General features: G+C 71.7%; 49 protein-coding genes and 5 pseudogenes (1 of these 54 running past the window's edge). 17 read left to right on the plus strand and 37 right to left on the minus strand.

Annotated elements, in window-relative coordinates; translation table 11 throughout:
* Window positions 1–128: 128 nt before the first annotated feature.
* A complete protein-coding gene (locus AB0I54_RS30060) occupies window positions 129–563 on the minus strand; it encodes a DUF6299 family protein (RefSeq protein ID WP_363299340.1) in 435 nt (144 codons plus the stop codon).
* Window positions 564–806: 243 nt separating this feature from the next.
* Between AB0I54_RS30060 and AB0I54_RS30065 the strand changes: the two genes are divergently transcribed.
* Window positions 807–995 (plus strand): DUF5999 family protein, encoded by a 189-nt coding sequence (locus AB0I54_RS30065; RefSeq protein WP_363299341.1) that lies wholly within the window; start codon window positions 807–809, stop codon window positions 993–995.
* A 19-nt stretch (window positions 996–1,014) separates the two neighbouring features.
* Here the strand turns inward: AB0I54_RS30065 and AB0I54_RS30070 are convergent, their stop codons facing one another.
* Window positions 1,015–1,413, minus strand: a complete 399-nt coding sequence (locus AB0I54_RS30070) for a RidA family protein (protein WP_363299342.1) — start codon at window positions 1,411–1,413, stop codon at window positions 1,015–1,017.
* On the minus strand, window positions 1,410–2,546 hold the full coding sequence (locus tag AB0I54_RS30075) for an acyl-CoA dehydrogenase family protein (RefSeq protein WP_363299343.1): 1,137 nt from the start codon (window positions 2,544–2,546) through the stop codon (window positions 1,410–1,412). The genes AB0I54_RS30070 and AB0I54_RS30075 overlap by 4 nt, the downstream gene beginning before the upstream one ends.
* 146 nt (window positions 2,547–2,692) lie before the next feature.
* On the opposite strand from AB0I54_RS30075, the gene AB0I54_RS30080 reads away from it, so the two are divergent.
* The 3 genes and pseudogenes from AB0I54_RS30080 to AB0I54_RS30090 all read left to right on the plus strand — a co-directional run.
* A complete protein-coding gene (locus AB0I54_RS30080; protein WP_363299344.1) occupies window positions 2,693–4,285 on the plus strand; it encodes an AMP-binding protein in 1,593 nt (530 codons plus the stop codon).
* Window positions 4,286–4,300: 15 nt separating this feature from the next.
* Window positions 4,301–5,113 carry a PaaX family transcriptional regulator C-terminal domain-containing protein gene (locus AB0I54_RS30085; RefSeq protein ID WP_363299345.1) on the plus strand — a complete coding sequence of 271 codons (813 nt, stop codon included), beginning with the start codon at window positions 4,301–4,303 and terminating at the stop codon, window positions 5,111–5,113.
* Window positions 5,114–5,140: 27 nt separating this feature from the next.
* Window positions 5,141–5,419: pseudogene (locus AB0I54_RS30090) on the plus strand (hypothetical protein); the annotation flags it as partial.
* Here the strand turns inward: AB0I54_RS30090 and AB0I54_RS30095 are convergent.
* Entirely contained in the window at window positions 5,403–7,685 is a 2,283-nt protein-coding gene (locus AB0I54_RS30095) for a bifunctional salicylyl-CoA 5-hydroxylase/oxidoreductase (RefSeq protein WP_363299346.1), read from the minus strand. The pseudogene AB0I54_RS30090 and the gene AB0I54_RS30095 sit on opposite strands and share 17 nt — an antisense overlap.
* 83 nt (window positions 7,686–7,768) lie before the next feature.
* Entirely contained in the window at window positions 7,769–8,596 is an 828-nt protein-coding gene (locus tag AB0I54_RS30100) for an enoyl-CoA hydratase family protein (protein ID WP_363299347.1), read from the minus strand.
* A gap of 295 nt (window positions 8,597–8,891) precedes the next feature.
* On the opposite strand from AB0I54_RS30100, the gene AB0I54_RS30105 reads away from it, so the two are divergent.
* A complete protein-coding gene (locus AB0I54_RS30105; RefSeq protein ID WP_363299348.1) occupies window positions 8,892–9,344 on the plus strand; it encodes an ATP-binding protein in 453 nt (150 codons plus the stop codon).
* Here the strand turns inward: AB0I54_RS30105 and AB0I54_RS30110 are convergent.
* The 3 genes from AB0I54_RS30110 to AB0I54_RS30120 form a co-directional block, all read right to left on the minus strand.
* Window positions 9,304–10,764 (minus strand): amino acid permease, encoded by a 1,461-nt coding sequence (locus AB0I54_RS30110; RefSeq protein WP_363299349.1) that lies wholly within the window; start codon window positions 10,762–10,764, stop codon window positions 9,304–9,306. The genes AB0I54_RS30105 and AB0I54_RS30110 overlap by 41 nt on opposite strands.
* Before the next feature lie 112 nt (window positions 10,765–10,876).
* A complete protein-coding gene (gene argF, locus AB0I54_RS30115; protein WP_363299350.1) occupies window positions 10,877–11,908 on the minus strand; it encodes an ornithine carbamoyltransferase in 1,032 nt (343 codons plus the stop codon).
* 76 nt (window positions 11,909–11,984) lie between these two features.
* A complete protein-coding gene (locus tag AB0I54_RS30120; RefSeq protein ID WP_363299351.1) occupies window positions 11,985–13,208 on the minus strand; it encodes an arginine deiminase in 1,224 nt (407 codons plus the stop codon).
* 132 nt (window positions 13,209–13,340) lie between these two features.
* On the opposite strand from AB0I54_RS30120, the gene AB0I54_RS30125 reads away from it, so the two are divergent.
* Window positions 13,341–14,522 carry an SPFH domain-containing protein gene (locus AB0I54_RS30125; RefSeq protein WP_363299352.1) on the plus strand — a complete coding sequence of 394 codons (1,182 nt, stop codon included), beginning with the start codon at window positions 13,341–13,343 and terminating at the stop codon, window positions 14,520–14,522.
* A pseudogene (locus AB0I54_RS30130) lies at window positions 14,519–15,417 on the plus strand (hypothetical protein). The gene AB0I54_RS30125 and the pseudogene AB0I54_RS30130 overlap by 4 nt, the downstream one beginning before the upstream one ends.
* A gap of 31 nt (window positions 15,418–15,448) precedes the next feature.
* Here the strand turns inward: AB0I54_RS30130 and AB0I54_RS30135 are convergent.
* From AB0I54_RS30135 to AB0I54_RS30180, 10 genes and pseudogenes are all read right to left on the minus strand, one after another.
* Window positions 15,449–16,639: pseudogene (locus AB0I54_RS30135) on the minus strand (MFS transporter); the annotation flags it as partial.
* Between the two features lie 3 nt (window positions 16,640–16,642).
* Entirely contained in the window at window positions 16,643–17,185 is a 543-nt protein-coding gene (locus AB0I54_RS30140) for a DUF5825 family protein (protein ID WP_363299353.1), read from the minus strand.
* Window positions 17,182–19,086, minus strand: a complete 1,905-nt coding sequence (locus AB0I54_RS30145; RefSeq protein WP_363299355.1) for a RiPP maturation radical SAM C-methyltransferase — start codon at window positions 19,084–19,086, stop codon at window positions 17,182–17,184. The genes AB0I54_RS30140 and AB0I54_RS30145 overlap by 4 nt, the downstream gene beginning before the upstream one ends.
* Before the next feature lie 198 nt (window positions 19,087–19,284).
* Entirely contained in the window at window positions 19,285–21,861 is a 2,577-nt protein-coding gene (locus AB0I54_RS30150; protein ID WP_363299356.1) for a polynucleotide kinase-phosphatase, read from the minus strand.
* The gene (locus AB0I54_RS30155) at window positions 21,858–23,327 is read right to left on the minus strand and encodes a 3' terminal RNA ribose 2'-O-methyltransferase Hen1 (protein WP_363299357.1); all 1,470 of its coding nucleotides are present in this window, start codon (window positions 23,325–23,327) and stop codon (window positions 21,858–21,860) included. The genes AB0I54_RS30150 and AB0I54_RS30155 overlap by 4 nt, the downstream gene beginning before the upstream one ends.
* 137 nt (window positions 23,328–23,464) lie before the next feature.
* The gene (locus AB0I54_RS30160; RefSeq protein ID WP_363299358.1) at window positions 23,465–24,397 is read right to left on the minus strand and encodes an LLM class F420-dependent oxidoreductase; all 933 of its coding nucleotides are present in this window, start codon (window positions 24,395–24,397) and stop codon (window positions 23,465–23,467) included.
* A gap of 80 nt (window positions 24,398–24,477) precedes the next feature.
* Window positions 24,478–24,948, minus strand: coding sequence for a DUF6099 family protein (locus tag AB0I54_RS30165; protein WP_363299359.1), 471 nt, complete (start codon window positions 24,946–24,948; stop codon window positions 24,478–24,480).
* 177 nt (window positions 24,949–25,125) lie between these two features.
* The gene (locus AB0I54_RS30170) at window positions 25,126–25,467 is read right to left on the minus strand and encodes a nucleotide pyrophosphohydrolase (protein ID WP_363299360.1); all 342 of its coding nucleotides are present in this window, start codon (window positions 25,465–25,467) and stop codon (window positions 25,126–25,128) included.
* Complete coding sequence (locus AB0I54_RS30175; protein ID WP_363299361.1) at window positions 25,464–26,717, minus strand: ATP-binding protein; 1,254 nt, start codon at window positions 26,715–26,717, stop codon at window positions 25,464–25,466. The genes AB0I54_RS30170 and AB0I54_RS30175 overlap by 4 nt, the downstream gene beginning before the upstream one ends.
* 75 nt (window positions 26,718–26,792) lie before the next feature.
* A complete protein-coding gene (locus AB0I54_RS30180) occupies window positions 26,793–27,212 on the minus strand; it encodes a cell division protein SepF (RefSeq protein WP_363299362.1) in 420 nt (139 codons plus the stop codon).
* Window positions 27,213–27,465: 253 nt separating this feature from the next.
* Here AB0I54_RS30180 and AB0I54_RS30185 point away from each other — a divergent pair, with 253 nt between their 5' ends.
* Window positions 27,466–29,154 (plus strand): hypothetical protein, encoded by a 1,689-nt coding sequence (locus AB0I54_RS30185; protein WP_363299498.1) that lies wholly within the window; start codon window positions 27,466–27,468, stop codon window positions 29,152–29,154.
* A gap of 419 nt (window positions 29,155–29,573) precedes the next feature.
* On the opposite strand, the gene AB0I54_RS30190 is transcribed toward AB0I54_RS30185, so the two are convergent.
* The gene (locus tag AB0I54_RS30190) at window positions 29,574–30,089 is read right to left on the minus strand and encodes a YceI family protein (protein ID WP_363299363.1); all 516 of its coding nucleotides are present in this window, start codon (window positions 30,087–30,089) and stop codon (window positions 29,574–29,576) included.
* A gap of 112 nt (window positions 30,090–30,201) precedes the next feature.
* Here AB0I54_RS30190 and AB0I54_RS30195 point away from each other — a divergent pair, with 112 nt between their 5' ends.
* The 4 genes from AB0I54_RS30195 (at window position 30,202) to meaB (ending at window position 35,815) form a co-directional block, all read left to right on the plus strand.
* Window positions 30,202–30,699 carry a MarR family transcriptional regulator gene (locus tag AB0I54_RS30195; RefSeq protein ID WP_363299364.1) on the plus strand — a complete coding sequence of 166 codons (498 nt, stop codon included), beginning with the start codon at window positions 30,202–30,204 and terminating at the stop codon, window positions 30,697–30,699.
* Between the two features lie 138 nt (window positions 30,700–30,837).
* The gene (locus AB0I54_RS30200; protein WP_363299365.1) at window positions 30,838–32,646 is read left to right on the plus strand and encodes a methylmalonyl-CoA mutase family protein; all 1,809 of its coding nucleotides are present in this window, start codon (window positions 30,838–30,840) and stop codon (window positions 32,644–32,646) included.
* The gene (gene scpA, locus AB0I54_RS30205; protein WP_363299366.1) at window positions 32,646–34,820 is read left to right on the plus strand and encodes a methylmalonyl-CoA mutase; all 2,175 of its coding nucleotides are present in this window, start codon (window positions 32,646–32,648) and stop codon (window positions 34,818–34,820) included. Before AB0I54_RS30200 ends, scpA begins: the two co-directional genes overlap by 1 nt.
* A 5-nt stretch (window positions 34,821–34,825) precedes the next feature.
* Entirely contained in the window at window positions 34,826–35,815 is a 990-nt protein-coding gene (gene meaB, locus AB0I54_RS30210) for a methylmalonyl Co-A mutase-associated GTPase MeaB (RefSeq protein WP_363299367.1), read from the plus strand.
* Window positions 35,816–35,840: 25 nt separating this feature from the next.
* Here the strand turns inward: meaB and AB0I54_RS30215 are convergent, their stop codons facing one another.
* The 5 genes and pseudogenes from AB0I54_RS30215 to AB0I54_RS30235 form a co-directional block, all read right to left on the minus strand.
* Entirely contained in the window at window positions 35,841–36,350 is a 510-nt protein-coding gene (locus AB0I54_RS30215; RefSeq protein WP_363299368.1) for a response regulator transcription factor, read from the minus strand.
* Window positions 36,350–36,868, minus strand: coding sequence for a CapA family protein (locus AB0I54_RS30220; RefSeq protein ID WP_363299369.1), 519 nt, complete (start codon window positions 36,866–36,868; stop codon window positions 36,350–36,352). Before AB0I54_RS30220 ends, AB0I54_RS30215 begins: the two co-directional genes overlap by 1 nt.
* 64 nt (window positions 36,869–36,932) lie before the next feature.
* Window positions 36,933–37,385 (minus strand): annotated as a pseudogene (locus tag AB0I54_RS30225) (CapA family protein); the annotation flags it as partial.
* On the minus strand, window positions 37,382–38,104 hold the full coding sequence (locus AB0I54_RS30230; RefSeq protein WP_363299370.1) for a thioredoxin domain-containing protein: 723 nt from the start codon (window positions 38,102–38,104) through the stop codon (window positions 37,382–37,384). The pseudogene AB0I54_RS30225 and the gene AB0I54_RS30230, both read right to left, overlap by 4 nt.
* A gap of 38 nt (window positions 38,105–38,142) precedes the next feature.
* A pseudogene (locus AB0I54_RS30235) lies at window positions 38,143–38,412 on the minus strand (asparagine synthetase B family protein); the annotation flags it as partial.
* Window positions 38,413–39,159: 747 nt separating this feature from the next.
* Here AB0I54_RS30235 and AB0I54_RS30240 point away from each other — a divergent pair.
* A complete protein-coding gene (locus tag AB0I54_RS30240) occupies window positions 39,160–39,852 on the plus strand; it encodes a response regulator transcription factor (RefSeq protein WP_363299371.1) in 693 nt (230 codons plus the stop codon).
* A 12-nt stretch (window positions 39,853–39,864) separates the two neighbouring features.
* Here AB0I54_RS30240 and AB0I54_RS30245 read toward each other — a convergent pair whose 3' ends face one another.
* The 3 genes from AB0I54_RS30245 to AB0I54_RS30255 all read right to left on the minus strand — a co-directional run bounded on the left by AB0I54_RS30245 (window position 39,865) and on the right by AB0I54_RS30255 (window position 43,942).
* Complete coding sequence (locus AB0I54_RS30245) at window positions 39,865–40,122, minus strand: Lrp/AsnC ligand binding domain-containing protein (protein WP_363299372.1); 258 nt, start codon at window positions 40,120–40,122, stop codon at window positions 39,865–39,867.
* 376 nt (window positions 40,123–40,498) lie between these two features.
* A complete protein-coding gene (locus AB0I54_RS30250) occupies window positions 40,499–41,827 on the minus strand; it encodes a TRAM domain-containing protein (RefSeq protein ID WP_363299373.1) in 1,329 nt (442 codons plus the stop codon).
* 66 nt (window positions 41,828–41,893) lie between these two features.
* Window positions 41,894–43,942: an APC family permease gene (locus AB0I54_RS30255; protein ID WP_363299374.1), complete on the minus strand. Its 2,049-nt coding sequence runs from the start codon at window positions 43,940–43,942 to the stop codon at window positions 41,894–41,896.
* Between the two features lie 182 nt (window positions 43,943–44,124).
* On the opposite strand from AB0I54_RS30255, the gene AB0I54_RS30260 reads away from it, so the two are divergent.
* From AB0I54_RS30260 to AB0I54_RS30270, 3 genes are all read left to right on the plus strand, one after another.
* A complete protein-coding gene (locus AB0I54_RS30260; protein ID WP_363299503.1) occupies window positions 44,125–44,265 on the plus strand; it encodes a hypothetical protein in 141 nt (46 codons plus the stop codon).
* Between the two features lie 287 nt (window positions 44,266–44,552).
* On the plus strand, window positions 44,553–45,224 hold the full coding sequence (locus AB0I54_RS30265; protein ID WP_189305041.1) for a TrkA family potassium uptake protein: 672 nt from the start codon (window positions 44,553–44,555) through the stop codon (window positions 45,222–45,224).
* Window positions 45,224–45,895, plus strand: a complete 672-nt coding sequence (locus AB0I54_RS30270; protein WP_363299375.1) for a TrkA family potassium uptake protein — start codon at window positions 45,224–45,226, stop codon at window positions 45,893–45,895. Before AB0I54_RS30265 ends, AB0I54_RS30270 begins: the two co-directional genes overlap by 1 nt.
* 106 nt (window positions 45,896–46,001) lie before the next feature.
* Here the strand turns inward: AB0I54_RS30270 and AB0I54_RS30275 are convergent, their stop codons facing one another.
* From AB0I54_RS30275 to AB0I54_RS30315, 9 genes are all read right to left on the minus strand, one after another.
* The gene (locus AB0I54_RS30275; RefSeq protein ID WP_363299376.1) at window positions 46,002–46,763 is read right to left on the minus strand and encodes a DUF3159 domain-containing protein; all 762 of its coding nucleotides are present in this window, start codon (window positions 46,761–46,763) and stop codon (window positions 46,002–46,004) included.
* A 3-nt stretch (window positions 46,764–46,766) separates the two neighbouring features.
* Entirely contained in the window at window positions 46,767–47,165 is a 399-nt protein-coding gene (locus AB0I54_RS30280) for an OB-fold nucleic acid binding domain-containing protein (RefSeq protein WP_263213508.1), read from the minus strand.
* A gap of 89 nt (window positions 47,166–47,254) precedes the next feature.
* The gene (locus AB0I54_RS30285) at window positions 47,255–47,941 is read right to left on the minus strand and encodes a response regulator (RefSeq protein WP_363299377.1); all 687 of its coding nucleotides are present in this window, start codon (window positions 47,939–47,941) and stop codon (window positions 47,255–47,257) included.
* Entirely contained in the window at window positions 47,938–50,481 is a 2,544-nt protein-coding gene (locus AB0I54_RS30290; RefSeq protein ID WP_363299378.1) for a sensor histidine kinase KdpD, read from the minus strand. The genes AB0I54_RS30285 and AB0I54_RS30290 overlap by 4 nt, the downstream gene beginning before the upstream one ends.
* Window positions 50,482–50,617: 136 nt before the next feature.
* Window positions 50,618–51,310 carry an ABC transporter ATP-binding protein gene (locus AB0I54_RS30295; protein WP_363299379.1) on the minus strand — a complete coding sequence of 231 codons (693 nt, stop codon included), beginning with the start codon at window positions 51,308–51,310 and terminating at the stop codon, window positions 50,618–50,620.
* Window positions 51,311–51,374: 64 nt separating this feature from the next.
* A complete protein-coding gene (locus tag AB0I54_RS30300; protein WP_363299380.1) occupies window positions 51,375–52,571 on the minus strand; it encodes an alginate lyase family protein in 1,197 nt (398 codons plus the stop codon).
* Window positions 52,572–53,208: 637 nt separating this feature from the next.
* Complete coding sequence (locus AB0I54_RS30305) at window positions 53,209–53,970, minus strand: DUF3710 domain-containing protein (RefSeq protein ID WP_363299381.1); 762 nt, start codon at window positions 53,968–53,970, stop codon at window positions 53,209–53,211.
* Between the two features lies 1 nt (window position 53,971).
* Window positions 53,972–54,523, minus strand: a complete 552-nt coding sequence (gene dut, locus AB0I54_RS30310; protein ID WP_363299382.1) for a dUTP diphosphatase — start codon at window positions 54,521–54,523, stop codon at window positions 53,972–53,974.
* Entirely contained in the window at window positions 54,520–55,104 is a 585-nt protein-coding gene (locus AB0I54_RS30315; RefSeq protein ID WP_363299383.1) for a PaaI family thioesterase, read from the minus strand. The genes dut and AB0I54_RS30315 overlap by 4 nt, the downstream gene beginning before the upstream one ends.
* Before the next feature lie 58 nt (window positions 55,105–55,162).
* Here AB0I54_RS30315 and AB0I54_RS30320 point away from each other — a divergent pair, with 58 nt between their 5' ends.
* On the plus strand, window positions 55,163–55,630 hold the full coding sequence (locus AB0I54_RS30320; protein ID WP_363299384.1) for a DUF3093 domain-containing protein: 468 nt from the start codon (window positions 55,163–55,165) through the stop codon (window positions 55,628–55,630).
* A gap of 65 nt (window positions 55,631–55,695) precedes the next feature.
* On the opposite strand, the gene AB0I54_RS30325 is transcribed toward AB0I54_RS30320, so the two are convergent.
* Window positions 55,696–55,922, minus strand: the 3' portion of a protein-coding gene (locus AB0I54_RS30325) for a hypothetical protein (protein WP_363299385.1). The gene runs 694 nt beyond the window's last position; 227 of the gene's 921 nt are visible here — the last part of the coding sequence; its start codon lies off the right edge, out of view; it ends in the stop codon at window positions 55,696–55,698.

A 55,922-nucleotide genomic window follows, 5' to 3' on the forward strand; every position in this document is an offset into this window, starting at 1 on the left:
TGTTTGTTGTGTCTCGCGGTGTGCTCTCCCCTCCGCCCGGCCCGCCCCACTCCTGGCCCCCCGGCGCGCCTTCACCGGGGCGGGGCGCCCGGGCCCCGGGGGGGCGCCGGGCCGCCGTGTGCGTGCGCTCAGCCCTGTCCGAGCGTCACCTCCCGCTCCTGGTGAGCGTGGAAGTACGGCAGTGGCAGACCGCCTTCGGGGCGCAGTTCCATCACGGTGGCCTCGACCCGGGCCGCGCCGGGGCGAAGCCGGTCCTTTTCGACCTTGCCGGTGTTCACCCAGGTGTGTGCGGCGCCGTCGCACACCGCCTCGGTGCCGCCGATGCCGTAGCGGACGGTCGAGGAGTCCTGGCCGACGGAGCTGCTGACGAACACCGGTCCCGTGCCGCCGGTGCAGCGATAGGTGCCGGAGAGGGTCACGGTGCCGTCCGCCGCGACGCGGCCCGTCGGATCGACGGTGACGGTCTCGTTCGGGTCGGCGGTGGCGGGGGCGACGGCGGCGCAGAGCAGCGCGAGCGCGGCGGCTCCGGCGGCGGCCGCGGCGAGGGCGGGACGTACGGGCATGGGGGGCCTTTCCGATCGTGCAGTGGGGGGTACCCACTGGTACCGGGCGGGCGCGGCACCGTGTGTGAACGTCACTCCATCGGGGGCGAGTCACGGCGGTCGTGGAACGGTCAGGGAGTTGTCCGCGAGTTGTCACACTTCGCTTCAGGCCGTTCCGAGGAGTTCACGAGGGGGGCATGGTCTACTCGTGCCGGGCGGCGAACGGGCCGCAGGCACCCGTCACATCCGACGCGGAGGTGTGCCATGTGTTCCCACCGGACCCCGACTCACGACAGCGGCGCCCCGCACATCGTCGCCGCCCACCCCGAGCAGGGCTGGAGCCTGCTGTGCGACGGGGGGATCGTCTTCGACGACACGGGTGAGCTGCACGCCGACGGCAGCGTCGTGCCGCCGCACCGGGCACCGGCCGAACGGCAGACGGTCGCGGCCTGAGCCCCGGCTCGGAAAGGCTCTAGGACAGCACGGCGAAGCCGTCGAGCTCGACCAGGGCCTGCTCGTCCCACAGTCGTACGACCTCCACGACCGCCATGGCCGGATAGGTGCGGCCCGCCAACCGGCGCCAGATCCGCCCGAGCTCGGGGGCCTGGGTGCGGTAGGCGGCGACGTCGGTGGCGTACACGGTGACGCGGGCGAGGTCGGCGGGGGTGCCGCCGGCCGCGCGCAGGGCGGTGAGGAGATTACCGAGCGCCTTCTCGAACTGTTCGGGGAGGGTGTCGCCGGTGACCTTGCCGTCGGTGTCGAGGGCGGTCTGGCCCGCGAGGAAGACCACGCGGGTGCCGGTGGCGACGACCGCGTGGGAGAAGCCGGCGGGCGGGGACAGGTCGGGCGGATTGACGCGCTCGGTCGTCACGGACGGGCCTCCCCCTCGGCGGTGGCGTACAACTCCTTGGCGATGATGCCGCGTTGGACTTCGCTGGCACCCTCGTAGATACGCGGGGCGCGCACCTCGCGGTAGAGGTGTTCGAGCAGATGGCCCCGCTCCAGCGCCCGGGCGCCGTGCAGCTGGACGGCCGCGTCGACGACGTACTGCGCGGTCTCGGTGGCCAGCAGCTTCGCCATCGCGGCGCGCCTGGGGACGTCGGGGGCGGACTCGTCGTACGCCGTCGCCGCCGCGTAGACCATCAGGCGGGCCGCCTCCGTGCGCAGCGCCATCTCCGCCACCTGATGAGCGATCGCCTGCAGATCCCTCAGCTTGCCGCCGAACGCGTCCCGTCCGGCCGTATGGGCGAGGGTCGCGTCGAGCGCCGCCTGGGCCATGCCGACGGCGAAGGCACCGACGCTCGGGCGGAAGAGATTGAGCGTGCCCATCGCGACCCGGAATCCGCGGTCGACCTCCCCGAGCACATCGTCCTCGGTCACGGGTACGGCGTCGAAGTCGAGGCTGCCGATGGGGTGCGGGGAGAGCATCTCCAGGGGCGAACCGGTGAGGCCGGGCCGGTCGGCGGGCACCAGGAAGGCGGTCACCCCGCGCGCACCCGCATCGGGGGTGGTCCGCGCGAAGACGGTGTAGAAGTCGGCCTCGGGGGCGTTGGAGATCCAGCACTTCTGCCCGGTGAGCCGCCAGCGCCCCGCTCCCCGCAGTTCCGCCCGCAGGGCGAGCGCCGCCGCGTCCGAGCCCGCCCCCGGCTCGCTCAGCGCGAACGCTGCCACCGCGCTGCCGTCGGACACCCGGGGCAGCCAGCGGTCCCGCTGGGCGGGGGTGCCATGGGCGTGGACCGGGTGGGCGCCGAGACCCTGGAGGGCCAGGGCGGTCTCGGCCTCCGTGCAGACCTGGGCCAGGGACTCGCGCATCAGACACAGGTCCAGGGCGCCGGAGGTGAACAGGCGCGAGAGCAGACCGAGCCGGCCCAGTTCCGTGAGGAGCGCCCGGTCGACCCGGCCGGGCTCGCCCTTCTCCGCGAGCGGGCGCAGCCGCTCCGCGGCCAGGGCGCGCAGCTCGGCACACCAGGCGATCTGTTCCGGTTCGAGCGAGAATGCGGGCACTGCCGGTCCTCCCTCCACGGCGGGCCGCCATCGACCCCCGATCGACGGTATCGCGAACTGTTGACTGCCGTCACCAACACGATACGCTCCTTGCGCGAGCGCACCACGAGCCCACGCGAGCCCACCAGGCAAGGGGGCGGACCGTCATGAACGTCTCGGCGCACGTCGACACCTTCGCGCGCGACAACCTGCCACCACCCGACGAATGGCCGGAGCTCCACTTCGACCTGCCGGAGCTGCACTACCCCGAGCGGCTGAACTGCGCCGCCGAGCTCCTGGACCACGCCGACCCGGCGCGTCCCGTGTTCCACGCGCCCACCGGCGACAGCTGGACCTACGGCGACCTCCGGGCCCACGTCGACCGCATCGCGCACGTCCTCACGCGCGACCTGGGCGTGGTCCCCGGCAACCGCGTCCTGCTGCGCGGCCCCACCACGCCCTGGCTCGCGGCCTGCTGGCTGGCGGTGCTGAAGGCGGGCGCGGTGGCCGTCACCGTGCTGGCCCAGCAGCGCCCGCACGAGCTGGGCACGATCTGCTCGATCGCCCGGGTGGGCCACGCGCTGTGCGACATCCGCGCCGTCGACGACCTCGCCAAGGCGGAGATCCCCGGGCTGCGCATCACGACGTACGGCGGTGACGCCCCGGACGACCTCCTCAACCGCCCGGCGCCCGGCACCCCGTACCCCGCCGTCGACACCGCGTCCGACGACGTCGCGCTGATCGCGTTCACCTCCGGCACCACCGGTCGCCCGAAAGGGTGCATGCACTTCCACCGGGATGTGCTCGCCATAGCGGACACCTTCTCGAAGCATGTGCTCAAACCACATGTGGACGATGTCTTCGCGGGCAGTCCCCCGCTGGGCTTCACCTTCGGCCTCGGGGGGCTGGTGGTGTTCCCGATGCGGGCCGGCGCCAGCGCGCTGCTCCTCGAACAGGCGACCCCCAAGCGGCTGCTGCCCGCGATCGGCGAGCACCGGGTCTCGGTCCTGTTCACCGCGCCCACCGCGTACCGCGCGATGCTCGACGACCTGGACGGCCATGACATCTCGTCACTCAGACGCTGTGTGTCCGCCGGGGAGAACCTGCCCGCCGCCACCTGGCGGGCCTGGCACGAGCGCACCGGCCTGCGGATCATCAACGGCATAGGCGCCACCGAGCTGCTGCACATCTTCGTCTCCGCCGCCGACGAGCAGATCAGGCCCGGGACGACCGGTGTTCCGGTGCCGGGGTGGCAGGCGCGCGTGCAGGACGCCGACGGGGATCCGGTGCCGGACGGGGAGCCCGGGCTGCTCGCCGTGCGCGGGCCGGTCGGCTGCAGGTACCTCGCCGATCCTCGGCAGCGGGACTATGTGCGCGCCGGCTGGAACGTCACCGGTGACACCTACGTCCGCGAGGACGACGGCTACTTCCGCTATGTCGCCCGCGCCGACGACATGATCATCTCGGCCGGGTACAACATCGCCGGACCGGAGGTGGAGGACGCGCTCCTGCGCCACCCGGACGTGGTCGAGGCGGCGGTGATCGGGCAGCCCGACGAGGCCCGCGGACAGGTGGTCGTGGCGTACACCGTGCTGAAGGAGGGCGCGGAGCGGGACGCCGACGCGCTGCGCGGCTTCGTCAAGTCCGAGCTGGCGCCGTACAAGTGCCCGCGCGAGATCGTGTTCCTCGACGCGCTGCCGCGCACGGCGACCGGCAAGCTCCAGCGCTATCGCCTCCGTACCGAAGGCGACCAGCCGTGATGCCGAAGACCTAAGATGATCAACGTGTCCGAGCAACACGCACCACGGTCCCTCATCGTCACGCTCTACGGCGCGTACGGCCGCTTCACACCCGGTCCGGTACCCGTCGCCGAGCTGATCCGGCTGCTGGCCGCGGTCGGCGTGGACGCGCCCTCCGTACGCTCGTCTGTGTCCCGGCTCAAGCGGCGCGGCCTGCTGCGGCCCGCCCGTACGGAGCAGGGCGCGGCCGGGTACGAACTCTCACCCGAAGCACGGCAGTTGCTCGACGACGGCGACCGGCGCATCTACGCGACCGCACCGCCCGAGGACGAGGGCTGGGTGCTCGCCGTGTTCTCGGTGCCGGAGTCGGAGCGGCAGAAGCGGCACGTGCTGCGCTCCCGGCTGGCGGGCCTGGGCTTCGGCACGGCGGCCCCCGGGGTGTGGATCGCACCGGCGCGGCTGTACGAGGAGACCCGGCACACCCTGCAGCGGCTGCGGCTCGACCCGTACGTCGACTTCTTCCGCGGCGCGCACCTCGGCTTCGCGCCCACGGTCGAGGCGGTCGCCCGCTGGTGGGACCTGGCCGCGATCGCCAAGGAGCACGAGGCGTTCCTCGACGCGCACGAGGGCGTGCTGCACGACTGGGAGCGGCGCACGGACACTCCGCCGGAGGAGGCCTACCGCGACTACCTCCTGGCCCTGGACACCTGGCGCCACCTCCCCTACACCGACCCGGGCCTGCCCGTGCACCTGCTGCCCGCGAACTGGCCGGGCGCGCGGTCGGCCGAGGTGTTCCGGGGACTCCACGAGCGGCTGCGGGACGCGGGAGCGACGTTCGCCGGGCTGTGAGCCCGGCCACAACAAAGCGCGGGCAAGACGACGATCGCCCGCATCCTGGGAGACCGGCCGGCAGCCGAGGGACACCGGGTGGAGGTCCTCGACGGCGTCGAGATACGCCGCTTCCTCTCCGCCGGACTCGGGCTCGTCTCCGAGCTGACGGCGAACGACCTGGGCCGGATCAGCCTGCGCACGGCCGAGCCGCTGGCCCTCGACGACCACGCGGTCTCCCGGCGCACCGGCGCGTTCATCCTGATCGACCCGGCGGACGGCACGACGCTGACCGCGGGCATGGCCGAGGTCAACCCTCCAGGGTGAGCCGTGGCTTGGGGGCGTCCGTGCGTCCGGTCTGCGGGGGCCGGCTGCCCGCGCGGTACGGGTCGGGCCACGCGACGCCCGGACCCTCGTACCCCTGCTCGGCGGCGGCGTGCAGGGTCCAGTGCGGGTCGTAGAGGTGAGGTCGGGCCAGCGCGCACAGGTCCGTACGCCCGGCCAGGATCAGCGAGTTGACGTCGTCCCAGGAGGAGATCGCGCCGACCGCGACGACCGGGACGCCGACCTCGTGCCGGATCCGGTCGGCGAACGGCGTCTGGTACGACCGCCCGTACTCCGGCTTCTCCTCGGCCACCACCTGCCCGGTCGACACGTCGATCGCGTCGACGCCGTGGGCGGCGAAGGCGCGGGCGATCTCGACGGCGTCCTCGGCCGTGGTGCCGCCCTCGGCCCAGTCGGTGGCGGAGATGCGCACGGTCATGGGCCGCTCCTCCGGCCACACCCCGCGTACGGCGTCGAAGACCTCCAGCGGGAAGCGCAGCCGTTTCTCCAGCGAGCCGCCGTAGGCGTCGGTGCGCCGGTTGGTCAGCGGGGAGAGGAAGCCGGAGAGCAGATAGCCGTGAGCGCAGTGGAGTTCGAGCAGATCGAAGCCGGCGCGGGCCGCACGCCAGGCGGCGGCGGTGAACTGTTCCCGGATGTCCGTGAGTTGGGCGCGGGAGAGCTGGCGCGGCAGCTGACTCTCGGGCTTGTACGGCAGCGGGGAGGCGGCCACGAGCGGCCAGTTGCCGTCGGGCAGGGGTTCGTCCATGCCCTCCCACATCAGCTTCGTCGAGCCCTTGCGCCCGCTGTGGCCGAGCTGCACGCCGATCGCGGTGCCCGGTGACCGGTCGTGCACGAACTCGGTGATCCGCCGCCAGGCCTCGCCCTGTCTGCCGGTGTAGAGACCGGCGCAGCCGGGGGTGATCCGGCCCTCCTCGCTGACGCACACCATCTCGGTCATCACCAGACCGGCACCGCCGAGGGCGCGGGCGCCCAGGTGGACCAGGTGGAAGTCGCCGGGGATGCCCTGGACCGAGGAGTACATGTCCATGGGCGAGACGACGACCCGGTTGCGCAGGGTCAGACCGCGCAGCCGGAAGGGGGTGAACATCGGGGGCGTACCGGGCGGGCAGCCGAACTCGCGCTCCACGGACTCGGTGAAGCCGGCGTCCCGCAGTCTGAGGTTGTCGTGGGTGACGCGGCGGCTGCGGGTGAGCAGGTTGAAGGCGAACTGGCGGGGCGGCTGGCGCAGGTACAGCGCGATGTTCTCGAACCACTCCAGGCTGGCGCGGGCGGCGCGCTGGGTGGAGGCGACGACGGGTTTGCGCTCGGTCTCGTAGGCCGTCAACGCCTCGGCCAGGGTGGGCTGTTCCTCCAGGCAGGCGGCGAGCGCGAGGGCGTCCTCGACGGCCAGCTTGGTGCCGGAGCCGATGGAGAAGTGGGCGGTGTGGGCGGCGTCGCCGAGGAGGACGATGTTGCCGTAGGACCAGTGCTCGTTGACGACCGTGCGGAAGTTGATCCACGCGGACTTGTTGGAGCGCAGGGGCCGCCCGCCCAGTGCGTCCGAGAAGATCTTCGCGCAGCGCTCGACCGACTCCTGCTCGCCGAGTTCGTCGAACCCGGCGGCCCGCCACACCTCCTCGCGCATCTCGACGATCACGGTGGAGGCATCGGCCGCGTACGGGTAGCCGTGCAGTTGCATCACGCCGTGCTCGGTCTCCGCGATCTCGAAGCGGAAGGCGTCGAAGGCGAAGTCCGCGGCCAGCCAGATATAGCGGCAGCGGTGGGTGGCCACATGGGGCTGGAACACATGGGTGTAGGCCTCACGTGTGGTGCTGTTCACGCCGTCGGTGGCGATGACGAGGTCGTATGCCTCGGCGAGCCAGGCGGGGTACGGTGCCTCGCTGCGGAAGCGCAGCTCCACGCCCAGGTCGCGGCAGCGCTCGTGCAGGATTTCCAGGAGGCGTTTTCTGCCGAGGGCCGCGAAGCCGTGGCCTCCGGAGGTCTGGCGGGTGTCGCGGTGGACGATGTCGATGTCGTCCCAGCGGACGAAGTGCTTCTGCAGGGCCTCGTAGACCGTGGGGTCGGCGTGTTCGATGCCGCCGAGGGTTTCGTCGGAGAGGACCACTCCGAAGCCGAAGGTGTCGTCGGGGGCGTTGCGTTCCCAGACGGTGATTTCGCGGGCCGGGTCCAGGCGTTTGAGCAGGGCGGCCGAGTACAGGCCGCCGGGGCCGCCGCCGATGATCGCGATGCGTCGGGGGTGGCTGGACATGTGCGGCGGCTGCGGGCTCGTCGCGGCTGGTCGCGCAGTTCCCCGCGCCCCTGGGGTCGGCACCCTCCCGTCGGCTTCCACGGTCACCGCCCCCTCCACTTCGGGGGCCTCTTCTCCGTGAACGCCGCGTGGAACTCCGCGTAGTCCTCGCCGTTCATCAGCAGCGCCTGTGTCGAGGCGTCCAGTTCCACCGCCGCCGCCAGCGGCATGTCCAGCTCCGCTGTGAGCAGGGCCTTGGTCTGGGCGTAGGCGAGGGCCGGGCCGTTGGAGAGGCGGTGGGCCAGGGCGAGGGCGGCCTCGTCGGTGTGGCCCTCCTCGGTCAGTTCGCTGATCAGGCCGATCCGCTCGGCCTCCACCGCCCGCACCGGTTCACCGAGCATCAGGAGGCGGGTCGCGTGGCCGAGACCGACCACCCGGGGCAGCAGATAGGCCGCGCCCATGTCGCCGCCGGACAGGCCGACGCGGGTGAAGAGGAAGGCGAAGCGGGCCGAGGGGTCGGCGATGCGGAAGTCGGCCGCGAGGGCCAGTACCGCTCCCGCGCCGGCCGCCACCCCGTGCACCGCCGCGATCACCGGGAACGGGCACTCCCGTACGGCCCGCACGACCTGTCCGGTCATCCGGTTGAAGTCGAGGAGCTGCGCGGTGTCCATGGACAGCGTCGCGCCGATGATCTCGTCGACGTCGCCGCCGGAGCAGAAGCCGCGGCCCTCGCCGGTCAGCACCAGGGCGCGGACCGACCTCTCGCGGGACAGCTCGGCGAGCAGGTCGCGCAGGTCGGCGTAGGCGCCGAAGGTGAGGGCGTTGAGTTTCTCGGGGCGCGCGAGGGTGACGGTGGCGACTCCGTCGGCGGTATCCACCCGCAAGTGCTCCCAGTCGGAGGTGCGGGTGGCGGAGCCGGTGAAGGGACTCATGACGGCGGCCTCCCAGGGCGGCGGTGCCTCACGTAGCTCTACCCCATGAAGCTATCACCGATTTATGACTGTCGTCACGAGCACGCGACACGAGTGGCGCAATTGGTTGAGTGCGGTCACGCCGGTCACGGGTGGTCGACAGGGAGGTAACAGTGGGAGCGGCCGCGCTAGGCGGGCCGTGGTAGCGGGTAAGCCGCCCGGTACCGGGGCCACAGGCCCCCTGCGGTGCCCCTTGAGAGACGCTGAAGTGGGGCGCCGTACCATCTCTTGGGTTGAAAGCAGGACAGCCTGCTCCATGAACGGAACCGCCTTGTACGAGAGCCCCTCCGCCCCAGCCTCGTGGCGCATCGCGCTGCCGCACACCGCCGCCGCGGTGCCGGTGGCGCGTGCGCTGGTCCGTACGGCACTGGCGGAACTGGAGCATGCGGCCGACAGCGACACCGCCGAGCTGCTCACGGCCGAGCTGGTCGCCAACGCGGTGGAGCACACCTCGGGCAACGGCCCGATAGAGCTGGTGGTGGAGCTGCGGCCGACCGGCTGCCAGGTCGAGGTGCACGACCCGGACCCGGCGCCGCCCGGCCATTTGGCCCGGCCCGTCGTCGAGCAGCCCGACCCCTGGCAGGAGCACGGGCGCGGTCTGCTGCTGCTCCGCGCCCTCAGCTCGTCCTGCGGCCACCGCCCGACCGAGTCGGGCAAGGCGGTCTGGTTCAGACTGCCTGTGGTACCGCGTCAGCGGCGTCCCGCGTGACCTCGGCGTCCGGCGCCTTGGTGAGCGTGGAGTTCCGGCGCCCGTAGAGGACGTACACCAGGAATCCGGCCGCGAGGAACACCGCGAACTGGATCCAGGTCGTCCAGCCCGTCTCGTACATCAGGTACAGGCAGAAGCCGACGCCGAGCAGCGGGACGACCGGGTACAGCGGCACCCGGAAGGAGCGGGCGAGGCCCGGCTCGCGGCGGCGCAGGGCGATCACCGTGATGTTGACGACGGCCATGATGGCGAGCGTGCCGATGGTGCACAGGTTCATCACGGCGTCCAGCGGGGCGAGGGCCGCCGGAAGGGCGAAGACGACCGCGACGATCAGGGTGCCGACGACGGGCGTCGAGGTCCGGGGCGACACCTTCTCGAAGACGCGCGGGATGAGTCCGTCCCGGGACATCGACATCAGGATGCGGGTCTGCCCGTACATCACGGCGAGCACGACGGAGGCGATGGCGACCACCGCGCCGAAGGCGACGACCCCGCCGCCGACCGCCGAGCCGGTGACCTGGTTGACGACGTAGGAGAGGGCGGCCGGGCGGTTCGCGACCTGGTCGCCGCCGATGGCGCCGATGGCGGCGACGGCCACCGCGCAGTACAGCAGGGTGACCAGGCCCATGCAGACGAGGATCGCGACCGGGATGTCGCGGCGCGGGTTCTTCGCCTCCTCACCGGCGGTGGTGATCGCGTCGAAGCCGATGTACGAGAAGAACGCGGCCGTGGTGCCGGCGCCGATGCCGCCGAGCCCGGCCGGGGAGAACGGGGTGAGGTTGCCGTCCTTGAAGGCGCTGTAGCCGATGGCGCAGAAGGCGACGAGGATGGCGAGCTTGACCGCGGCCATGGCGGCCGTGGCCCGGGCGCTCTCGCGCACACCGCGCACCAGCAGCACGGAGGCCAGGGCGATGACGATCACGGCGGGGACGTTGACGATCCCGCCGTCGGCCGGGCCGGCGGAGAGCGCGGCCGGGAGCTGCAGGCCGGTGAGGCTGTGCAGCAGTTCGTTGACGTACTGGCTCCAGCCGACGGCGACGGCCGAGATGGAGATGCCGTACTCCAGGAGCAGGCACCAGCCGACCAGGAAGGCGGTGGACTCGCCGAGGCCCGCGTAGGCGAAGGAGTACGACGATCCGGAGACCGGAATCGCGCCGCCCAGCTCGGCGAAGGAGAAGGCGGTGAAGACGCAGGTGATCGCGGCGAGGACGAAGGAGACAACGACCGCGGGTCCGGCCTGGGCGACCGAGTCGGAGAGGCCGACGAAGATGCCGGTGCCGACGATCGCTCCGATGCCGAAGCAGATCAGCTGGAAGAGGCCCATCGAGCGCTTGAGGCCGTGGCCTTCGCGGTCGGCGCCGGATTCGGCGACCAGCAGGGCAGGGGACTTGGTACGCAGCTTGGTGGGCTGAGCGGGCATACGGGTGGTGCTCGTTTCTGGTGGTGCGGGCGCGATCCGGTGTCGATCGCTGCGGCGGCCGTGGCAGGGGTGGCGCCGGGCCGCCGGACAGGATAAGGCCTGGTGAGGCCGGTCAGGCAACGCCGCGCGCGGCAGGCCGCCCGAGGGTGGCCACGAGGACGGCCTTGATGGTGTGCATCCGGTTCTCCGCCTCGTCGAAGACGACGGAGTGCTCGGACTCGAACACCTCGTCGGTGACCTCCAGCTCGGTCAGTCCGTGCCGCTCGTGGATCTCGCGGCCGACGGCGGTGCCGAGGTCGTGGAAGGCGGGCAGGCAGTGCAGGAACTTCACCTGCTCGTTGCCGGTGGCGCGGAGCACGTCCATGGTCACGGCGTACGGGCCCAGCAGCGCTATGCGCTCGTCCCAGACCTCCTTGGGCTCACCCATCGACACCCATACGTCGGTGGCGATGAAGTCGGCGCCGCGCACGCCCTCCTTCACGTCGTCGGTGAGCGTGATCCGGGCGCCGGAGGCACCGGCGAGCTGCTGGGCCACCTCGACGATGGTGTCGTCCGGCCACAGCAGCCGGGGCGCGACGATCCGGACGTCCATGCCGAGCAGGGCGCCGGTGACGAGGTAGGAGTTGCCCATGTTGTAGCGGGCGTCGCCGAGGTAGGCGAAGGCGATGTCGGTGAGCGGCTTGTCGCTGTGCTCGGTCATGGTGAGCACGTCGGCGAGCATCTGGGTGGGGTGCCACTCGTCGGTGAGGCCGTTGTAGACGGGGACCCCGGCGTAGGCGGCCAGTTCCTCGATGACGCCCTGTCCGTGCCCGCGGTACTCGATGGCGTCGAACATCCGCCCGAGGACCCGGGCCGTGTCCTTGACCGACTCCTTGTGGCCGAGCTGCGAGCCGGAGGGGTCGAGATACGTCGTCGAGGCGCCCTGGTCGGCGGCGGCGACCTCGAACGCGCACCGGGTGCGCGTCGAGGTCTTCTCGAAGACCAGCGCGATGTTCCTGCCCCGCAGGTACTGCGTCTCGGCCCCCGCCTTCTTGGCGGCCTTCAGCTCCGCGGCCAGCTCGACCAGGCCGCGGAACTCCTCCTGGGTGAGGTCCAGCTCCTTGAGGAAGTGGCGGCCGGCGAGGGCGGTCGGGACTGTCGCCATGGGGGGCGCTCCAGGGGTACGAGAACACGGGACGGATGGAAGTCTATACGACCGACCACATTTATATACAGCAGCTCTATACGGCATCCCGTTCCACGGGACAGCTCATACAGCGCGGCCCGCCTCTGCCCCGGCCCAGCTCGCTGCCCGGGATCTCGATGACCTCGATGCCCTGCTTGCGCAGATGGGTGTTGGTGGTGGAGTTGCGCTCGTAGGCGACGACGACACCGGGCTCGACGGCGAGGACGTTGCAGCCGTCGTCCCACTGCTCGCGCTCGGCCGCGTGCACGTCCTGGGTGGCGGTCAGGACGCGGATCTCGCTCAGCCCGAGGGAGGCGGCGATCGCCCGGTGCATGTGCTCCGGCGGATGGTCGGTGACCTTGAGTTCCTTCTCCACGGAGCCGGGTTCGATGGTGTACGAGCGGAGCATGCCGAGCCCCGCGTACTGGGTGAAGGTGTCGCCGTCGACCATCGTCATCACGGTGTCGAGGTGCATGAAGGCGCGCCGCTTGGGCATGTCGAGCGCGACGATCGTCCGCGCCGAGCCCGCGGCGAACAGCTTGTGCGCGAGCATCTCCACGGCCTGCGGGGTGGTGCGCTCGCTCATGCCGATCAGGACGGCGCCGTTGCCGATCACCAGGACGTCGCCGCCCTCGATGGTGGACGGGTAGTCGGCCTGGCCCGCCGACCAGACGCGGAAGGCTTCGTCCCGGAACTGCGGATGGTGCCGGTAGATCGCCTCGAAGTGCACGGTCTCGCGCTGCCGGGCGGGCAGGCGCATCGCGTTGATGGCGACCCCGTCGTAGATCCAGGCGGAGGTGTCCCGGGTGAAGAGGTGGTTCGGGAGCGGGCCGAGGAGGAAGTCGTCCAGGTCCATCACATGGAAGCGGACGGAGGTCGGCTCCTCGTGCGCGTCCAGGAACTCCCGCTTGGTCATGCCGCCGACCAGGGCCGCGGCCAGTTCGCGCGCGGGCAGGGTCTCGAAGGCCGCCCGGAGGTGGTCGGTGGCGAGGGGGCCGTACTCCTTCTCGTCGAAGACCCGGTCCAGGACGAGCGTCCTGGCCTCCGGGATCTCCAGGGTCTCGGCGAGCAGGTCACCGAAGAGGTGGACGGTGACGCCGCGCTCGCGCAGCACGTCGGCGAACCCGTCGTGCTCGGCGCGCGCCCGGCGCACCCACAGCACGTCGTCGAAGAGGAGGGCGTCCTTGTTGCTGGGGGTGAGCCTTTTGAGCTCAAGATCCGGCCGGTGCAGGATGACGCGGCGCAGCCGCCCGGCCTCGGAGTCGACGTGGAATCCCATGCCTCCATCCTGACCACAGAAGACCGCCTTCACCCTCTGCTCGACCGTTTCGGAATCTTCTTGTTTTCGTCCCATTGACGACAAGCAGTCTCTCCGCTTATCGTCTACATGACGAAAATTGGAGGGGGTTCCATGGCCGACATCACCCGGCGCCTCGGCTGGCGCCATCTGCGCGGCGCGCCGACGGCGCACATCAGACACCACCGGTCGGGCAAGCTCGCGCACGACGGCCCGGGACTCAGCTTCTGGTACCGCTCGCTGACCGCCGCGCTCTCGGAGGTGCCGGTCGACGACCGTGAGCTGGCGATGACCTTCCACGCCCGCACGTCCGACTTCCAGGACGTGGCCGTGCAGGCGACGGTCACCTACCGGATCGGCGATCCGGCCGTCGCCGCCGCCCGCCTGGACTTCTCGATCGACCCCGACACGGGCGTGTGGCGGGGCACGCCCCTGGAGCAGCTGGGCACGCTGCTCACCGAGACGGCCCAGCAGCACGCGCTGGCCGTCCTCGCCCGTACGCCGCTGTCGTCGGCGCTGGCCGACGGGGTGAGCGCGGTGCGCGAGCGGATCGCGGAGGGGCTGGGCACCGAGCCCCGGCTGCCGGCCATCGGCATCGAGGTCGTCGCCGTCCGTGTGATGGCGCTGCGGCCCGAGCCCGAGGTGGAGCGGGCGCTGCGCACCCCGGCCCGTGAGCAGATCCAGCAGGAGGCCGACCGGGCCACCTACGAACGGCGGGCGGTGGCCGTCGAGCGGGAGCGGACGATCGCCGAGAACGAGCTGGCCAGCCAGATCGAACTCGCCCGCCGCGAGGAGCAGTTGGTCGAGCAGCGCGGTACGAACACGCGCCGCGAGGCCGAGGAGCACGCGGCGGCCGACGCGGTGCGCGCCCGGGCGGAGGCGGCGCGGACGGTCAGGCTCGCCGAGGCCGAGGCGGCCCGCTCGGTGAAGCTCGCGGAGGCGGAGGCCGACCGGTCGGTGCGACTGGCCGACGCCGAGGCGCGGCGCACCGGGCTGCTCGCCGAGGCGGAGGCCGCGCGGACGGCCCGGCTGGCGGAGGCGGAGGCGGCCCGTTCGACACGGCTCGCCCGCGCCGAGGCCGAGGGCGCGCGCGAGGTGGGTGAGGCGCGGGCACAGGCGCAGGCCGCATGGCTGCGGGTGCACGCGGACGCCGGAGTCGACGGCGTCGCGACCCTGCACGCCCTGACCGCCACCCGGCTGGCGGAGAACCTGCCCCGGATCGACAGCGTGACCGTGTCGCCGGACGTGCTCACCGGGCTGCTGGCCAGGCTCGGCGGCACCGGGACGGAGGAATGAGTCTCGCCCCGCGTGCCGTGCTGGTCCATCGCACCACGGAGTACGAGGAGTTGGTGGCCCGGCACGGCACGCACGGCCAGGCCGCCTTCTTCCTCGCCTCCCGCGGCCGTGACATCGACGAGGTCGCCGAACGCCACCACCGCACGCGCCGGGCGCTGGCCGAGGTCGCCTCGGCGGTCCCGCTGACCTGGCGGCAGAGCCGCGTGGAGCGGGCCGACCTGGACCGTTTCCTGTTCGCGCCCGAGGACGTGGTCGTGGTGGTGGGCCAGGACGGGCTGGTGGCGAACGCCGCCAAGTACCTCGCGGGCCAGCCGGTGCTGGGCATCGACTCCGATCCCGGCCGCAACCCCGGTGTGCTCGTGCGGCACCGGCCCGCGGACGCGGCGGCGCTGCTGCCGGCCGCCCTGGCCCGGGGCACCGGCGCCGACGAGCTCACCATGGTCGAGGCCGTCGCGGACGACACACAGCGCCTGGTCGCGCTCAACGAGATCTATCTGGGGGCGGCCGGGCATCAGACCGCCCGGTACCGCCTGGGCCTCGACGGCGACGGGGGTGTCGTCGAGGCCCAGGCCTCGTCCGGGGTGCTGGTGGGGACCGGGACCGGGGCCACCGGGTGGCTCCGGTCGGTGTGGCAGGAGCGGGCCAGCCGGCTTGCGCTCCCCTCCCCCACCGAGGACCGGCTGCTGTGGTTCGTACGGGAGGCATGGCCGTCACCGGTCACCGGAACGTCCCTGGTGGCGGGCGAACTCGCGGCCGCTCAGGCCCTGTCGGTCACCGTCGAGTCCGATCGGCTGATCGCCTTCGGCGACGGGATCGAGAGCGACGCGCTGGAGCTCACCTGGGGCAGACGATCCGGGTTCGGGTGTGCGGGCAACGGCTGCGGCTGGTCGGCTGACGCCCGGCGTCCACAGGCCGGCCGCCGCCAGCAGCGCCACCACCGCCGACCCGAGGAGCACGGGCACATTGCCGATCCCGGCGGCCAGCGCGCCACCCGCCAGCGCTCCGACCGGCACCGTCCCGAGGAGCGCGGCCTGCACGAACCCGGCGACACGCCCCTGCATGGCGGCCGGTGTGGCCAGCTGCTGCAGGGTGGTCATGGAGATCGCCCAGACGGTGACGGCGAGCCCGTAGCAGGCCTGGTAGCACAGCAGCAGCGGAAATGCGGGGCCCAGCGCGGCCGCCGGGATCAGAAAGACCGCGCCGCCGGCCAGCAGCGCGCAGATCCTGGTGGCCGACCACAGCCCCGCCGTCCGGGCGAAGCGGCCGGCGACACCCACCCCCGCCAGCGTGGCCGCGCTGTGCACGGCGTACGAGATGCCCAACTGCCAGGCGGACAGGGCGAGATCGCGGGTCGCGTAGTACACGAGGAGCGCGCCCGCCGCACCGCTGCCGAGGTTGAGCCCGGCGCCCGCGAGGACCATCCGGCGCAGCTTCGGTTCGCCGCGCACCACCTCAAGTCCCGTGCGGAGCAGGGCGGTCGGCGACTGCGCGTCCCTCGGTTCGGCCGGGTCGTTCAGTGCCGCGGGCAGGGCCAGCAGGAACAGTGCCTCGACGGCGTAGGCCGCGCTGCCCGCCAGCAGCGCCGGGGCGGGTCCGAGGATCCCGACCAGCACACCGCCGAGCGCCGGGCCGCCGATCAGCCCGGCCGTACGGGCCCCGGTGAGCGCGGAGTTGGCGGCCAGCAGCCGGTCCGGTGCGACGACCCGGGGCAGCGCCGCCTGCAGGGCGACCGAGAGGGTGAAGGTCAGCGCGCCGGAGACGACGGCGACGCCGTACAGCTGTGGACGGCCGACTCCTCCCAGGGCGTTCGCGAGCGGGACCGAGCCCACGACCAGGGCCTGTGCGGCGGTGACCACGACGAGCAGCCGGCGCAGCCGCACCCGGTCGACGAGCACTCCGGCGAACGGGCTGAGCAGGGCCCCCGGCAGATAGGTCAGCGCGAGCACCGCGGCCGCCCCGAACGGCCCCGTGTCCAGATCGGTCACCGCGAGCAGCGCCACCGCGAGGGCGGTGACCTGGCGTCCGACGGAGCCGGCGATCTGCTCGCCGCACAGCAGCACGAAGGCCCGCTGCCGCCGCAACGGGAGCGGCCGGGCCTCGGCGGTTGCCGCGGCCACCCCTCAGATCCCCGTGCAGGGCACGGGCCAGCGGCTGATGCGCGGCGGCAGGGCCACCGCCCACCCGTCGGTGACCAGGGCCAGCCGCTCGGCGGCCAGCAGTCCCGCGGCCTCGCGCGGGCCGGGGTCCAGCTCGTGCAGGGGCGTGGGGTTCAGCAGGGTGTGGAAGGCGGAGAGCAGATCGGGGTGGTCGAGGGTGAGCCGTACGGCGGTGCCGGGCTCCCTGCGGTCCATGACGGCGACGAAGTCCGGGCCACGACGGTGGTAGAGCATCCCGTACGCATACCCCGCCCGCCACTCCTTCAACTCACCTTGCTCATCGGATACTTGAGCGGGCGGGGGCAGATGGCGCAGGAGCCCGATGTCGTACGGCGTCTCCCCGTCGGCCGCCGTCCAGCTCACCCGGAGTCCGAGGCTCTGGCACTCGCGCAGGAACTGGACCGCCAGCGCGGTGCGTTGGCCGCCGGCGCCCAGCCGGAGCGGCTCGGTCGCCTCGACCCGGCGGCCGGTGAGCCGGTGCGGGACGGCGGTGGGCAGCCCGGTCATCCGGCGACCCCCGCCCCGTCGGGGATGCGGACCGTCTCGTCCCAGGTGGGCAGGGAGACATAGGTCCGGCCGTCACGGAACAACAGGCCGAGGGCGAAGGCGTGTTGGAGCCATTCGCGCAGGACTTCGGGGCTGACGCGGTGGCCGTCCTCCGTCAGCAGCCGGTGCAGTGCGGACTCGGTGCGCCCGTCCTCCAGACGGCGCAGCGCGGCCGCCGCCCAGCCGGTGAAGCGGTGGGTGGCCGGCGGCCGGCCGTGGCGCCGGTCGTGCACGAGGAGGGCGGCCGGGTCCGCTCCCTCGCCCGTATCTCCCTCGGCCTCCTCCATATCTCCCTCGGCCTCCTCGAACAGCAGCCGCGAGGTGTGATGTCCGGCGCGCCACTGCGCCACGGCCCCCTTGAGCCGGTCCTCCGTCTCGCCCCCGATGCCCGCGTCCTCCGTGTCGAACAGGTAGACGAGGTCGGTCAGTTCGTCCTCGGGCAGGTCGTAGACGTGCTGGTACATCGCGGCCGGGCGCCGCTTGCCGAAGCCCAGGCCCGGGTCGGTGAAGTGCGGGCTGAACCGCTCCAGTTGGATGCGGTGGGCGCCGCTGGGCGGTTGCAGATGGACGAGTGCCGGGAGCTGGTCTACGACATGGGCGTAGTCCTCGGCGGTCTCGCCGGGGAAGCCGTACAGGAGGTTCCAGGAGCAGGTGAGCGCGTGGTTCTCGCACTCGCGGAGGGTGCGGATGTTGCGGGCGCCGCTCACACCCTTGTCCATGAGTTCGAGCACCCGGCTGCCGAGGCTCTCGATGCCGGGCTGGATGTGCACGGTGCCCGAGCGGCCGAGGAGGCGGAGCTGGTCGGGGGTGAGGTTGGACTTGACCTCGTAGTGCAGCCGCAGGTCCCAGCCGCTGTCGACGACGCGCGGGAGGAAGTCCCGGAAGTAGGCCATGTCGATGATGTTGTCGACGGTGACGATGTCGAGGATGCGGTGCCGTCGTACGAGGCGGTCGATCTCTTCCCACAGCCGCTCGCCCGGCTTGGCGCGGAAGGCCATGGACGAGCCGTTGAGCCCGCAGAAGGTGCAGTGGTGCTTCTCCCCCCACCAGCAGCCCCGGGCCCCCTCGACCACCAGCTTGGGGTGGACGTACTCCAGCACCGGCGAGGCCTCCAGGTCGGCCTGCCACTGGTCGTAGTCGGGCGAGGGTATGTCGGCGGGCACCACCGTGCGACGGGTCTCGGTGTTGGCCCGGGATATGTCTCCGTCCCACCAGCACAGGCCGGGGACGTCCACGGGCGGGGTGCCCGCGTCCACATGCCGCAGGAGCGCCGGTAAGGCGTACTCCCCCTCGCCGCGCACCACATGGTCCACGAACCGGTGGTTGCGGTGCAGGGCGTGGCCCATGGGGCCGTCGCAGTTGCTGCCGCCGAAGACGACGGTCAGCTCCGGGCGGCGGCGCTTGAGCTCCCGGGCCAGCGCCAGGGAGGACACGTTCTGCATGAACGTGGTGGTGAACCCGACGACGTCGGGCTCCGCCGCGAGCACCTCGGCGGCGCACTCGTCGATGAACCCGGCCGCGTAGGGGCGCATGTCGAGGGCGGTGTCGATGAAGACGTCCCGGTCGGCCGCGTAGGCGCGCAGCCGGGCCGAGCCCCAGTCGGGGTCGTCGTACAGGACGCCCGAGAACACCCAGTCGCCGAGGCCGTGGAAGATCGAGTCGCTGCCGACCGCCACATAGTCGCCCGGGCGCAGCCGCCCTCCGGAGTGCTCCAGGAGGAACTCGGCCCAGCGCAGGGAGCCGTGGAACTCGGTCACCTCGTCGGCCGGGCGGGCCTGCCGCACCAGTCGGTGCAGCAGGCCCACCTGCAGCGAGGGGAGGTCGATCGGATGCCAGGGCATCGTCACCAGGTGAACGCGCATACCGCCCCTTCGGTCAGCGGGTCGGCCGCTTCTCCAGGACCGCCGGCCGACGGCTGGTGCTCTGGTCCTCGCGGACCACGACCTTCTTGATCTCCATGTCCCTCACTCCCTCCGGTGTCCGAACACACGTACGTCGCAAGGCGTTTCACCATATGGACACATACGTGTGAGACACAAGGGCGTGGGGGGAGGGACGGTTCACAAGCGCGGGTCCACCGGCTCCGACTCCAGCGCCAGCACCCCGAACACGGCCTCGTGCACCCGCCACAGCGGCTCGCCCTCCGCCAGCCGGTCCAGGGCCTCCAGCCCCAGCGCGTACTCGCGGATCGCCAGCGACCGCTTGTGGTTGAGGAACCGCTTGCGCAGCCGGTCCAGGTTGTCCGGCCGGGTGTACTCGGGGCCGTAGATGATCCGCAGGTACTCGCGGCCCCGGCACTTGATGCCCGGCTGGACCAGACGGCCCTCGTCGCTGCGCACCACCGCGCCGACCGGCTTGACGACCATGCCCTCGCCGCCCCGGCCGGTCATCTCCAGCCACCAGTCGACACCGGCCCGCACCGACTCCGGGTCGCCGGTGTCGACGTACAGCCGCCGGGTGGTCTGCAGCAGCCCGGTCCCGTCGTGCTCGACGAGCCGGTCGATCAGCGCGAGCTGCTCGTCGTGCGGCAGCGCGGCCAGGCTGCGGCCCTGCACGGCCAGGATCTGGAACGGGGCGAGGCGCACCCCGTCCAGGCCGTCCGTGGTCCAGCAGTAGCGGCGGTACGCGTCCGTGAACGAGGCCGCGTCGGCGGCCCGCTCGCGCTGCCGGGAGAGCAGCCCGGTCACGTCCACACCACGTGCCGCCGCACCTTCCAGGGCGGCCAGCGCGCCCGGGAACACCGCGCCGGAGGCGGCGCCCACGGCCGCGTACTGCGAGCGCAGCAGCCCGGACGCCTTCAGCGACCACGGCATCAGCTCGGCGTCGAGCAGCAGCCAGTCCGTCTCGAGTTCGTCCCAGAGGCCCGCCTCCGTGATCGCCGAGCGGACGCGTCCGAGGATCTCCTCGGTCACGGCCTCGTCGTCGAAGAAGGGCCGTCCGGTGCGGGTGTAGAGCGACCCGGTCGGCCTTCCCCCACTCTCGGCTTCGCTCGAGCGGGAGGTGCCCCCAGCCCCGAACCGCTTGCGCGCCGCCTCGGCGTCCCGGCACACCAGGGCCACCGCCCGCGAGCCCATGTGCTTCTCCTCGCACACGACCCGGGCGACGCCGTCCTGCGCGTACTGCGCGAAGGCCTCCGCCGGGTGCTCCAGGTAGCCCTCGACATGGCTCGTGGCCGTCGGCGCCATGGTCGGCGGGAGGTACGGCAGCAGGCGCGGGTCGATCGCGAAGCGGCTCATGACCTCAAGGGCCGCCGCCGCGTTCTCCTCGCGGACCGCGACCCGGCCCGCGTGCCGTGTCTCCACGACCCGTCGGCCGTGCACGTCCGCCAGGTCCAGCGGCCGCCCGTCGTGCCCGCCGGGCGCCTCGCTGCGCAGCGGCCTGGCCGGCTCGTACCAGACCCGCTCGGCCGGTACGTCGACCAGCTGCCGCTCCGGCCAGCGCAGCGCGGTGAGCTTGCCGCCGAAGACGGCGCCGGTGTCCAGGCAGATGGTGTTGTTGAGCCATGTGGCCTCCGGCACCGGGGTGTGGCCGTAGACCACGGCCGCCCGGCCCCGGTAGTCCTCGGCCCACGGGTAGCGCACCGGCAGCCCGAACTCGTCCGTCTCCCCCGTGGTGTCGCCGTACAGGGCGTGCGAGCGGACCCGGCCGGACGTCCGCCCGTGGTACCGCTCCGGCAGACCCGCGTGGCAGACGACGAGCCGGCCGCCGTCGAGGACGTAGTGGCTGACGAGGCCGTCGAGGAACTCCCGGACCTGTGCCTTGAACTCCTCGCTCTCGCCCTCCATCTGCTCGATGGTCTCGGCGAGCCCGTGGGTGTGCTGCACCTTGCGGCCCTTGAGGTAACGGCCGTACTTGTTCTCGTGGTTGCCGGGCACGCACAGCGCGTTGCCCGACGCGACCATGGACATCACCCGGCGCAGCACGCCGGGGGTGTCCGGGCCGCGGTCGACGAGGTCGCCGACGAACACGGCCGTACGGCCCTCGGGGTGCACGCCCTCGCTGTAGCCCAACTTGACGAGCAGCGACTCCAGTTCGGAAGCGCAGCCGTGGATGTCGCCGATGATGTCGAAGGGGCCGGTGAGGTGGGTCAGGTCGTTGAAGCGCCTCTCGGTGACGACGGTGGCGCCGTCGGCCTCCTCGACCCCGCGCAGGATGTGCACCTTGCGGAAGCCCTCGCGCTCCAAGTGCCTGATGGAACGCCGGAGTTCGCGGATGTGCCGCTGGATCACCCGGCGCGGCATGTCCGCCCGGTCGGTGCGGGCCGCGTTGCGCTCGGCGCACACCTCCTCGGGGACGTCGAGCACGATGGCGATGGGCAGCACGTCGTACTTCCTCGCCAGTTCGATCAGCTGGCGCCGGCTGTCCTGCTGCACGCTGGTGGCGTCGACGACGGTACGGCGGCCGGCGGCCAGCCGCTTGCCGGCGATGTAGTGCAGGACGTCGAAGGCGTCCCTCGTCGCGCTCTGGTCGTTCTCGTCGTCGGAGACCAGACCGCGGCAGAAGTCCGAGGAGATGATCTCGGTGGGCTTGAAGTGCCGGTGGGCGAAGGTGGACTTGCCCGAGCCGGAGGCGCCGACGAGCACCACGAGGGAGAGGTCGGTGACGGGGAGCACCCGCCCCTTGCGTGTCTCTGTCATGCCGCCTTCGCCTCCTTCTCGTTCGTGGTCCTGATGCTGAACACGGCCATCTGCGTGGGCGGGCCCACCTCGGGGTCGTCGGGCCCGACGGGCCGGAACTCCACGTCGTAGCCGTGCCGTTCGGCCACCGTCCCGGCCCAGGTGCGGAACTCCTCGCGGGTCCACTCGAAGCGGTGGTCGCCGTGCCGGACGTGCCCGGCCGGCAGGGACTCCCAGCGGACGTTGTACTCGACGTTCGGGGTCGTCACGAGGACCGTGCGCGGCCGGGCCGCGCCGAACACCGCGTACTCCAGGGCGGGCAGCCGGGGCAGGTCGAGGTGCTCGATGACCTCGCTGAGCACGGCGGCGTCGTAGCCCTTGAGCCGACGGTCGGTGTAGGCGAGCGAACCCTGCTGGAGCGTGACGCGCGAGGCCTGCCGCTCTCCCATCCGGTCCAGCTTCAGCCGCCGTCCGGCGATGGTGAGGGCCCGCATCGACACGTCGACGCCGACGATCTCGGTGAACCGGGGGTCCTTGAGCAGCGCCTGCACCAACTGGCCCTGTCCGCACCCGAGGTCGAGGACCCGGGCAGCACCCGACTCGCCGAGCGCGGCGATGATCGCGTCCCGGCGCTGCACGGCGAGCGGGGTCGGCTTCTCCTCCGTCTCGCTGTCCTCCTCGACGGCGTTGTCGATCTCCTCGACCTCGCTGTCGTCCGCCTCCGCAAGGCGTACCAGCTCCAGGCGCTGCATCGCCTGCCGGGTGAGCGACCAGCGGCGGGAGAGATAGCGGCTGGTGATGAGCTTCTGCTCGGGGTGGCCGGGCAGCCAGCCCTCCCCGGCCCGCAGCAGCTTGTCGACCTCGTCGGAGGCGACCCAGTAGTGCTTGGCGTCGTCGAGGACCGGCAGCAGCACATACAGGTGCCGCAGCGCCTCGGCGAGGGTCAGCGCCTGCGACTCCAGGACGAGCCGCACATAGCGCGAGTCGCCCCACTCCGGGAACGCGGTGTCCAGGGCCACCGGCTCGACACTCACCGCCCAGCCGAGCGGCTCGAAGAGGCGTCGTACGAGGTCGGGGCCGCCGCGGGCGGGCAGCGCGGGCACCTCGACGCGCAGCGGCAGCGGCTGCGTGGCGCGCTCCGGGCGGGCGGTGCACACGCCCCGCATCGCGCTGGAGAAGACACTGCTCAGTGCCACGGCGAGCAGCGAGGAGGCGGCGTACGGGCGGTCGTTCACATACTGCGCGAGCGCCGCGTCGGGCGCTCCGCCCCGGCCCTTGCCCTTGCCCCGCCGCACCAGCGCCACGGCATCCACCTCCAGCAGGAGCGCCGCCGTGCAGCGCTCGGCGTCCGCCTCTGGGTAGAGGACGTGCGCCGTGCCGTAGGAGGTGGAGAACGCCTGCGCCTTCTCGGGATGCTTGTGCAGCAGAAAGCCGAGGTCGGTGGCGGGGCGCTCCGGGGTGCCGGTGGTGCCGATGGTCAGGAACATGCCCTGAGTCTCCCCGGCCAGGGCGCCGGTGACCAGCGGTTTTCATAGGGTGGCGGACCGACGACCGACAGTCGTGATGCCCTCGACGGCCGGTCGTCGCACGCCCGCGTCCGCTACTGCTACGACTCCTGCGACTCCTACGAGTCCTGCGCCAGCTGCGACTGGACCTGGGACGAGATCAGCTCCAGGTGGTCCAGGTCCGTGAGGTCGAGGACCTGGAGGTAGATGCGCTGCGAGCCGATCGCGGCGTACCGGCCGATCTTGTCGACCACCTCGGCCGGGGAGCCGGCCAGGCCGTTGGTCCTCAGCTCGTCGACCTCGCGGCCGATCGCGGCGGCCCGGCGGGCGACCTCCCGGTCGTCGCGGCCGACGCAGACGACGAGGGCGTTGGAGTAGGTCAGGTCGTCGGCCCTGCGCCCCTCGGCCTCCGCCGCGGCGCGCACCCGCCCGAACTGCCGCTCGCTGTCCTCGATCGAGGCGAACGGCATGTTGAACTCGTCCGCGTACTGCGCGGCCAGCCGCGGGGTGCGGGCGGCGCCGTGGCCGCCGATCAGGACCGGGATCTTGGCCTGGGCGGGCTTGGGCAGCGCAGGCGACTCGGTGAGGTCGTAGTGGGTGCCGTGGAAGTCGAAGCTCTTGCCGGCCTCGGTCGCCCACAGGCCGGTGACGATCGCCAGCTGCTCCTCCAGGCGGGCGAACTTGTCCTTCGGGAAGGGGATGCCGTACGCCTTGTGCTCCTCCTCGAACCAGCCCGCTCCCAGGCCGAGTTCGACCCGGCCGCCGGACATCTGGTCGACCTGGGCCACCTGGATGGCGAGCACACCGGGCAGCCGGAAGGTGGCGGCGGTCATCAGGGTGCCGAGTCGGATCCGCTTGGTCTCACGGGCCAGACCGGCCAGCGTGATCCAGGCGTCGGTGGGTCCCGGGAGGCCGTCCACGTCGCCCATCCGGAGGTAGTGGTCCGACCGGAAGAAGGCATCGAACCCGAGGTCCTCGGTGGCCTTCGCCACGGCGAGCAAGGTGTCGTAGGTCGCCCCTTGCTGGGGCTCGGTGAAGATTCGAAGGTCCATACATCCATCCTGCACGCCGGCGGCCCCGCCAACCCCATCGGCACCACGTGCCCCTTGCCGGGTGGGCGAGGCCGCCGCCCTCAACCCGGCTCCTTCTCCGGTAGTGCCTCCTCGCGCGCCGCCAGCTTTCGCAGCATCTCCCGGACGCGGTCCCGGGACTCGTCCGCGGCGTCGATCGCCTCCATGCACTGCCAGTACCTCGCCTGGTCGTCCGCCGAGCTGGCCATGCCGACGAGGGCGATGCCGACCTCGGCGAGGAGGCCGCCCAGGCCGAGAAGGGTCTCGCGGGCGTCGTCCAGTTCGGTGAGCTGGGCGGCGCGCAGGTCGCCCGGGTCGAGCTGCGGTGCGTCCAGGACGCCGCAGCCGCGGCCCGCCAGTTCGGTCAGGCCCAGTGCCTCGCCCCGTAGTTCGGGTGGGCCGGAGACGGCCAGGCGGCTGCCGATCGCCTGGGCCAGGGCCTGGGCCTGCCACACCTCCGCCAGGATCTGAGGAGCGTCGCCGCTGCCCGCCAGGGCGCTTCTGCTCGTCACGATGAGTCGCATCGCTTCCATGGGCCGTCCCCGTCCGCCCGACGTGCTCGCGCACGCCTCCGCCCGAACTCCCTTGTTCACTACCCAGAGTGAGGGGCGCTGAGACGGAAAGCCAGAGGAAGACGGAAATCTGTGGACAACAATTCGGATTCGGACGACATTTTGACTCCGGAGAGTGATTTCGGAATCAAGGATTCCCTACGCGTCGCCCTCCCCCGGCACCGGGAACCTCCGCTCGTTCCGGTCGATCTTGGCGTCCAGGGCGGCCAGCGGTTCGATGCCGAGCACCTCGCACAGCTGAAGGAGGTAGGCGAGCACGTCGGCCACCTCGTCCGTGACGCGGTGCGCGGTGTCGGGGTCGTCCATGACCCGCGCGGACTCCTCGGGCGTCAACCACTGGAAGATCTCGACCAGTTCGGACGCCTCCACGCTGAGGGCGGCCGCGAGGTTCTTGGGGGTGTGGTACGGCTGCCAGTTCCGCGCGGCCGCGAACTCGGCCAGCCGGCGCTGCAGTTTCGCCACGTCCAGGTGTTCCGTCACGGGTTCAGGTGTACCACCGTGACTCCTTCGGTCTCCGCGGCCCAGGAGGCGTCGCTCACCGCGCCCACCAGGCGGATGTGCCCGAGCCCGCACATCCGGGTGGCGAGCCGCAGCAGTTCCGTGCGCTGACGGCCGTCCAGCGCGCGGTCGAAGCCGTCGGCGAGGACGGTGAGGGCCCGCATGGCGTCGGGGACCTCGCCGGGTGTGTCGACGTCCAGCACGCCCGGGCCGGTGAGCAGCACCAAGGCCAGCGCGAGATATCTCAGCTCACCGTCCCCGAGCCGGCCGAGGTCGGTCCGGATCCCGTCGCCGCGGTCGAGCAGCGCCCGTACCGTGCCGTCGCCCTGCGGTTCGGCGGCCAGGTCGGCCACGGGCCCGGCGCATCCGGCGTGCACCGCGGCGACGAGCCGGGCGTGCCGGCGCGCGCATTCGGCGCGGGTGCGCCACAGCACCTCGGCGAGGTTGTCGCAGCCGGGCAGAAGGCGTCCGGAGCCCAGCGGGACGGCCTCGCGCATCCGGTCGGGACGTGGGTCGCAGGCGAAGACCGAGCGCAGGGCGACCACCGTCTGTTCGGCCGCGGCGAGCACCTGGCGCTGGCCGTCGGTCTTGCCGGCCACGCGCAGCGGGAGGAGAGCGGTGCCGAGGCGGTCGTCGGGGAGCGGGGCGCGTGTCACCGGTGAGGCTCCCGCGGTGTGCCAGGCGGCCTGTACGGCGGGGCGGCCCGGGTCGCGCAGGGCCGTCTCCAGGAGGACGAGTCCGCCCGCGGTCAGCCGCTCGCCGACGATGCGCAGTTCGGGCTCCGCCTGTACGGCGACGTCGAGCCGGACCGGACCCTCGGGACCGTCCGTCGTACAGCCGATGCGGAAGCCGCGCCGGCGCTGCAGGTCGGGCCGGGCGCGCTCGGGCACACAGGCCGCCGGATCCGGGAACACCGCGGCGAGCGGCGCGCCGCCGCCGAGCCGGGCGAGCGCCTCGTACGCCCGCAGCGCACTCGTCTTGCCGCACCCGCTGAGCCCGGCGAACAGCGTGAACGCCCCGACGGGAAGCCCGGCGCCCCGATGCCCCGCGAACGCGGACAGCCGCAGCTCGGTGACCCGTGGCCGCGCCCATCTGTCCCGACGGGCCGGGCCGTCGAGGACCGCCGGCGCGGACGGTGGCTGCGGTGGGGCGGGGGCCTGCTCCCGTTTCGGGCCGGGTGGGGTGGGCCCGGGTGCTCGGTCCGGAGGGACGGGTGTGGGGGGTGCGGTCATATCCGGACCGTAGGGGGCCCGGTGGAAGGGGAACCGTTCCGGCTTCGGGACCTTCCTACGAACGGGGGACCGGCCTCAGGTGCCGGAGAACCCGGCGCCCTCCATGAGCCCGCTGACCTCGGTCCCGGGCGGGGTGAGCAGGAACACGTTCCGGTCCACGCGGTGCATTCCGCTGCCCAGGCCGAAGACGACACCGGTGCTGAAGTCGAGGACGCGCTTGGCCACCTCGCTCTCCGCGCTGGAGAGGTCGAGCAGGACCGGCACGCCCGCCATGAGCGTCTCGGCCACCTCGCGGGCGTCCGCGAACACATTGACCCGCAGGACGACGAACCGCCGCCGGGTCTCGGTCTCCGAGTCCGGTAGGGAGCGGTGGCTCACCGCGGACGGCCAGGCGTCGCGCCCCCGGAGCGGCACGACCTGCGCGAGCCCTTCCCACTGTTCATCGGTGACGTCGTAACGGCTCACCGGATCCCCCCGAACTGACTCGCACTCCATGCCTGCACCTGCCAATTCTTACGCCAAGTCACCCGTTCGGCCCAACAGCGACACGAAGCGCGACCCGACCGACGGAGTCCTGCCTTCCGTGAACGTCCTGCGACACTTGTGCGAAATAGCCCGCTTCTTACCGCCCTCACACCGGACTCTTCACCTCCTGCGATCCCCCGCTCACCGGCCGCGATTACGGTCCGATGTCGTGCACTTGGCAGAAAAACGGCTGGTGACACCCGGCAGGCGGACGCAGTCGGCGGTGTCCGCCGCACCGGGGCTCCCGGCACAGTGGCATCGCGTCCTGACCCTCCTCGCCGACGTGAGCCTGTTCATCGGGACCCGTGCGGTGTGGACACAGGCGGCGACCCACCGTCTCGTCCTCGCGGCGGTCATCTCCGTCTGCTACGCCTCGATCCTGGTGACCGGCGTGCTGGCCCTGACGGTCCGCCGCGCCCGCTCGCTGGCGCGTCTGGACCTGGTGGTCCTGGTGACCGCGATCGCGCTCACTCTGTGCGGCTGGGCGCTGAACCACAGCGGCGGCGACGAGGCGGTCCTCACCACCCAGGCCGCCAAGGAACTGGTCGCCGGGCACACCGTCTACGGACAGCCCTGGCCCTGGCTCTTCAGCGGCAAGGGCGTCGCCATCACGCCGACGATAAACGGCGGGTACGACTTCACGTACGGCTATCCCCCGCTGGCCCCGCTGCTGGCCGCCCCGCTGCTGTGGCTGGGGCACGGGGGCGCGGCCGCGACGGCGGTCGGCACCGGCGCGCTGGTCGTCGGCGCGGTCGTGATGTGGCGGATGCTGCCGGTGCCGTGGCGGTCGGCGGCCACGATGGCCTGTCTGGGCTTCGGGTTCCTGCCGTCGTACGCCCGGCTCGGCTATCCGGCGATCCTCGCCTTGGCCCTGCTGGTGCCGGTGGTGGTGCGCTGGCCGCGGATCGGGAGGGGCGGGCGGCTCGGTGCCGGCGGGATCGCGCGGGCCGTGTGTCTGGGGGCCGCGTGCGCGGCGCAGCAACTTCCCTGGTTCGTGGCGCCGTTCCTGCTGGCCGGGATCTACGCGGTGCGCCGCGGCGAGCTGGGCGGGCGCGCGGCGGGGCTGGTGGTCCTGCGGGTGGTGGGGATCGCCGTCACGGTGTGGCTGCTGATCAACACGTACTTCATCGTCTCCGAGCCCGGCCCGTGGCTGGCGGGGATCGCCCTGCCGCTGACGCAGGGCGCGGTGCTGCACGGCCAGGGCCTGGTAGGCATCTCGCTGTACTTCACCAACGGCAGTGACCGGCTCGACTGGTACTCGCACGCGAGCATGCTCCTCGCGGCGGCCCTGCTCGCGCTGTTCGTGCTGTTCGTACGGCGGCTGGGCCCGGCGGCGACCGTGCTGCCCTGGCTGGCCTTCTATCTGGCGACGCGTTCCCAGGACGGCTACTACCTGATGATGACCCCGCTGTGGCTGGCGGCGGCGGTCACCGCGCCCCTCGCGGAGTTCGAGAACGCCTGGCAGCCGCGCCCGGGGCCGCTGACCGGCCCCCGGCGCCGCTCTGCCCTGACCGCGGCGATCGCCCTGCTGGTCACCCCGGCCCTGGTGTGCGCGGCGCTGGCGGTGTCGGGCAGGCCGCCGCTCAGGATGGAGGTCGCCTCGGTGCGCCGGGCCTCGGCGAACGCGATCTCGGCGCTGACCGTGCGGGTGGTCAACACGGGCGACGCCGCGCTCACCCCGCACTACACGCTCACCACAGGCCAGGGCATGAACAAGTACTGGTCGCTCGCGCGAGGCCCGGCCACGATTCCCGCCCACGGCACGGCGAACGTGGAACTCCGGCCGCCCAAGGGCAGGTTCCCGCTCCCGAAACCGAGCGTCCGCATCCGGCTGCGCGCCTTCACGGCGTCCCCGCAGACGCTGTCCAGCCAGGACATACGACTACGCAAGAGCACCACCAAAGCAGGCTGACCGGACGACCCCGCGCGCATGAACCGCAGCGCGGCGGTCACCGGTCGCCAGGCCGCGGATCACCCCCAGCGATTCCGCCCACATCGATCCGCGGCCGACTGACCCCACACACGGCAAACCGACCCACGACAGGCACCACGCCGCCACCCCACAACCCGGCACCGACACACCCCCACGGCGTCCCCAGGACGCCGACCAACCACCGGACCGATCAAGCCCCCACGCGCGTGAACCGCAACGCGGCCGTCACCGTCGCCAAGCCGCGGATCACCCCCACCGATTCCGCCCACATCGATCCGCGGCCGACTGACCCCACACACGGCAAACCGACCCACGACAGGCACCACGCCGCCACCCCACAACCCGGCACCGACACACCCCCACGGCGTCCCCAGGACGCCGACCAACCACCGGACCGATCAAGCCCCCACGCGCGTGAACCGCAACGCGGCCGTCACCGTCGCCAAGCCGCGGATCATCCCCAGTTGGTTCCAGGTCATGCCGAACTCGGCGCGGTCCACGGTGAACTCGGTCTCCAGTGTGAGCGCGCCGGCGGTCGCCGCGGTCACGCGTGCGGTGAGGGACTGCGGGCGGCTGATGCCGCGGACGGTGAGCTGGCCGTTGACGTGTGCCGTGGCGCCGTCGCGCAGCTCGGCGCCGCGGACGGCGAAGGTGATCTCCGGGTGGTGGTCGGTGTCGAAGAAGTCGGCCGAGCGCAGATGGGTGTCGCGCTTGGCGAGCTTGGTGTCGAGCGAGGCCACGTCCAAGGTCACGGTGCCCGTGGCGGACCCGTCGGGCCGGACCTCGCCCTGACCGGCGACGGCGGCGAAGGTGCCCTTCACGGTCACCAGGCCCCAGAAGGTCTTGTGGCTCAGGGCCACGGCGGTGGCGGTCGGGTCGAGCTGCCAGACACCTGTTTCCACGGCGACGGTCATGGTCGTACTCCCAAGTGATGCATCCGAGTGGCGATGCGTCCGAGTGGTTCAAATTTGGATGACTGCACGCTAGCCCATCATCCAAATTTGGACAACAGGTAGACTCGAACCCATGGCCGCCCCCGACGAGCACCCCACCGACCAGCCCGAATGCTGTGCCCGGGAGGGCAGTGGACTGCTCCCCGGAGAGCTGCGCGCCTGGATGCTCCTGCTGGCCGCGACCGGGGCGGTGGAGCAGCGGCTGCGCTCCGCGGTGAAGGAGAACCTCGACGTCTCCCACGACGAGTTCCTCATCCTGTGCCTGCTGGCCGAGCACCCCCGGGACGGCCTGCGCATGACCCGGATCGCCGACCTCCTGGGCCGCCCGAAGACCCGGCTCACCTACCAGATCGCCTGCCTCCAGCACGCCGGCCTGGTCACCCGCCAGACCGTCTGCGGCGACAAGCGGGGCGTCCAGGTCACCCTCACCGAGAAGGCCCGGCGGCTGCTGAAGGAAAGCTCCGCACTGCTCGCCGCGACGGTCAAGGAAGCGCTCGCCGAGTTCGTCGGACCGGAGCAGCGCGACGCGGTGAGCGGACTGCTGCCCGGACTCGCCGACGGGACCTGCTGACGACCCCGCGAACAACCCCTGCTGACGGTACGAAAGCGGGCGTACAGCACCGGAGAGGCACAGGTCACAACCACGAGGAGGGAAACGTCACAGCCCCCGCGCCACTGCCATTTGAGCGGCCTGCCCTAGCATCCGAGCATGACGGTCCTGCCTGACGACGGGCTCTCACTGGCCGCCGAGTTCCCTGACGCGACACACGAGCAGTGGCAAGCCCTGGTCGAGGGTGTGCTGCGCAAGTCGGGCAAGGAAGTCTCGGGCGCGGCAGCTGAGGACGCTCTGTCCACGACGCTGGAGGACGGGCTGCGCACCCGTCCCCTGTACACCGCGCGCGACACCGCGCCCGACCCCGGTCTGCCCGGCTTCGCGCCCTTCGTGCGCGGCGGCCGCTCCGAAGGCAGCACCGCGGGCGGCTGGGACGTACGGCAGCGGCACACGGCGGCCGAGGACGGCGCGATCCTGACCGACCTGGAGAACGGCGTCACCTCGCTCTGGCTGCTCGTGGGCCAGGGCGGCATCCCCGTCTCCGGCCTCGCCCGCGCCCTCGACGGTGTCTACCTCGACCTGGCCCCGGTGGTGCTCGACGCCGGACGTGACGTCGAGGCCGCCGCGGCGGAACTGCTGCGGCTGTACGAGGAGCGGGGCGTCGACCCGAAGGCGGTGCGCGGCAACCTGGGCGCCGACCCGCTCGGCCACGAGGCCCGCACCGGCACCTCCCTGGACTTCGCGCCGGTCGCCACCCTCGCCGCGCGGTGCGCCGAGACGTACCCGGGGCTGCGCGCGCTGACCGTGGACGCACTGCCGTACCACGAGGCCGGCGGCTCGGCCGCGCAGGAGCTGGGCGCCTCCCTGGCCACCGGTGTGGCCTATCTGCGCGAGCTGACCGAGGCGGGCCTCACCGCCGAACAGGCCCTGGCGCAGCTGGAGTTCCGCTACGCGGCCACCGCCGACCAGTTCCTGACCGTCGCCAAGCTGCGCGCGGCCCGCCGGCTGTGGGCACGGGTCGCCGAGGTGTGCGGGGCGCCCGGCGCGGGCGCGCAGGTGCAGCACGCGGTGACCTCGCCGGTGATGATGACCCGCCGCGACCCGTGGGTGAACATGCTGCGCGCGACGGTCGCGACGCTCGCGGCCGGGGTGGGCGGGGCCGACTCCGTCACCGTGCTGCCGTTCGACCACGCGCTCGGCCTGCCGGACGCGTTCGCCCGCCGGATCGCCCGCAACACGTCGACGATCCTGGTCGAGGAGTCCCATCTGGCGCGGGTCATCGACCCGGCGGGCGGCTCCTGGTACGTGGAGTCGCTCACCGACGAACTCGCCCGCGCGGGCTGGGAGTTCTTCCGGTCGATCGAGCGTGACGGCGGTCAGGCGGCCGTGCTGCGCTCGGGCCGGATCCGTACGGACCTGGCCACGACCTGGGCGGAGCGCTCCAAGAAGCTCGCCAAGCGGCGTGAACCCATCACCGGTGTCAGCGAGTTCCCGTTCCTGGCGGAGAAGCCCGTGGAGCGCGAGCCGGCTCCCGAGGGTCCCTCCGGCGGGCTGCCGCGCGTGCGCCGCGACGAGGCGTACGAAGAGCTGCGCGCCCGCTCCGACGCCCACCTCGCGGCGACCGGCTCCCGCCCCCGGGTCTTCCTCGCCACGATCGGCTCGGCCGCTGCGTACACCGCGCGCTCGACGTTCGCCGCCAACCTCTTCCAGGCGGGCGGCATCGAGCCGGTCACCGAGGGAGACTTTGAGGACAGCGGCGCCACCGAGGCCGTGCTGTGCTCCAGCGACGCGCTGTACGAGGAGCAGGCCGAGCAGCTGACCCGGTCCCTGAAGGCGGCGGGCGCCCGGCACGTGTTCCTCGCGGGCCGCCCCGCCGAGTACGCGGACATCGACTCGTACGTCTTCGCGGGCTGCGACGCCGTCGCCACGCTGTCCGCGACCCTCGACCGCATGGGAGTGTCCTGATGGGAATCCCCGACTTCTCCGGGATCGAGCTGGGGACGCCGGTCGCCGACGGCGGTGCCGAGGAGTGGCGTACGGCCGTCAAGCGGGCGACCGGCGCCGAGGAGGCGCTCTGGGAGACCCCGGAGGGCATCGGCGTCAAGCCGCTCTACACCGGCCGTGACCTGGAGGGCCTGGACTTCCTGGGCACCTACCCGGGCATCGCGCCGTATCTGCGCGGCCCGTACCCGACGATGTACGTCAACCAGCCCTGGACCATCCGCCAGTACGCGGGCTTCTCCACCGCCGAGGAGTCCAACGCGTTCTACCGGCGCAACCTCGCGGCCGGTCAGAAGGGCCTGTCGGTCGCCTTCGACCTGCCCACGCACCGCGGATACGACAGCGACCACCCGCGCGTGACCGGTGACGTCGGCATGGCGGGCGTGGCGATCGACTCGATCTACGACATGCGGCAGCTGTTCGACGGGATTCCGCTGGACAGGATGACCGTGTCGATGACGATGAACGGCGCCGTGCTGCCGGTGCTGGCGCTGTACATCGTGGCGGCGGAGGAACAGGGCGTACCGCCCGAGAAGCTGGCCGGAACCATTCAGAACGACATTCTGAAGGAGTTCATGGTCCGCAACACCTACATCTACCCGCCGAAGCCGTCGATGCGGATCATCTCCGACATCTTCGCGTACACCTCGCAGCGGATGCCCCGCTACAACTCCATCTCCATCTCCGGCTACCACATCCAGGAGGCGGGTGCGACGGCCGACCTGGAGCTGGCGTACACGCTCGCGGACGGTGTGGAGTACATCCGGGCGGGCCGCGAGGCGGGCCTGGACGTGGACGCGTTCGCGCCCCGGCTCTCGTTCTTCTGGGCGATCGGCATGAACTTCTTCATGGAGATCGCGAAGCTGCGGGCGGCCCGGCTGCTGTGGGCCAAGCTGGTCTCCCAGTTCGAGCCGAAGAACACCAAGTCCCTGTCCCTGCGCACCCATTCGCAGACCTCGGGCTGGTCGCTGACCGCGCAGGACGTGTTCAACAACGTCACGCGCACCTGCGTCGAGGCCATGGCGGCGACCCAGGGCCACACCCAGTCGCTGCACACCAACGCCCTGGACGAGGCCCTGGCCCTGCCGACCGACTTCTCGGCGCGCATCGCCCGCAACACCCAGCTGCTCATCCAGCAGGAGTCGGGCACGACCCGGGTCATCGACCCGTGGGGCGGCAGCGCCTACGTGGAGAAGCTGACGTACGACCTGGCCCGCAAGGCCTGGGCGCACATCCAGGAGGTCGAGCAGGCCGGCGGTATGGCGCAGGCCATCGACGCCGGCATCCCGAAGCTGCGCGTGGAGGAGGCGGCCGCGCGCACGCAGGCCCGCATCGACTCCGGCCGCCAGCCGGTGATCGGCGTCAACAAGTACCGCGTCGAGAACGACGAGGCGATCGAGGTCCTCAAGGTCGACAACTCCTCCGTGCGCGCCCAGCAGATCGAGAAGCTGCGGCGGCTGCGCGCGGAGCGGGACGAGACCGCGTGCCGGGACGCGCTGGACGCGCTGACCCGGGCCGCGGACGGCGAGGGCAACCTGCTGGAGCTGGCCGTGCGCGCGGCCCGCGCCAAGGCCACCGTCGGCGAGATCTCCGACGCCCTGGAGAAGGTGTACGGCCGCCACGCGAGCCAGATCCGTACGATCTCCGGCGTGTACCGCAACGAAACCGGGGAGTCTCCGTCCGTGGACCGCACCCGCGCCCTGGTGGACGCCTTCGAGGAGGCCGAGGGACGCCGGCCGCGCATCCTGGTCGCCAAGATGGGCCAGGACGGCCACGACCGCGGCCAGAAGGTGATCGCCACCGGCTTCGCCGACCTCGGCTTCGACGTCGACGTCGGCCCGCTGTTCCAGACCCCGGAGGAGGTCGCCCGCCAGGCGGTCGAGGCGGACGTCCATGTGGTCGGCGTGTCCTCGCTGGCGGCCGGTCACCTCACCCTCGTACCGGCGCTGCGCGAGGCGCTCGCCGAGGAGGGCCGGGAGGACATCATGATCGTGGTCGGCGGGGTGATCCCGCCGCAGGACGTGCCGACGCTCCTGGAGATGGGCGCCACGGCCGTGTTCCCGCCCGGGACGGTGATCCCGGACGCGGCGTACGACCTGGTGAAGCGGCTGTCGGCCGATCTCGGCCACGATCTGTAGAGCTCATGGCAGCGATCGATCTCGACACGTATGTGAAGGGTGTGCTCGACGGGAAGCGGGCGATCGTGGCCCGTGCGATCACTCTCGTCGAGTCCACCCGGCCGCAGCACCGGGCGCTGGCACAGGAGTTGCTCACCGAGCTGCTCCCGCACAGCGGCCGGGCGCGGCGGATCGGCATCAGCGGGGTGCCGGGCGTGGGCAAGTCGACGTTCATCGACGCGTTCGGCACACTCCTGACCTCGCTGGGGCACCGGGTGGCGGTGCTCGCCGTGGATCCGTCCTCCACCCGCACCGGCGGCTCCATCCTGGGTGACAAGACCCGGATGGAGCGCCTGGCGGTGGACCCGGCGGCCTTCGTACGCCCCTCCCCCAGCGCGGGCACGCTGGGCGGGGTCGCCAAGGCCACCCGTGAGTCCATGGTCGTGATGGAGGCGGCGGGCTACGACGTGATCCTGGTGGAGACCGTCGGGGTCGGCCAGTCCGAGACCGCGGTCGCCGAAATGGTCGACTCCTTCCTGCTGCTCACCCTGGCCCGCACCGGCGACCAGCTGCAGGGCATCAAGAAGGGTGTCCTGGAGCTGGCCGACGTGATCGCGGTCAACAAGGCGGACGGCCCGCACGAGCGCGACGCCCGCGCCGCCGCACGGGAGTTGGCGGGCGCGCTGCGGCTGATGCACGGCAAGGACGCCTTCTGGGCCCCGCCGGTGCTCAGTTGCAGCGCCCGCGAGTCGACCGGCCTGGAGGTCGTCTGGGAGCGCCTTGAGCAGCACCGTACGCTGCTCGACTCCACGGGCCGGCTCACCGCCAAGCGGCGGGATCAGCAGGTCGGCTGGACCTGGGCGATGGTGCGCGACGAGCTGCTGGGCCGGCTGCACGCCGATCCGGCGGTACGGGAGGCCGCGCCCGGCCTCGAACAGCGGGTCAGGGAGGGCTCGTTGACGGCGACACTGGCCGCCGAGCGGATCCTGGAGGCGTTCCGGGGGCCCGTCGGCTGAACAGTTCGGACCTCAGTCGTCGCGGTCACGTCGGCATACCGCGCTCGGCGAGGCCGCTCTCGTACGCGATGATGACGAGCTGCGCGCGGTCCCGGGCGCGCAGCTTCGCCAGGAGGCTGCCGACATGGGTCTTCACCGTCGGCATGCTGATGACGAGGTGTTCGGAGATCTCCGTGTTGGACAGCCCGTTCGCGATCAGTACGAGGACTTCCTGTTCCCGCTTGGTGAGTCCGACGAGTCGCGGTGCCGGCCGTGTCGCCTCGCCGCGGCGGGAGCAGTTCGCGATGAGGCGCCGGGTGACCGTCGGCGCCAGTACGCCCTCGCCGGTGGCGATGACCCGGATGCCGTTGACCAGTTCGGACGGTGAGGCGTCCTTCAGCATGAAGCCGCTGGCGCCCGCCTGGAGGGCCGGGTAGACGTACTCGTCCATGTCGAACATGGTGAGGGCCAGCACCCGGACTCCGGCCAGCGTCTCGTCGGAGCAGATCTCCCGGGTGGCCGCGATGCCGTCGAGGACCGGCATGCGCAGATCCATCAGGACGACGTCCGGGGTGAGTTCGCGCGCGAGCCGTAACGCCGTGGCACCGTCGCCAAGACGCGGTCGGCGAGTTCGATCTGGCTGACGATGTTGCCGAGGCTGTAGAAGACCGGCCTGTTCCGGTACAGCTCCACACCGCGCAGGAAGTGCGGACCGTGCCCGACCACGACGTCGGCGCCCTCGTCGATCACCTGGTGGGCGAAGGCACGCAGGAACTCACCCGGTGTTTCGGGCGTCGGGCCGGGCTCGTGGGAGTGGACGCCGACCACGACGAGGTCCGCGCGCAGCCGTGCCTCGCCGACCCATCGGGAGATCTCGTCGAGGTCCCGTGGCTCGCACTCGGTCGTGAAGCCCGGCTCGTCCGCCGTGTGGAAGCGGGTGCCGAACAGGGTGAGCCGGTCGGGCGCGAGCAGGGCGGGATCGATCCCGAGCAGGGTGCGGGCCTCGGCCCGGCGGGCCCGCAGCCCCGTCTCGGCGTCGATCGCGCGCAGCACGGCCATCTGAGTGCCCGTCACCCGCAGGATCGCGGTGTGGCGCAGCGGGTTGAGGCCAGGACGGCCGGGCAGGCTCCGGTGACGGGTCGGCCGCCTCCTGGCCGGGCAGGAACGTCGCGCTGCAGGAGAGCAACGCCAGGCTGCCGCCCGGCCGGTCGACGTAGACCGGCCGACGCGCGGTGGTGAGGTCGGGGCCGATGCCGGCGAACGGGAGCCGTCTCGCCCGCAGTTGCGCCATGGTGCCGAGCACGCCCTCCACGCCGAGGTCCAGGGCGTGGTTGTTGGCGCAGCCCAGCACGGTGAAGCCGGCCGCCGTGATCTCGTCGAGCACACCGGAGTCCGCGATCAGGCAGCCACCGCCCGCCGCGTTGTGCACCGGGTGCCCCCGTCCGCCGCCGGGCACCACTTCCAGGTTGGTGACGGCGAAGTCCGCGGTGTGCAGCAGTTCGCGCAGCCGGCCGGCCTCCGGGGCGGAGGTGATCAGCGCTCCCCGGGTCGCCATGCAGTCGCCGGAGAGGACCACGGTCAGCCGGGTCACCGCCGGGCCTCGGTGACGGCCCGGGTCAGCGCGGCGGCCGGATCGGAGCCGGTGACGTCGACGCGCCTGCCCGCCACCACGGCGGTCGGTGTGAGCGCCACCTTGCGGGAGGCGGCGAGATCGGAGACGTACCGCACCCAGGGCCGGTACGGCGCGTCCTTCACACAGCGGGCGAACGACGCCCCTGTGATGCCCGCGTCCCGGCCCGCGGCGATCAGCCGGTCCTCGTCGAGCCCCGGGCCCTGTTCGGCGGGCTGCTCGGCGAACAGGACCGTGGAGTACCGCTCGAACTTCCCTTCGTCCGCCGCGCAGGCCGCGGCGGAAGCCGCCCGGGTGGAGTAGCCCGCGGGCCTGCTGCGGTCGTCGAGGAAGGCGACCGGGTGGTAGACGACGCTCACCCCGCCGTCCGACCTCAGCTCCTTCAGGGCGGCGGTCAGGGCCCGCTCGGTGCAGCGGCATTCGGGGCAGAGGTAGTCGAGGTGGAGGTCGACGCGTACGGCGCCGGTGGAGGCGGCCAGGCCCGACTTGTCGGCGGCGGCCCCGGCAGGCACACGACTCGGCGCCTTGTCGGGGGCGGTGTTGTTCGCCCGGACCAGACCGGCGCCGACCAGCGCGGCGCCGACGACCACCAGCACCGCCACGAGCGACACCACCAGATGACGCCGTCGCCGGTGCCGCCGGTGCACCAGCTCCCGCACCATGGCGTCCGTCGTCTCCATGCCCATCACTCCTTCGGGTCCAGGACCCAGCGGTCCAGCGCCCGCTCGGCCAGGTCCTGGATGTGGGCCAGTCCGGAGGCCCAGGTCGAGGGCCCTTCCGGGGCCGCGTCCACGAGGCCGGCGGTGTAGCCGACGTCGAAGAGGTTCTCGGCTCGGTCGGCGGACAGAGTGTGGTGCCGGGCCGCCGGAAGGTGCTCCGCCGCCCTGTGCGCCCAGCGGGTGTCCGCGTTGGCGCTGTCGAGGGGCATCACGTGGTACGTGACCAGGTCGGCGCCGGCCGCATGGGCGAGGAAGCACAGTGAGGTGGAGAATCCGTATGCGTTCCTCGACCTTGGCCTGCTCGGCCGCCTGGCCGATGGCCCGCCGCAGACTCTCCCGTCGCTCCCGGACGGCTGCGCCGCCGGCCCAGGTGGCACCGAGGACCAGCAGCCCGAACAGCAGTTGCACCGCTCGGGTCCCGCCCGCGTAGTGCTGCCCGCCCGTCATGGTCAGCAGGGCCGCGCCCGCCGCGCTCGCCCCGCCGACGAGGACGGCCGACCGCCCGGGCCGCCGCCGTCGCGTCGTCGCGACCGGGTACAGGGCGTAGGCGGCGGCGAGGAAGACGGCCGGGCCGAGCCCGGCGGCCAGTGCCGCGCAGGAGGCGACGAGGACGATCACGAAGACCGGAACGGGCCACAACCACCGTACGGCCAGCGGCAGCGCGCTGCCGAGCGAGAGCAGACAGGCGCTGACCGCACCGGGTGCGCCGCCGGTGTCCGGCCGCACCAACGACAGCTGAGGGAGCAGCGCGAACCCGAGTGCGGCCGCCCCGTCCAGGAGGATCTGGCGTCGACGCGAGACATCTCCCATGCCCCGAACCTAGGCGCTGGGCCGGACGGAGGTCCAACTCCCCGGTTCCGCACCGCCGATGGACTCCGTACCGCCGACCGACGGAACCGAACGGCCTGAACCCGACCATGAACGACAAGAGCGCCCACATGGACCGGCACCATTCCATGCAGGATCCATACAGGATCCATGCAGGCGTGCAAACCGTTCAACGGGGGTGCAAAGCCATGCGTATCAACCTGTTCATCCTCAGCGAGGACCCGGTTTCACTGGCCGGGCTGGAAGCGATTGTCGAACAGGACGACAGGGTCAACCTCCTAGGCACGGCGGTGGACGAGTCCCACGGCCTTCGATGTCTCGAGGACACGGCGTTGCAGCCGGATGTGGTGATACTCGGAGAGCCGCCGTCAAAGCGGGCCATCTGCAGGGACGTTGCCCGGATCGTTTCCAGGTATCGCCACGAGAAGTCACGGCCGCAGATCGTCGTGGTCTCGCAGAACCACTACGACGACGTGATCGTCTCCGCGCTGCGCCTGGACGTGAACGGGTATCTCGCGCGGATCGCGTCGTCCGAGGAACTGCTTCAGTCCCTTCAGATCGTGGCACGCGGAGGTGCCGCGTTCAGTTCGGCGATAGCGGCCCGTTTCAGCAGATACTTCTCCACCATGCAAAGGCTTCCGGAACCGTCGGAGCTCTCCCATCTGACCAGCAGGGAGATGGAAATACTGGAACTGCTCGCAAACGGTCTGAACAATCGCCAGATCGCCCGGAGACTCTTCCTGGCCGAGAAAACCGTGCGCAATTACGTCTCGCGCATCTTCACCAAACTGGAAGTCCACGACCGGGCCTCCGCCGCCCTGCGCGCCCGCGACGCGGGTTTCGGCGACCAGCCGACCGACGCGATCCCGCACAGCGCCTGACGACCGAGCCCCTCAGCCGGTGGATCCCTTGGCCGACAGGGCGCCCGGCGGGCGGCCGGGGAACGGGCGGGGGCTGACCACGTTCTTCATGACGATGGTCGAGCTGAGGCCACCGACGCCGGGGAGCCGGATGAGAACGCTCTCGTAGAGCTGCTGGTAGGCCTGTAGGTCGGCGCTGACCACGCGGATCAGACAGTCCGGTTCACCGAACAGCCGCTGGGCCTCGATGACCTCGGGAACCTCCGCCAGCGCCGCGTCGAAATCGTTCACCGCGTCGGGTCGAGTCAGTGTGGCGAAGAGCGGGACCTCGAACCCGTATCCCAGGGCGAGGACCTCGTCGGGGCGATCAAGAGACTGCTCTCCCCCTCGGCACCCAAGGCGGGCACCGGCAAGGGCGGCAAGGAGCCGGGCGGCAGCGGGAAGTCCGGCGCCCGGAGCGGGGACGAGCCGAGCCCGGGGTCGGAGCCGAAACAGGGCAACGCCTACCGCAGCAAGCCCGACAAGAAGCGGCCGACCGGGACGAGGAAAGGCAGGTCGCCGGCGACTGCGAGCCCAGGCACGGGTGCTGTCGGCCCCACGTGGTGGTCACCTGGAGGCATGTCGAAACGCTCGGCACCGCACTCGCAGACCTGTACAAACGCGCAGGTCAGACGCCCTTGGCGGCCGGCTCCAGAATCGCCACGCACTCCACGTGGTGGGTCATCGGAAACAGATCGAACGCCCGCAGCGTCCGCACCCGGTACCCGCCCTCGCGGAAGTAGCCGAGGTCCCGGGCCAGGGCCGCCGGGTCGCAGGCCACGTAGGCGATGCGGCGGGCGTCCAGTGAGGTCAGGTGGGCGACCGTCTGGCGGCCGGCGCCGGCGCGCGGGGGGTCGAGGACGATCAGGTCTACCTCGGTGATGCCGGTGCGGGGCAGGACGGACTCGACCTTGCCCTGTTCGATGCGGACGCGGGGGAAGTCGGCGAGGTTGTGGCGGGCGTCCTCGACGGCGCGCTTGCCGGACTCGATGCCGAGGACCGCGCCCTTCTCGCCGAGGCGGTCCGCGAGGGCGCCGGCGAAGAGGCCGACACCGCAGTAGAGGTCCAGGGCCATCTCGCCCTTGCGCGGCAGCAGGCCCTGCATGACCGCCGTCACCAGGGTGTCCGCCGCCTTGGGGTGGACCTGCCAGAAGCCTCCGCTGCCGACGCGGTGGGTGCGGCCGTCCGCGCGCTCACGGACGAAGGGACGGCCGTGGACGCGGTGCACACCGCCGTCCTTCTCGCCGACGCGCATCACCGACACCGGCTTGTCCAGCTCGACGATCGGGAGGCGGGCTCCGGGCCGCGGGGTCAGGATCACCTGGCGGTCCTGCGAGCCCGTTGCCGCGATCGCCTCGATCGACTCCATACCGGTCCAGTCACGCTTCTCGATGCCCAGCTCGGTGACACCGGCCGCCGCGATCATGCAGTGGTCGATGCGCTCCACCTCGTGCGAGCGGTGGCGGCGCAGGCCGGCGTGGCCCTCGGCGTCGACGGCGTACTGGACGCGGGTGCGCCACTGCGGCACCTCGCCCGCCGGCAGCTTGTCGCCCTCGGCGGGCATCACCGTGCCGTCCCAGCCCGCCTCCTCGGGCGTGAGGCCCGCGAGCCGCTGCAGCTGCTCGGCGATGACCTCGCCCTTGAGGCGGCGCTGGGCGCCGGGCTTGGCGTGCTGCCAGTCGCAGCCGCCGCAGCGGCCGGGACCGGCGTAGGGGCAGGGGGCCTCGATACGGTCCTTGGAGGCCTCCAGCACCTCGACCGCGTCGGCTCGCAGATACCGGGCGCCCTCCTCGCCCTCCGTCACCCGGGCCACGACCCGCTCGCCCGGCAGCGCGTGCCGGACGAACAGCACCTGGCCCTCGGAGGTGCGGGCGATGCAGTGGCCGCCGTGGGCGACGGCGCCGACCTCGACCTCGTACTCCTCGCCCACCAGCGACTTCTTCGGTTCTGCCTGCATGGCGGGGTGACTCCAGATCGAGGGGCGGTACAACAGCCCACCAGTCTACGTCGTCACCCGCACCGCTCAGCTCCCGGCGGTCGGCTCCTTCGGCCGCTGCTGGGCGGGACCGCGTCGCACCGCACCCGGCGCGTTCCACTCCTGCCGCTTGCGGGCACGGACCTTGGCCGCCTCGGAGGACTCCAGCTGGTACGGCACCGAGGTGACCATGACGCCCGCGGTGAACAGCAGACGGCCCTTGAGCCGCAGGGCGCTCTGGTTGTGCAGCAGGTGCTCGTACCAGTGGCCGACCACATACTCCGGGATGATCACCGAGACCGCGTCGCGCGGGGACTCCGCGCGCAGGCCCTTGACGTACTCGATGATCGGGCGCGTGATCTCGCGGTAGGGCGAGTCGAGCACCTTCAGGGGCACGTCGATGCCGCGCCGCTCCCACTCCTCGCGCAGCGCCTTCGTCTCCGCCGGGTCGACGTTGACGGTGAGCGCCTCCAGGGTGTCGGAGCGCATCAGCTTGGCGTAGGCCAGGGCGCGCAGGGTGGGGCGGTGGATCTTGGAGATGAGGACGAGGGAGTGGACGCGGGAGGGCCGCACGCTGTCGTCGCTCGGGCCCTCGGGGGCGGCGATCTCCTCGGACACACGGTCGTAGTGGCGGCGGATCGCGGTCATCGTCGCGTAGAAGATGACCATGCCCAGCAGGGCCACCCAGGCACCGTGCGTGAACTTGGTGACGAGGACGACGACCAGGACCAGGCCGGTGAAGAAGGCGCCGAAGGCGTTGATCGCCCGGGAGCGGACCATGTGGCGCCGCTTGGCCTGGTCCTTCTCGGTGGCGAGGTGCCGGTTCCAGTGCCGGACCATGCCGGTCTGGCTGAGCGTGAAGGACACGAACACGCCGACGATGTACAGCTGGATCAGCCGCGTCGAGTCGGCGCCGTAGATCACGACCAACAGGGCCGCAGCGCCCGCGAGCAGCACGATGCCGTTGGAGAAGGCGAGGCGGTCGCCCCGGGTGTGCAGCTGGCGCGGCAGGTAGCGGTCCTGGGCGAGGATCGAGCCCAGCAGCGGGAAGCCGTTGTACGCGGTGTTCGCCGCCAGGAACAGCACCAGGGCGGTGGCGGCCGCGAGCAGGATGAACAGGAAGCTGCCCTTGCCGAACACGGCCTCGGCGACCTGGGAGATCACCGGGTTCTGGACATAGCCCGGACCGATCGGGACGCCGTTGTGGATCAGGTCGCTGGCCGGGTTCTCGGCCATGCGCACCTTGGTCGACATGGCCAGGGCGATGATGCCGCAGAACATGGTGACGGCCAGCAGGCCCATCATCGCGAGCGTGGTCGCCGCGTTCTTGGACTTGGGCTTGCGGAAGGCGGGGACGCCGTTGGAGATCGCCTCGACGCCGGTGAGCGCGGCACAGCCGGAGGAGAAGGCGCGCAGCAGCAGGAAGACGAGGGCGAAGCCCGCCAGCCCCTGGTGTTCCGCCTTGATGTGGTAGTCGGCGGTCGGCGCGCGCATGGTGTCGCCGAGGACCAGGCCGCGGAAGGCGCCCCACGTGATCATGATGAAGACGCCGCCGACGAACACGTACGTCGGGATCGCGAAGAGCTTGCCCGACTCCTTCACCCCGCGCAGGTTCATCAGCGTCAGCAGCACGATCACCGCGCTCGCGCAGAGCACCTTGTGCTCGACGACGAAGGGGACCGCGGAGCCGAGGTTCTCGATGCCGGAGGCGATGGAGACGGCGACGGTGAGGACGTAGTCGACGAGCAGCGCGCTGGCGACGGTGAGGCCCGCTTTGGGCCCGAGGTTGGTGGTGGCCACCTCGTAGTCGCCGCCGCCACTCGGGTAGGCGTGGACGTTCTGCCGGTACGAGGCGACCACGGTGAACATCAGCACGACGACCGCGACCGCGATCCAGGGGCTGAAGTGGTACGCCGACACGCCCGCGATGGACAGGACCAGCAGCACCTCTCCCGGGGCGTAGGCCACGGAGGACAGCGGGTCGGAAGCGAAGACGGGGAGTGCGATGCGCTTCGGCAGGAGCGTTTCGCCCAGCCGGTCGCTGCGCAGAGCGCGCCCGATCAGAATCCGTTTGGGCACGTCGGTCAGTTTGGACACGACAGAGAATGCTAGGCCTTCGAACTGGCTGTCGCCCACCCGCGTCCCACGATCTGTCTCGGCGCGTCCACCGATCTGCCTCAAGAGTGAAAACAGACACGGCTTGAACTGCGGATTCCGTGGTCGGCGCGATCGCCGTGTCTAGATGACAAACGCCGCCTGTCGCCGACCCCGGAGGTCCCATGCCCGCGACCGCAGAGCTCATCGGTGCCGCGTCCGCCATCGTCGGCCTCGGAATCCTCACCCTGTGCAGCGTGCGCAGCATCACTCGGCGCCGGGCGGTCAGGCGGTCGTCCGGGTACGCGGCCGAGTCGCGGCTCTGAACCCGGGCCCGGTTCCAGCACGGGGCGCGTCGGCCGGGCCTTCACCCGCGCGGTCCAGGCTCCCTGGAGGAACGAGCCGGGCTGTCGGTCCGTGCCGTTACGGTGGACTTGGGCACACTCGGGCAGCGATCCGTACCCGCGGGGGATCACCTGGGCGATTCCCCGGCATGATGTTGCCCGGTGGACCGTGAAACAGGTCCCCCGACCCGTTGCCCCGGCGAGCCGAGAGAAGGATATGAGCACTGCGTTCACGCAAGTCAGCGGCCTGAGGAGTGCGGGGTAAGACCGTGCACATCGTCATCATGGGCTGCGGAAGAGTGGGCTCCGCTCTTGCCCAGACCCTGGAACAGCAGGGCCACACGGTCGCCGTGATCGACCAGGACCCCACCGCCTTCCGTCGGCTGGGCCCCGGATTCGGCGGGCGCCGGGTCACCGGCGTCGGCTTCGACCAGGACACGCTGCGCGAGGCCGGCATCGAGGAGGCGGGCGCCTTCGCAGCCGTCTCCAGCGGAGACAACTCGAACATCATCTCCGCGCGCGTGGCCCGCGAGATGTTCGGCGTGGAGAACGTCGCGGCCCGTATCTACGACCCCCGCCGCGCGGAGGTCTACCAGCGCCTGGGCATCCCCACCGTGGCGACGGTCCGCTGGACCGCCGACCAGATGCTGCGCCGGCTGCTGCCCTCCGGGGCGGAGCCGCTGTGGCGCGACCCCACCGGCGGCGTCCAGCTCGCCGAGGTGCACGCCTCAGCGAAGTGGGTCGGCCACAAGATCAGCAAGCTGCAGGAGGAGACGGGCGTCCGCGTGGCGTTCCTGACCCGCCTCGGCGAGGCGATCCTGCCCACCTCGCAGACGGTGCTGCAGGAGGGCGACCTCGTGCACGTGATGATGCGTACGGACGACGTCGAGAAGGTCGAGGCGGCGTTCGCCGGGGGCCCTGAAGAGGAGGGCGGTCACTGATGAGGGTCGCCATTGCCGGTGCCGGCGCGGTCGGCCGTTCGATCGCCGGCGAACTGCTGGAGAACGGCCACGAGGTCCTGCTCATCGACAAGGCGCCGACCGCCATCTCGGTCGAGCGCGTCCCGCAGGCGGAGTGGCTGCTGGCCGACGCCTGTGAGATCACGTCCCTGGACGAGGCGGCGCTCCAGCGCTGCAACGTGGTGATCGCCGCGACGGGCGACGACAAGGTCAACCTGGTCATCTCCCTGCTCGCGAAGACGGAGTACGGCGTCCCGCGTGTCGTGGCCCGGGTGAACAACCCCAAGAACGAGTGGCTGTTCAACGAGTCCTGGGGCGTCGATGTCGCCGTCTCCACGCCACGTCTGATGTCCGCCCTGGTCGAGGAGGCGGTGAGCGTCGGCGATCTGGTCCGGCTGCTGCGCTTCAGCCACGGCGACGCCAACCTCGTCGAGCTGACCCTTCCGGAGGAGTCGGCCCTGGCCGGCACCCAGGTCGGCGACGTCGAGTGGCCCGAGGACACGTCCCTGGTCACGATCATCCGCGGCACCCGCGTCCTGACCCCCTCCAGGGACGACTCCCTGGAAGCGGGCGACGAACTCCTCTTCGTGGCCGCGCAGGCCCGGGAGGAGCAGCTGGAGGACCTGCTGTCGGTCCGTCGGGACAACGGCTGACGTTCGAGGGTTACGACGACGGGGGCGCCCGGAGACCGGTCTCCGGGCGCCCCCGTCGTCGTATGCGAAGTACGTGAACTCCGTGGGGTGGGCGAAGTAGGCGGAACTACCCGTCCCGGCGGTGCCGTCCGCCCGTGGTCTCGCCCCGCTCCGCCGCCAGTGCCGCTCTGCGCTCCTCCTCGGCCTTCTCCTCCGCCTCCATCTCCGCGAAGACGTCGATCGGCGCGGGCGCCTTCGCCAGGAAGACCCAGGTCAGCCAGACCGCGAGCAGGAAGGGCGGGATCTTGAGGGTGACCAGGACCCAGCCCAGCTGAGCGGTGTTCGCCCACCAGTAGAGCGGGAAGAGGATCGCGCACTTGGCGAGCAGGATCAGGCCCCAGGCCCAACTCGCCTTGGCGTAGGCCTTCTTGCGGCCGGGGTTGCGGGTGCGCCAGGAGAGGTTCTCCTTGAAGACCGGGCCGAGGATCAGCCCGATCAGGGGAACGCCCGCGAGGGTCGTGATGATGTACGCCAGCGCCAGGCCCAGCGTGTAGAGCATGCCGGGGAGGTAGAAGTCCTTGGCGTTGCCGGTGAACATCGCGAACACCACGCCGAAGGCGACGCCGAAGACACCGCTGAAGGCGTGCTTGACGGTGTCCTTCATCGCCAGCCGGACCACGACCAGGACGAGCGACACGGCCAGCGCGGCGATCGCGGACCAGTGCAGGTCCTTGTTGATCGTGAAGATCGTGACGAAGAGAAGGCCGGGCAGGACCGTCTCGACCATGCCCCGGACACCGCCGAACGCCTCGAACAGCGCGGCCTCGGTGACCGCCCTGGCTTCGTCCTGCTGAGTGGTGTCTTCGGTCGGCTTGTCGAGTGACGTCACGGGCTACTCCCGTCCGAGGGGTCTCAGTTCGTACTTGGGGTTGAACAGCACGCGGCGGCCCCGGCTCATCGAGATCCGGCCCGACGCGATCAGCTTGCGCCCCGGTTCTATCCCCACGATGGAGCGCCTGCCGAGCCACACCACGTCCAGGGCGGCGGAGCCGTCGAACAGCTCGGCCTCCAGGGCCGGCACTCCGGCGCGCGGCCGCAGGGTGACCGTGCGCAAGGTACCAGTAACCGTGACGATCTGCCGGTCGTGGCAGTCGCCGATCCGGATACAGCCCGCGATGTCGGCGTCCTCCCGCAGCTCCTCGGACTCCAGGTCCTCCTGGGACGAGGAAAGCCGGTCGAGCATGCGCCGGAACCGGCCCACCGGCTTTTCGGAACGAGGAACAGCGCTCATATCTGAAGCGTACCGGGGAGCACTGACGGCTACGTACCCGCGGCCCCACGCCCGGACCCGCGCCGCCCCGGCTCACCTTTCCCCGCGGCTCACCTCTCGAACCGATACCCCATCCCCGGCTCCGTGATGAAGTGCCTGGGGTGCGAGGGGTCCGCCTCCAGCTTGCGGCGCAGCTGGGCCATGTACACGCGCAGATAGTTCGACTCGGTCCCGTACGACGGCCCCCACACCTCTTGCAGCAGCTGCTTCTGGCTGACCAGGCGGCCCGTGTGGTGCACCAGCACCTCCAGCAGATGCCACTCGGTCGGAGTCAGCCGTACGTCCTTCCCGGCCCGGTTGACCTTCTTCGCGGCCAGGTCGACCGTGAACCCCTCGGTCTCCACCAGCACGTCGTCCTCGCCGCCCCCGGCGACCGGCTCGGCCCGGCGCACGGCGGCCCGCAGCCGGGCCAGCAGCTCGTCCATGCCGAAGGGCTTGGTCACGTAGTCGTCGGCGCCGGCGTCGAGCGCCTCGACCTTCTCGTCCGAGGTGTGCCGGGCCGACAGGACCAGGATCGGCACCCGGGTCCAGCCGCGCAGGCCCTTGATCACCTCGACGCCGTCCATGTCGGGCAGGCCCAGGTCCAGGACCACCGCGTCGGGGTGGCGGGATGCGGCGAGTTCGAGGGCGGTACGGCCGTCGGCGGCCGCGTCCACCTCGTACTTGCGTGCCTTGAGGTTGATCACGAGGGCGCGCACGATCTGCGGCTCGTCGTCGACCACGAGCACCCGGGTCATGTGACCTGCCTTTCCGGTGGTACGGGGGTGAGCTGTCCGGCACGCGCTCCTGCCGCGCGCAGGCTCAGGACCATGGTGAGACCGCCACCGGGCGTGTCCTCGGCGTCGAGGGTGCCGCCCATGGCCTCGGCGAAGCCGCGCGCGACGGCCAGGCCGAGGCCGACCCCGGCGCCGCGCGGGGCGTCACCGTAGCGCTGGAAGGGTTCGAAAATGCGTTCCTTGGCCGCGTCCGGGACGCCCGGGCCCCGGTCCACGACCCGCACCTCGACCCGGTCGGCGAGGGCGCTGCCGGAGACGAGCACGGGCCGGTCCGGCGGGCTGTACTTGACGGCGTTCTCCACCAGGTTGGCCACCGCGCGTTCGAGCAGCCCGGCGTCGACGGCGACCATCGCGAGGCTCTCGGGGATGTCCAGGTCCACGCTGCCCTCGGGCACGCCGCCCAGCGCCATCGGCACCACCTCGTCGAGATCGATCTCGCGGATGATCGGGGTGACCGTGCCGGTCTGCAGCCGGGACATGTCCAGCAGGTTGCCCACGAGGTGGTCGAGCCGGTCGGCACCCTCCTCGATGCCCTCCAGGAGCTCCGCCTGGTCCTCCTCGGACCAGGCCACGTCGTCGGACCGCAGCGAGGAGACGGCCGCCTTGATGCCGGCCAGGGGAGTACGGAGGTCATGGCTGACGGCGGCGAGCAGCGCCGTGCGGATGCGGTTGCCCTCGGCCAGCGCGCGGGCCCGGTACGCCTCCTCCTGGAGGCGCCTGCGGTCCAGCACGACGGCGGCCTGCGCGGCGAAGGCCGCCAGCACCCTGCGGTCCTCGGCGGGCAGCACCCGGCCCGTCAGCGCAAGTGCCAGGTGGTCCCCGACCGGCATGTCGACGTCGGCGTCCTCCGGCCGCTCCAGCGTGGGCCCGAATCCGGCGCGGCCGGCGCAGGTCCAGGGCTCGGTCTCACCGGCCCGCTCCAGCAGGGCCGCCGACTCCATCCCGAAGGTCTCCCTGACCCGCTCCAGCAGCTCCTCCAGGCTGGTCTCGCCGCGCAGCACATTGCCGGCCAGGAAGGAGAGGATCTCCGACTCGGCGCGTAGCCGGGCCGCCTGGTGGGTGCGCCGTGCCGCGAGGTCGACCACGGACGCCACGGACACCGCGACCCCGAAGAAGATCACGATGGCGACGATGTTCTTCGGGTCGGCGATCGTCAGCCGGTGCAGCGGCGGTGTGTAGAAGTAGTTCAGCAGCAGTGACCCGAAGGCCGCCGAGGCCAGGGCCGGCAGGAGCCCGCCGAGCAGGGCCGCCGCGACCGTGAGGGTCAGGAACAGCAGCATGTTGTTGGCGAGGCCGAGGTTCACGGTGGTCAGCAGCACCGCCATGACGGCGGGGCCCGCGAGTCCCACGGCCCAGCCCCAGATGATCCGGGCGCGGCCGAGCCGCGCGCCCCGGGCCACGGGCAGTCCGCGGCCCTTGGCCACCTCTCCGTGGGTGACGATGTGGACGTCGAGGTCGGGCCCGGACTCCCGGGCGACCGTGGCGCCGACGCCGGGCCCGAAGACGTACTGCCACGCCTTGCGCCGCGAGGAGCCGAGGACTATCTGGGTGGCGTTGACCCCGCGCGCGAAGTCGAGCAGGGCGGTGGGTATGTCGTCGCCGACGACGTGGTGGAAGGTGCCGCCGAGGTCCTCGACCAGCGTGCGCTGGACGGCGAGCTCCTTCGGGGAGGCCGAGGTCAGGCCGTCGCTACGGGCTATGTAGACGGCGAGCACCTCGCCCCCTGCGCCCTTCTCGGCGAGACGGGCGGCCCGGCGGATCAGCGTGCGCCCCTCGGGGCCTCCGGTCAGTCCGACGACGATCCGCTCCCGGGAACCCCAGATCGCCGAGACCTGGTGCTCACTGCGGTACTGCTTGAGGTACTCGTCGACCCGGTCGGCCACCCACAGCAGCGCCAGCTCGCGCAGCGCGGTCAGGTTGCCCGGCCGGAAGTAGTTGGACAGGGCCGCGTCGACCTTGTCGGGCTGGTAGATGTTGCCGTGCGCCATCCGTCGCCGCAGCGCCTGCGGCGACATGTCGACAAGCTCGATCTGGTCCGCCCGCCGTACGACCTCGTCCGGCACGGTCTCCCGCTGCCGTACACCCGTGATGGACTCGACGACGTCGCCGAGCGACTCCAGGTGCTGGATGTTCACGGTCGAGATCACGTCGATGCCGGCGGCGAGCAGTTCCTCGACGTCCTGCCAGCGCTTGGCGTTGCGCGAGCCCGGGATGTTGGTGTGGGCGAGTTCGTCCACCAGGGCGATGGCGGGCGCGCGACGGAGGACGGCGTCGACGTCCATCTCGGTGAAGACGGCACCGCGGTACCCCAGCTCCCTGCGCGGGACCTGCTCCAGGCCGTGCAGCATCACCTCGGTGCGCGGCCGGCCGTAGTGCTCCACGAAGGCCACCACGCAGTCGGTGCCCCGCTCCACACGCCGGTGCGCCTCGGACAGCATCGCGTAGGTCTTGCCCACGCCCGGTGCCGCACCGAGGTAGATCCGAAGCTTGCCGCGTGCCATGGCCCCATTGTCTTCCGGTTACTGCCGCATACGCAGCGTCGACCTTACGGCCAACAATCCCGGCCAATGGGGCAGGGAGCCCGGCAGCGGGCATCTTTGACGCAACCCTGACGGGATGCCCTGATGTGCTGTGCGCTCAGCGCTCGACGATCTCGCCGTCGCTCAGTTCCAGCACCCGGTCGGCCAGGTCGAGCAGGGTCGCGTCGTGCGTGGCGACCAGCGCCGTGACCCGCTCGCTGTGTACGACGGCCCGCAGCAGCTCCATCACGGCGTGACCGGTGTCGGCGTCCAGCTGGCCGGTGGGCTCGTCGGCGACGAGGAGCGCGGGGCGGTTGGCGAGGGCGCGGGCGATGGCGACGCGCTGCTGCTGGCCGCCGGACAGCTCGCCGGGCCGCTGGGCCGCGTGGTCGGCCAGGCCGACGAGGGAGAGCAGCAGCTCGACACGTTCCTCGCGCTCGCGCGGGTCGGCCCGGCGCAGCCGCATCGGCACGCCGACGTTCTCGGCGGCCGTGAGGATGGGAATGAGCCCGAAGGACTGGAAGACGAAGCCGATCCGGTCGCGGCGCAGCTCCAGCAGCCCGCTCTCGCCGAGCTCCGCAAGGTCCCGGCCGTCGACGGCGACCCTCCCCCGGTCGGGCGTGTCGAGCCCGCCGACGATGTTCAGGAGCGTGGTCTTGCCCGATCCCGAGCGCCCCTTGAGGGCGACGAGCTCGCCGCGCGGGACCTCGAAGGAGACACCGCGCAGGGCGTGCACGGCGGCGGCTCCATGGCCGTAGGACCTGTGGACGTTCTCGACGCGCACCATGGTCTCGGTGACCACCTGGCTCATGTCGCCTCCCCCGTGGACCGGGCGCCAGTATCGCCGCCGGACGCCCGGCCGTTCAACGGGTTCGTCAGCCGGGGTTGTCGCCGTGGGTGAGGGTCTCCCAGGCGACGAAGAGGTTGTTGCTGCCCGCCGGGCGGTTGTTCAGGGTCAGCGCCTGGGTGTTGGCCATGGCGATGCCGAGACGGTTGTGCAGGGCGTTGTAGCCGACCTCGGTGACCGGACCGAGCCCGAGCTTGAGCGACCCGCCGCACAGCCAGCTCGGGGCGGCCGTGCCCAGCTGGTACTTGGACTGGAACCCGAGCGCCTGCCGCAGACGCTCGCCGACGTCGGTGCCGTACAGGTCCTGGCCCTGGATCCGGCTGGTCTCGGCGATGTGCGAGATCGCGGAGATGCCGTAGCCGGTGTGCACGAAGTCCCGGCAGGTCTCCTGGGTGAGTCCGGTGACGAAGGTGGACTGGCCCTGCCAGTAGGCGACGATCTTGGCGGTGGTGTCGAGGTGCTGGCTGGGCACGGTCCTCGGCACGGAGCCGTCGGAGGACAGATAGACGTAGGCGGCCGCGCGGGTGCGGAACTTGGCCATGGCCGTGTCGTACGACGTCTTGTCCTCCAGGAAGACGGAGATGCCGACGGCGGCCTCCATCATCGACAGCTCCCAGTTGCCGTTGGAGTTGGAGCCCTTGATGACGACCGGGAGGTAGACGTTGCGGAGCATGGTCGCGAAGCGGCCCTGGTTGGCCCAGCCGCCCGGGTACGTGTACTTGATGATCTCGGCGGCCTTGGGCCAGGAGGAGCCCGCCCAGCCGGTCTGAAGGGGCGCGTTGCTGTTGGTGTGACTGGTGATCGTGCCCGACCAGGCGTCCATGATCTGGATGGCCTTCCGGGCGTAGCGGGCGTCCCGGGTGATGTACCAGGCGAGGGCGTCGGTGTACGCGGCGATCGCGTCCTCGCGCTCGTCGGTGCAGCCGTGGTCGGGGTTGGAGTAGGAGCCGCACTCCACGGTGGCTCGGGGCTTCGGGGTGCGGTTCAGGTCGGCGTACTTGCTGGCCAGCATCCGGTCGTAGGCACCCTTCCAGGGCTGGGCGCCGGCCAGGACCTTGTCGCGGGCGAAGTCCAACTGACCCTTGGAGACGGTGACTCCGGGATGGACGAAGGCGGTGGGGGCGGAGTGGGCGGCGGGTGCCGCCAGGGCGCCCAGCAGCAGGGATGCCACGGCTGCGGGCAGTGCGGTTCGGCTTCGGCGCACGGTTACTCCGTTCTCATACATGAACGTGGAGCGCCTTTATGAACAGAGGCGTTGGCCGGAGACCGTAGGTACAGACCAATCACGCGTCAAGGGGTCACGCATGCGAAAGGCCCGCACCCGACATCGGCACGCCCCTTGGACCCCGCCCGGATCCTGCCGCCCGCGGGGGCGGGCCCGGCGACGTCAGGGAGTCCGACGTACACAAGACGGGGTCCCCTGCTCGAAGCCCCCGGGCGGGCACGCAGGGCGTCGCGGGGCCGACGGGGGTGTGACAACGGCAGCCGAAAAGGCCGCACCCGACATCGGGGCACGGCCCTTGAACCGCTCAACCGAGCGCAGCACCCAGCAGACCTCGGTGTCTCCGGGCCACGCTGCAACCAGCCCATACCGCCGGAGAAGCACAACGACTCCCCCCGCCGAACGCCTTCGGAGACCACAAGTACAGGCCGTTCGCCCGCCAACGCGTCACCCAAGCGCAAAGACCGCACCCCCGCACCGGAGCACAGCCCCGAACCACCCAGCCGAGCGCAGCGCCCAGGCCCTGTCGTCACACTCGCGTCGCCGGCCGTCGGGTCGACGGGAGCTTGACGACGGCACGCGAAAGGGCCGTACCCGGCATCGGGGTACGGCCCTTGAATCGCTCAGCCGAGCGCAGCGTCTAGCGGACCTCGGTGATCTCGGGGCCGCGCTGCAGTTGGCCCATGCCGCCGGAGAAGCGTGAGGACTCCTCCTGCTGGACGCCTTCGGGGACCATCTGGGCGTCGTTCGGCAGCTTGAGGACGATCGGGTCGCGGGGCGCCATCGGGCCCTCGCCGCGGACCACGACCGTGTCCCGGAAGATCTGCTCCAGCAGACCGGCCGCCTGCGGCTGCACCGCGCCCTGGCCGGAGATCACACCGCGCAGGAACCAGCGCGGGCCGTCCACGCCCACGAACCGCACGACCTGGAAGCCACCCGTGCCGTCCGGCAGCTGCACCGGCACCTGGGCGCGCAGCTCCCAGCCCAGCGGACCCTCGACCTCGTCCACGATGCCGCCCTGCTGGGTGATGCCGGTCGCGATCTCCTCGCGCACCTCGCCCCAGATGCCCTCGTGCTTGGGCGCGGCGAAGGCCTGCAGCTGGACGGCGCTGTCGCGCAGCACGACCGTCGCCGCGACGATCGCGTCGCCCGCGACCTCGACGCGCAGCTCCATGCCGTCGACACCGGGCACGAGCAGACCGCCGAGGTCCACCCGGCCCTCGCCCGGCTCGCGCACCTCGGAGTCGTCCCACGGCCCGTCGGGCCGGGGTTCCGGCTCAAGGCGTACGCGCTCGCGCTCGCCCTCTTCCTCGTCCGCCTCGGTGTCGACGCTGTCGACGACCTGCTCGGCCTCGCCGGCCGCGTCCTCGGCGGCACCCTTCTTCTTGCGACGTCCGAACACGTCACTGTCCTTCCCGGTCGGATACGACCGAAGCGTATCGATTCCCACCCGTCCGACCGCCTACGGCGGCCTGACCGTTTGTGCCGCTCACGTCGCCCACCGCGGCATGACCGCCGGTGGACCCGAAGCCCCCCTCGGCCCGTGCAGAACCGGGAAGCTCCGCGACCTCCTGGAAGCGGACCCTCTCGACCTGCTGGACGACCAGTTGGGCAATCCGGTCGAAGCGCTCGAACCGCACGCACTCGCGCGGGTCGAGATTCACCACGATCACCTTGATCTCCCCACGGTACCCGGCATCAACCGTCCCCGGGGCATTCACGAGGGCGACACCGCAGCGGGCTGCGAGACCGGATCGAGGGTGCACGAACGCCGCGTACCCCTCAGGGAGGGCGACAGACACTCCCGTGGGCAGGACGGCCCGCTCCCCCGGCTTCAGATCGCAGCTCTGAGTCGTCCGCAGATCGGCTCCCGCGTCACCGGGGTGCTCGTACGCCGGAAGCGGTACGTCGGGGTCGACGCGGCGGATCAGCACGTTCAGGGGCTCACGGCTCACGGGTTCACCTCGAAGGCGCGAGCGCGCCGGGCCTGGTCCGGGTCGCTCATGGCCGCCTGGATCTCTTCCTTGCGGCCGTTCTTGACGAAGTGACCGACCTCGACCTCGATGAAGAGGGCGTCCGCACGGACGGCGACGGGCCCGTCGGGGCCGCCGATCCGCCCCGTGGCCGTGGAGTAGATCTTCCGCCCGGCGACGGCGGTCACCTCGGCCTCCAGATACAGCGCCGTCCCCACCGGCACGGGCCGCACGAAGTCCGTCTCCAGCCGGCCGGTGACGGCGATGGTCCGCAGCAGCCAGTTGAGCGACCCGAGCGTCTCGTCGAGGGCGGTGGCCAGCACCCCGCCGTGCGCGAGGCCGGGGGCGCCCTGGTGGGCGGGCTGCACGGTGAACTCGGCCGTGAGGGACACACCCTCGCCGGCCCGCGCCTCCAGATGCAGTCCGTGCGACTGCTCGTGGCCACAGCCGAAACACTGTTCGTAGTGCGCACCGAGCGCCTCACCGGGCGCGGGGGCATCGGGGTGCCGCACCGGCTTCACGGCATCGGCGGGAGGCTTGAGACCTGCGGAACTACCACTCACAGCCGCAGACCTTACCCGCGCGTCGGCGGTATCCGGACACCGTGCCAAGCTTGGCTCCATGCAGCTCTCCGCCAGCCCCTACGAAGAACGCCTCACCGCCCCCCGCTCCTGGTGGCTGATCAGCTTCCTGGTCGGGGTCTCGTTCGCCCTGATCCTGCTCCCCTTCGGCCCGTTGCCGGCGCTGGGTGGCCTGGCGGGTGGCACGGCTGCGGCCGCGGTGGTCGCCAGTTCGTACGGCTCGCTCCGCATCCGCGTCGTGGGCGACTCCCTGATCGCCGGCGAGGCCAAGATCCCGGTGTCGGCCCTCGGCAAGTCGGAGGTCCTGGACCCGGAGGAGGCCCGCGCCTGGCGCACGTACAAGGCCGACACCCGCGCCTTCCTCCTCCTGCGCGCCTACATCCCCAGGGCCCTGCGGGTCGAGGTCACGGACCCGGACGACCCGACGCCGTACCTGTACCTGTCCACACGGGAGCCGGAACGCCTGGCGGCGGCCATCGAGGCCGCACGCGGGGGGACGACGGCGTAGGCCGTCCTACGGGGGCGTGTGGCAGGAGGTGGCGGGGCAGGGCGCACGACGGGGGGACAGGGGGCTCAGTGCCCCAGTTCCTTGGTGATGTCGCCCATCGTCAGCGGATGCTCCGGCGCCTCCAGCGGGGGCAGTTCGGCCAGGGCGTCCCACGGGACCCGGATCTTGCGCAGGTCCGCACGGATGCGTGCCGCGAGTCTCCTGGTGTCCCGGCGGTTCATGACCGCCCCGACCGCCGCGCCGACCATGAACGGCATCAGATTGGGCAGGTCGCGCACCATCCGCTTCATGA

The organism is Streptomyces sp. NPDC050625 (assembly GCF_040654755.1).
Lineage (GTDB): Bacteria > Actinomycetota > Actinomycetes > Streptomycetales > Streptomycetaceae > Streptomyces.

What these genes read in the sequence shown, in the direction of transcription:
- AB0I54_RS30060 (WP_363299340.1), bottom strand. Translation starts at nt 563, where the DNA reads ATGCCCGTACGTCCCGCCCTCGCCGCGGCCGCCGCCGGAGCCGCCGCG.
- AB0I54_RS30065 (WP_363299341.1), top strand. Translation starts at nt 807, where the DNA reads ATGTGTTCCCACCGGACCCCGACTCACGACAGCGGCGCCCCGCACATC.
- AB0I54_RS30080 (WP_363299344.1), top strand. Translation starts at nt 2,693, where the DNA reads ATGAACGTCTCGGCGCACGTCGACACCTTCGCGCGCGACAACCTGCCA.
- AB0I54_RS30085 (WP_363299345.1), top strand. Translation starts at nt 4,301, where the DNA reads ATGATCAACGTGTCCGAGCAACACGCACCACGGTCCCTCATCGTCACG.
- AB0I54_RS30095 (WP_363299346.1), bottom strand. Translation starts at nt 7,685, where the DNA reads ATGTCCAGCCACCCCCGACGCATCGCGATCATCGGCGGCGGCCCCGGC.
- AB0I54_RS30100 (WP_363299347.1), bottom strand. Translation starts at nt 8,596, where the DNA reads ATGAGTCCCTTCACCGGCTCCGCCACCCGCACCTCCGACTGGGAGCAC.
- AB0I54_RS30105 (WP_363299348.1), top strand. Translation starts at nt 8,892, where the DNA reads ATGAACGGAACCGCCTTGTACGAGAGCCCCTCCGCCCCAGCCTCGTGG.
- AB0I54_RS30110 (WP_363299349.1), bottom strand. Translation starts at nt 10,764, where the DNA reads ATGCCCGCTCAGCCCACCAAGCTGCGTACCAAGTCCCCTGCCCTGCTG.
- argF (WP_363299350.1), bottom strand. Translation starts at nt 11,908, where the DNA reads ATGGCGACAGTCCCGACCGCCCTCGCCGGCCGCCACTTCCTCAAGGAG.
- AB0I54_RS30120 (WP_363299351.1), bottom strand. Translation starts at nt 13,208, where the DNA reads ATGGGATTCCACGTCGACTCCGAGGCCGGGCGGCTGCGCCGCGTCATC.
- AB0I54_RS30125 (WP_363299352.1), top strand. Translation starts at nt 13,341, where the DNA reads ATGGCCGACATCACCCGGCGCCTCGGCTGGCGCCATCTGCGCGGCGCG.
- AB0I54_RS30140 (WP_363299353.1), bottom strand. Translation starts at nt 17,185, where the DNA reads ATGACCGGGCTGCCCACCGCCGTCCCGCACCGGCTCACCGGCCGCCGG.
- AB0I54_RS30145 (WP_363299355.1), bottom strand. Translation starts at nt 19,086, where the DNA reads ATGCGCGTTCACCTGGTGACGATGCCCTGGCATCCGATCGACCTCCCC.
- AB0I54_RS30150 (WP_363299356.1), bottom strand. Translation starts at nt 21,861, where the DNA reads ATGACAGAGACACGCAAGGGGCGGGTGCTCCCCGTCACCGACCTCTCC.
- AB0I54_RS30155 (WP_363299357.1), bottom strand. Translation starts at nt 23,327, where the DNA reads ATGTTCCTGACCATCGGCACCACCGGCACCCCGGAGCGCCCCGCCACC.
- AB0I54_RS30160 (WP_363299358.1), bottom strand. Translation starts at nt 24,397, where the DNA reads ATGGACCTTCGAATCTTCACCGAGCCCCAGCAAGGGGCGACCTACGAC.
- AB0I54_RS30165 (WP_363299359.1), bottom strand. Translation starts at nt 24,948, where the DNA reads ATGGAAGCGATGCGACTCATCGTGACGAGCAGAAGCGCCCTGGCGGGC.
- AB0I54_RS30175 (WP_363299361.1), bottom strand. Translation starts at nt 26,717, where the DNA reads ATGACCGCACCCCCCACACCCGTCCCTCCGGACCGAGCACCCGGGCCC.
- AB0I54_RS30180 (WP_363299362.1), bottom strand. Translation starts at nt 27,212, where the DNA reads ATGGAGTGCGAGTCAGTTCGGGGGGATCCGGTGAGCCGTTACGACGTC.
- AB0I54_RS30190 (WP_363299363.1), bottom strand. Translation starts at nt 30,089, where the DNA reads ATGACCGTCGCCGTGGAAACAGGTGTCTGGCAGCTCGACCCGACCGCC.
- AB0I54_RS30195 (WP_363299364.1), top strand. Translation starts at nt 30,202, where the DNA reads ATGGCCGCCCCCGACGAGCACCCCACCGACCAGCCCGAATGCTGTGCC.
- AB0I54_RS30200 (WP_363299365.1), top strand. Translation starts at nt 30,838, where the DNA reads ATGACGGTCCTGCCTGACGACGGGCTCTCACTGGCCGCCGAGTTCCCT.
- scpA (WP_363299366.1), top strand. Translation starts at nt 32,646, where the DNA reads ATGGGAATCCCCGACTTCTCCGGGATCGAGCTGGGGACGCCGGTCGCC.
- meaB (WP_363299367.1), top strand. Translation starts at nt 34,826, where the DNA reads ATGGCAGCGATCGATCTCGACACGTATGTGAAGGGTGTGCTCGACGGG.
- AB0I54_RS30215 (WP_363299368.1), bottom strand. Translation starts at nt 36,350, where the DNA reads ATGGATCTGCGCATGCCGGTCCTCGACGGCATCGCGGCCACCCGGGAG.
- AB0I54_RS30230 (WP_363299370.1), bottom strand. Translation starts at nt 38,104, where the DNA reads ATGGAGACGACGGACGCCATGGTGCGGGAGCTGGTGCACCGGCGGCAC.
- AB0I54_RS30240 (WP_363299371.1), top strand. Translation starts at nt 39,160, where the DNA reads ATGCGTATCAACCTGTTCATCCTCAGCGAGGACCCGGTTTCACTGGCC.
- AB0I54_RS30250 (WP_363299373.1), bottom strand. Translation starts at nt 41,827, where the DNA reads ATGCAGGCAGAACCGAAGAAGTCGCTGGTGGGCGAGGAGTACGAGGTC.
- AB0I54_RS30260 (WP_363299503.1), top strand. Translation starts at nt 44,125, where the DNA reads ATGCCCGCGACCGCAGAGCTCATCGGTGCCGCGTCCGCCATCGTCGGC.
- AB0I54_RS30270 (WP_363299375.1), top strand. Translation starts at nt 45,224, where the DNA reads ATGAGGGTCGCCATTGCCGGTGCCGGCGCGGTCGGCCGTTCGATCGCC.
- AB0I54_RS30280 (WP_263213508.1), bottom strand. Translation starts at nt 47,165, where the DNA reads ATGAGCGCTGTTCCTCGTTCCGAAAAGCCGGTGGGCCGGTTCCGGCGC.
- AB0I54_RS30285 (WP_363299377.1), bottom strand. Translation starts at nt 47,941, where the DNA reads ATGACCCGGGTGCTCGTGGTCGACGACGAGCCGCAGATCGTGCGCGCC.
- AB0I54_RS30290 (WP_363299378.1), bottom strand. Translation starts at nt 50,481, where the DNA reads ATGGCACGCGGCAAGCTTCGGATCTACCTCGGTGCGGCACCGGGCGTG.
- AB0I54_RS30295 (WP_363299379.1), bottom strand. Translation starts at nt 51,310, where the DNA reads ATGAGCCAGGTGGTCACCGAGACCATGGTGCGCGTCGAGAACGTCCAC.
- AB0I54_RS30300 (WP_363299380.1), bottom strand. Translation starts at nt 52,571, where the DNA reads ATGTATGAGAACGGAGTAACCGTGCGCCGAAGCCGAACCGCACTGCCC.
- AB0I54_RS30320 (WP_363299384.1), top strand. Translation starts at nt 55,163, where the DNA reads ATGCAGCTCTCCGCCAGCCCCTACGAAGAACGCCTCACCGCCCCCCGC.